Source organism: Streptomyces sp. NPDC033229, assembly GCF_055576875.1.
Genome location: NZ_JBVIQR010000023.1, coordinates 56,722 through 113,609, shown reverse-complemented (window position 1 = coordinate 113,609; position 56,888 = coordinate 56,722). Strand labels below are relative to the sequence as shown.

General features: G+C 71.9%; 47 protein-coding genes and 2 pseudogenes (2 of these 49 only partly in view). 28 read left to right on the top strand and 21 right to left on the bottom strand.

Annotation, left to right across the window (positions count from 1 at the left end):
• Window positions 1–1,332: the 3' portion of a DEAD/DEAH box helicase gene (locus tag ACZ53N_RS21125; RefSeq protein ID WP_469142363.1), read on the top strand. Its footprint begins 1,182 nt before the window's first position; the window shows 1,332 of its 2,514 coding nt (coding positions 1,183–2,514); its start codon lies off the left edge, out of view; its stop codon occupies window positions 1,330–1,332.
• A gap of 52 nt (window positions 1,333–1,384) precedes the next feature.
• On the top strand, window positions 1,385–2,248 hold the full coding sequence (locus ACZ53N_RS21120) for an acyl-CoA thioesterase (protein ID WP_469142362.1): 864 nt from the start codon (window positions 1,385–1,387) through the stop codon (window positions 2,246–2,248).
• 36 nt (window positions 2,249–2,284) lie between these two features.
• Here the strand turns inward: ACZ53N_RS21120 and ACZ53N_RS21115 are convergent, their stop codons facing one another.
• Together ACZ53N_RS21115 and ACZ53N_RS21110 are read right to left on the bottom strand one after the other, a co-directional pair.
• Window positions 2,285–3,247, bottom strand: a complete 963-nt coding sequence (locus tag ACZ53N_RS21115) for a DUF6397 family protein (RefSeq protein WP_469142361.1) — start codon at window positions 3,245–3,247, stop codon at window positions 2,285–2,287.
• Between the two features lie 122 nt (window positions 3,248–3,369).
• Entirely contained in the window at window positions 3,370–3,792 is a 423-nt protein-coding gene (locus ACZ53N_RS21110; protein ID WP_469142360.1) for a roadblock/LC7 domain-containing protein, read from the bottom strand.
• 128 nt (window positions 3,793–3,920) lie between these two features.
• On the opposite strand from ACZ53N_RS21110, the pseudogene ACZ53N_RS21105 reads away from it, so the two are divergent.
• From ACZ53N_RS21105 to ACZ53N_RS21095, 3 genes and pseudogenes are all read left to right on the top strand, one after another.
• Window positions 3,921–4,145 (top strand): annotated as a pseudogene (locus ACZ53N_RS21105) (pyridoxamine 5'-phosphate oxidase family protein); the annotation flags it as partial.
• Between the two features lie 14 nt (window positions 4,146–4,159).
• Complete coding sequence (locus ACZ53N_RS21100; protein WP_469142359.1) at window positions 4,160–4,759, top strand: class I SAM-dependent methyltransferase; 600 nt, start codon at window positions 4,160–4,162, stop codon at window positions 4,757–4,759.
• Window positions 4,760–4,972: 213 nt separating this feature from the next.
• On the top strand, window positions 4,973–5,209 hold the full coding sequence (locus tag ACZ53N_RS21095) for a hypothetical protein (RefSeq protein ID WP_469142378.1): 237 nt from the start codon (window positions 4,973–4,975) through the stop codon (window positions 5,207–5,209).
• A 124-nt stretch (window positions 5,210–5,333) separates the two neighbouring features.
• Here ACZ53N_RS21095 and ACZ53N_RS21090 read toward each other — a convergent pair whose 3' ends face one another.
• A complete protein-coding gene (locus ACZ53N_RS21090; RefSeq protein WP_469142358.1) occupies window positions 5,334–6,365 on the bottom strand; it encodes a fatty acid desaturase family protein in 1,032 nt (343 codons plus the stop codon).
• 287 nt (window positions 6,366–6,652) lie between these two features.
• On the opposite strand from ACZ53N_RS21090, the gene ACZ53N_RS21085 reads away from it, so the two are divergent.
• From ACZ53N_RS21085 to ACZ53N_RS21075, 3 genes are all read left to right on the top strand, one after another.
• Window positions 6,653–9,586: a DEAD/DEAH box helicase gene (locus tag ACZ53N_RS21085; protein WP_469142357.1), complete on the top strand. Its 2,934-nt coding sequence runs from the start codon at window positions 6,653–6,655 to the stop codon at window positions 9,584–9,586.
• Complete coding sequence (locus tag ACZ53N_RS21080; protein WP_469142356.1) at window positions 9,583–10,863, top strand: SWIM zinc finger family protein; 1,281 nt, start codon at window positions 9,583–9,585, stop codon at window positions 10,861–10,863. The genes ACZ53N_RS21085 and ACZ53N_RS21080 overlap by 4 nt, the downstream gene beginning before the upstream one ends.
• A gap of 173 nt (window positions 10,864–11,036) precedes the next feature.
• Window positions 11,037–11,906 carry a YceI family protein gene (locus ACZ53N_RS21075; protein WP_469142355.1) on the top strand — a complete coding sequence of 290 codons (870 nt, stop codon included), beginning with the start codon at window positions 11,037–11,039 and terminating at the stop codon, window positions 11,904–11,906.
• Window positions 11,907–11,965: 59 nt separating this feature from the next.
• Here the strand turns inward: ACZ53N_RS21075 and ACZ53N_RS21070 are convergent, their stop codons facing one another.
• Window positions 11,966–12,643 carry a hypothetical protein gene (locus ACZ53N_RS21070; RefSeq protein ID WP_469142354.1) on the bottom strand — a complete coding sequence of 226 codons (678 nt, stop codon included), beginning with the start codon at window positions 12,641–12,643 and terminating at the stop codon, window positions 11,966–11,968.
• A gap of 295 nt (window positions 12,644–12,938) precedes the next feature.
• Here ACZ53N_RS21070 and ACZ53N_RS21065 point away from each other — a divergent pair, with 295 nt between their 5' ends.
• The gene (locus tag ACZ53N_RS21065; protein WP_469142353.1) at window positions 12,939–13,436 is read left to right on the top strand and encodes a hypothetical protein; all 498 of its coding nucleotides are present in this window, start codon (window positions 12,939–12,941) and stop codon (window positions 13,434–13,436) included.
• Here ACZ53N_RS21065 and ACZ53N_RS21060 read toward each other — a convergent pair.
• On the bottom strand, window positions 13,384–14,256 hold the full coding sequence (locus ACZ53N_RS21060; protein ID WP_469142352.1) for a phosphatidylinositol-specific phospholipase C/glycerophosphodiester phosphodiesterase family protein: 873 nt from the start codon (window positions 14,254–14,256) through the stop codon (window positions 13,384–13,386). The genes ACZ53N_RS21065 and ACZ53N_RS21060 overlap by 53 nt on opposite strands.
• Window positions 14,257–14,453: 197 nt before the next feature.
• Here ACZ53N_RS21060 and ACZ53N_RS21055 point away from each other — a divergent pair, with 197 nt between their 5' ends.
• From ACZ53N_RS21055 to ACZ53N_RS21040, 4 genes and pseudogenes are all read left to right on the top strand, one after another.
• Complete coding sequence (locus ACZ53N_RS21055; protein ID WP_469142351.1) at window positions 14,454–15,695, top strand: phosphodiester glycosidase family protein; 1,242 nt, start codon at window positions 14,454–14,456, stop codon at window positions 15,693–15,695.
• A 136-nt stretch (window positions 15,696–15,831) separates the two neighbouring features.
• The gene (locus ACZ53N_RS21050; RefSeq protein ID WP_469142350.1) at window positions 15,832–17,244 is read left to right on the top strand and encodes a family 2B encapsulin nanocompartment shell protein; all 1,413 of its coding nucleotides are present in this window, start codon (window positions 15,832–15,834) and stop codon (window positions 17,242–17,244) included.
• 117 nt (window positions 17,245–17,361) lie between these two features.
• Window positions 17,362–18,771, top strand: a complete 1,410-nt coding sequence (locus tag ACZ53N_RS21045) for a family 2B encapsulin nanocompartment shell protein (protein WP_469142349.1) — start codon at window positions 17,362–17,364, stop codon at window positions 18,769–18,771.
• A gap of 75 nt (window positions 18,772–18,846) precedes the next feature.
• A pseudogene (locus ACZ53N_RS21040) lies at window positions 18,847–18,963 on the top strand (AraC family transcriptional regulator); the annotation flags it as partial.
• Window positions 18,964–18,982: 19 nt separating this feature from the next.
• On the opposite strand, the gene ACZ53N_RS21035 reads toward ACZ53N_RS21040, so the two are convergent.
• The gene (locus ACZ53N_RS21035; RefSeq protein WP_130881150.1) at window positions 18,983–19,177 is read right to left on the bottom strand and encodes a hypothetical protein; all 195 of its coding nucleotides are present in this window, start codon (window positions 19,175–19,177) and stop codon (window positions 18,983–18,985) included.
• Between the two features lie 225 nt (window positions 19,178–19,402).
• Here ACZ53N_RS21035 and lysX point away from each other — a divergent pair, with 225 nt between their 5' ends.
• Window positions 19,403–22,768: a bifunctional lysylphosphatidylglycerol synthetase/lysine--tRNA ligase LysX gene (lysX, locus tag ACZ53N_RS21030; protein WP_469142348.1), complete on the top strand. Its 3,366-nt coding sequence runs from the start codon at window positions 19,403–19,405 to the stop codon at window positions 22,766–22,768.
• Between the two features lie 81 nt (window positions 22,769–22,849).
• Here the strand turns inward: lysX and ACZ53N_RS21025 are convergent, their stop codons facing one another.
• The 9 genes from ACZ53N_RS21025 to ACZ53N_RS20985 all read right to left on the bottom strand — a co-directional run bounded on the left by ACZ53N_RS21025 (window position 22,850) and on the right by ACZ53N_RS20985 (window position 32,757).
• Window positions 22,850–23,524 carry an ABC transporter ATP-binding protein gene (locus ACZ53N_RS21025; protein ID WP_469142347.1) on the bottom strand — a complete coding sequence of 225 codons (675 nt, stop codon included), beginning with the start codon at window positions 23,522–23,524 and terminating at the stop codon, window positions 22,850–22,852.
• Complete coding sequence (locus ACZ53N_RS21020) at window positions 23,517–24,416, bottom strand: ABC transporter ATP-binding protein (RefSeq protein ID WP_469142377.1); 900 nt, start codon at window positions 24,414–24,416, stop codon at window positions 23,517–23,519. Before ACZ53N_RS21020 ends, ACZ53N_RS21025 begins: the two co-directional genes overlap by 8 nt.
• A gap of 92 nt (window positions 24,417–24,508) precedes the next feature.
• Window positions 24,509–25,420 carry an ABC transporter permease gene (locus tag ACZ53N_RS21015; RefSeq protein WP_469142346.1) on the bottom strand — a complete coding sequence of 304 codons (912 nt, stop codon included), beginning with the start codon at window positions 25,418–25,420 and terminating at the stop codon, window positions 24,509–24,511.
• Window positions 25,413–26,378, bottom strand: a complete 966-nt coding sequence (locus tag ACZ53N_RS21010) for an ABC transporter permease (RefSeq protein WP_469142345.1) — start codon at window positions 26,376–26,378, stop codon at window positions 25,413–25,415. Before ACZ53N_RS21010 ends, ACZ53N_RS21015 begins: the two co-directional genes overlap by 8 nt.
• A gap of 23 nt (window positions 26,379–26,401) precedes the next feature.
• Entirely contained in the window at window positions 26,402–28,012 is a 1,611-nt protein-coding gene (locus ACZ53N_RS21005; protein WP_469142344.1) for an ABC transporter substrate-binding protein, read from the bottom strand.
• 187 nt (window positions 28,013–28,199) lie between these two features.
• Entirely contained in the window at window positions 28,200–29,327 is a 1,128-nt protein-coding gene (locus tag ACZ53N_RS21000) for an acyl-CoA dehydrogenase family protein (protein WP_469142343.1), read from the bottom strand.
• Complete coding sequence (locus ACZ53N_RS20995) at window positions 29,324–30,520, bottom strand: acyl-CoA dehydrogenase family protein (protein ID WP_469142376.1); 1,197 nt, start codon at window positions 30,518–30,520, stop codon at window positions 29,324–29,326. The genes ACZ53N_RS21000 and ACZ53N_RS20995 overlap by 4 nt, the downstream gene beginning before the upstream one ends.
• 68 nt (window positions 30,521–30,588) lie before the next feature.
• On the bottom strand, window positions 30,589–31,581 hold the full coding sequence (locus tag ACZ53N_RS20990; protein WP_469142342.1) for an NADPH:quinone oxidoreductase family protein: 993 nt from the start codon (window positions 31,579–31,581) through the stop codon (window positions 30,589–30,591).
• Window positions 31,582–31,659: 78 nt separating this feature from the next.
• On the bottom strand, window positions 31,660–32,757 hold the full coding sequence (locus tag ACZ53N_RS20985) for a LacI family DNA-binding transcriptional regulator (RefSeq protein WP_469142341.1): 1,098 nt from the start codon (window positions 32,755–32,757) through the stop codon (window positions 31,660–31,662).
• A 187-nt stretch (window positions 32,758–32,944) separates the two neighbouring features.
• Between ACZ53N_RS20985 and ACZ53N_RS20980 the strand changes: the two genes are divergently transcribed.
• The 6 genes from ACZ53N_RS20980 (at window position 32,945) to ACZ53N_RS20955 (ending at window position 42,484) form a co-directional block, all read left to right on the top strand.
• Window positions 32,945–34,243 (top strand): ABC transporter substrate-binding protein, encoded by a 1,299-nt coding sequence (locus tag ACZ53N_RS20980; protein ID WP_469142340.1) that lies wholly within the window; start codon window positions 32,945–32,947, stop codon window positions 34,241–34,243.
• Between the two features lie 7 nt (window positions 34,244–34,250).
• The gene (locus tag ACZ53N_RS20975; protein ID WP_469142339.1) at window positions 34,251–35,153 is read left to right on the top strand and encodes a carbohydrate ABC transporter permease; all 903 of its coding nucleotides are present in this window, start codon (window positions 34,251–34,253) and stop codon (window positions 35,151–35,153) included.
• Between the two features lie 44 nt (window positions 35,154–35,197).
• The gene (locus ACZ53N_RS20970) at window positions 35,198–35,983 is read left to right on the top strand and encodes a carbohydrate ABC transporter permease (protein ID WP_469142375.1); all 786 of its coding nucleotides are present in this window, start codon (window positions 35,198–35,200) and stop codon (window positions 35,981–35,983) included.
• A 34-nt stretch (window positions 35,984–36,017) separates the two neighbouring features.
• A complete protein-coding gene (locus tag ACZ53N_RS20965) occupies window positions 36,018–37,256 on the top strand; it encodes a glycoside hydrolase 5 family protein (RefSeq protein WP_469142338.1) in 1,239 nt (412 codons plus the stop codon).
• A 114-nt stretch (window positions 37,257–37,370) separates the two neighbouring features.
• Complete coding sequence (locus tag ACZ53N_RS20960; protein WP_469142337.1) at window positions 37,371–39,440, top strand: endo-beta-N-acetylglucosaminidase; 2,070 nt, start codon at window positions 37,371–37,373, stop codon at window positions 39,438–39,440.
• A 14-nt stretch (window positions 39,441–39,454) separates the two neighbouring features.
• Complete coding sequence (locus ACZ53N_RS20955) at window positions 39,455–42,484, top strand: alpha-mannosidase (protein ID WP_469142336.1); 3,030 nt, start codon at window positions 39,455–39,457, stop codon at window positions 42,482–42,484.
• Window positions 42,485–42,588: 104 nt separating this feature from the next.
• On the opposite strand, the gene ACZ53N_RS20950 is transcribed toward ACZ53N_RS20955, so the two are convergent.
• Window positions 42,589–43,689 (bottom strand): alpha/beta hydrolase, encoded by a 1,101-nt coding sequence (locus ACZ53N_RS20950; RefSeq protein WP_469142335.1) that lies wholly within the window; start codon window positions 43,687–43,689, stop codon window positions 42,589–42,591.
• Window positions 43,690–43,747: 58 nt separating this feature from the next.
• Here ACZ53N_RS20950 and ACZ53N_RS20945 point away from each other — a divergent pair, with 58 nt between their 5' ends.
• From ACZ53N_RS20945 to ACZ53N_RS20935, 3 genes are all read left to right on the top strand, one after another.
• Window positions 43,748–44,305 (top strand): DUF1697 domain-containing protein, encoded by a 558-nt coding sequence (locus ACZ53N_RS20945; RefSeq protein WP_469142334.1) that lies wholly within the window; start codon window positions 43,748–43,750, stop codon window positions 44,303–44,305.
• 137 nt (window positions 44,306–44,442) lie between these two features.
• Window positions 44,443–47,193 (top strand): alpha/beta fold hydrolase, encoded by a 2,751-nt coding sequence (locus ACZ53N_RS20940; protein WP_469142333.1) that lies wholly within the window; start codon window positions 44,443–44,445, stop codon window positions 47,191–47,193.
• Window positions 47,190–48,056 carry an ABC transporter permease gene (locus ACZ53N_RS20935; protein WP_469142332.1) on the top strand — a complete coding sequence of 289 codons (867 nt, stop codon included), beginning with the start codon at window positions 47,190–47,192 and terminating at the stop codon, window positions 48,054–48,056. Before ACZ53N_RS20940 ends, ACZ53N_RS20935 begins: the two co-directional genes overlap by 4 nt.
• A gap of 22 nt (window positions 48,057–48,078) precedes the next feature.
• Here the strand turns inward: ACZ53N_RS20935 and ACZ53N_RS20930 are convergent, their stop codons facing one another.
• Both ACZ53N_RS20930 and ACZ53N_RS20925 read right to left on the bottom strand, forming a co-directional pair.
• Window positions 48,079–48,999: an SDR family oxidoreductase gene (locus ACZ53N_RS20930; RefSeq protein ID WP_469142331.1), complete on the bottom strand. Its 921-nt coding sequence runs from the start codon at window positions 48,997–48,999 to the stop codon at window positions 48,079–48,081.
• A gap of 1 nt (window position 49,000) precedes the next feature.
• Window positions 49,001–49,801, bottom strand: a complete 801-nt coding sequence (locus ACZ53N_RS20925; protein WP_469142330.1) for an SDR family oxidoreductase — start codon at window positions 49,799–49,801, stop codon at window positions 49,001–49,003.
• 82 nt (window positions 49,802–49,883) lie between these two features.
• Between ACZ53N_RS20925 and ACZ53N_RS20920 the strand changes: the two genes are divergently transcribed.
• The 4 genes from ACZ53N_RS20920 to ACZ53N_RS20905 are packed head-to-tail and all read left to right on the top strand — an operon-like array spanning window position 49,884 to window position 53,384.
• On the top strand, window positions 49,884–50,699 hold the full coding sequence (locus tag ACZ53N_RS20920) for an enoyl-CoA hydratase family protein (RefSeq protein WP_469142329.1): 816 nt from the start codon (window positions 49,884–49,886) through the stop codon (window positions 50,697–50,699).
• Window positions 50,700–50,713: 14 nt separating this feature from the next.
• Window positions 50,714–51,562, top strand: a complete 849-nt coding sequence (locus ACZ53N_RS20915; protein ID WP_469142374.1) for a CoA transferase subunit A — start codon at window positions 50,714–50,716, stop codon at window positions 51,560–51,562.
• Window positions 51,559–52,329: a CoA-transferase subunit beta gene (locus tag ACZ53N_RS20910; RefSeq protein WP_469142328.1), complete on the top strand. Its 771-nt coding sequence runs from the start codon at window positions 51,559–51,561 to the stop codon at window positions 52,327–52,329. The genes ACZ53N_RS20915 and ACZ53N_RS20910 overlap by 4 nt, the downstream gene beginning before the upstream one ends.
• The gene (locus tag ACZ53N_RS20905; RefSeq protein WP_469142327.1) at window positions 52,326–53,384 is read left to right on the top strand and encodes an NAD(P)H-dependent flavin oxidoreductase; all 1,059 of its coding nucleotides are present in this window, start codon (window positions 52,326–52,328) and stop codon (window positions 53,382–53,384) included. The genes ACZ53N_RS20910 and ACZ53N_RS20905 overlap by 4 nt, the downstream gene beginning before the upstream one ends.
• Here ACZ53N_RS20905 and ACZ53N_RS20900 read toward each other — a convergent pair.
• From ACZ53N_RS20900 to ACZ53N_RS20890, 3 genes are read right to left on the bottom strand one after another with little or no spacing between them, the layout of a single operon-like run.
• Window positions 53,368–54,525 carry an acetyl-CoA C-acetyltransferase gene (locus tag ACZ53N_RS20900; protein ID WP_469142326.1) on the bottom strand — a complete coding sequence of 386 codons (1,158 nt, stop codon included), beginning with the start codon at window positions 54,523–54,525 and terminating at the stop codon, window positions 53,368–53,370. The genes ACZ53N_RS20905 and ACZ53N_RS20900 overlap by 17 nt on opposite strands.
• A 35-nt stretch (window positions 54,526–54,560) precedes the next feature.
• Complete coding sequence (locus ACZ53N_RS20895; RefSeq protein ID WP_469142325.1) at window positions 54,561–55,184, bottom strand: TetR/AcrR family transcriptional regulator; 624 nt, start codon at window positions 55,182–55,184, stop codon at window positions 54,561–54,563.
• A gap of 14 nt (window positions 55,185–55,198) precedes the next feature.
• Complete coding sequence (locus ACZ53N_RS20890; RefSeq protein WP_469142324.1) at window positions 55,199–56,023, bottom strand: SDR family oxidoreductase; 825 nt, start codon at window positions 56,021–56,023, stop codon at window positions 55,199–55,201.
• Window positions 56,024–56,069: 46 nt separating this feature from the next.
• On the opposite strand from ACZ53N_RS20890, the gene ACZ53N_RS20885 reads away from it, so the two are divergent.
• Window positions 56,070–56,888, top strand: the 5' portion of a protein-coding gene (locus tag ACZ53N_RS20885) for an enoyl-CoA hydratase (protein ID WP_469142323.1). 117 nt of this gene lie beyond the right edge of the window; 819 of the gene's 936 nt are visible here — the first part of the coding sequence; the start codon lies at window positions 56,070–56,072; its stop codon lies off the right edge, out of view.

Below are 56,888 nucleotides of genomic sequence, written 5' to 3'. Positions count from 1 at the left end.
CGCCGCAAGGTGGTCCGTAAGAAGGCTCCCGAGGGCTTCGTCAACTGGGGCGAGAACACCTTCGACAAGCTGATCGTCTCGGAGCCCGAGCAGCTCACCTCGCGTTTCCGGGTCACGCACACCATGCTCCTGTCGGTCATCGCACGACCCGGCAACGCCTTCGAGGCGATGCGCCGTCTGCTGGAGGACAACCACGAGCCCCGCAGGAATCAGCTGCGGCACATCCGCCGGGCCATCGCGATCTACCGTTCGCTGCTGGACGGCGGTGTCGTCGAACAGCTCGACAAGCCCGACGCCGAGGGCCGGATCGTACGTCTGACGGTGGATCTTCAGTCGGACTTCGCGCTCAACCAGCCGCTGTCGACCTTCGCGCTCGCCTCCTTCGAGCTTCTCGACCCGGAGTCGCCCTCGTACGCACTGGACATGGTCTCGGTGGTGGAATCGACGCTGGACGACCCGCGGCAGATCCTGGCGGCGCAGCAGAACAAGGCGCGCGGCGAAGCGGTCGCCGCGATGAAGGCGGACGGCGTCGAGTACGAGGACCGCATGGAGCGGCTCATGGACGTCACCTACCCCAAGCCCTTGGAAGAGCTGCTGTCCCACGCCTACGACGTCTACCGCAAGAGCCACCCATGGGTCGGGGACCACCCGCTCTCGCCGAAGTCGGTCATCCGTGACATGTACGAGCGCGCGATGACGTTCACCGAATTCACCTCCTTCTACGACCTGGCGCGGACCGAGGGCATCGTGCTGCGCTACCTCGCCGGCGCCTACAAGGCGCTGGACCACACCGTCCCGGACGACCTCAAGTCCGACGACTTCGAGGATCTGATCGCCTGGCTCGGCGAGATGGTGCGCCAGGTCGACTCCAGCCTGCTGGACGAGTGGGAACAGCTGGCCAACCCCGAGACCGAGACCGCCGAGGAGGCCCAGGAGCGCGCCGACCAGGTCAAGCCGGTCACCGCCAACGCGCGCGCGTTCCGGGTGCTGGTACGCAACGCGATGTTCCGCCGCGTGGAGCTGGCGGCTCTGGACAAGGTCGGCGAGCTGGGGGAGATGGACGCCGAGGCCGGCTGGGACGCGGACCGCTGGGGTGAGGCCATGGACGCCTACTGGGACGAGTACGAGGACCTGGGCACCGGTCCCGATGCGCGCGGCCCGAAGCTGCTGCGGATCGAGGAGAAGCCGGAGGACGGGCTGTGGCGCGTCCGTCAGACCTTCGCCGACCCCAACGGCGACCACGACTGGGGCATCTCCGCGGAGGTGGATCTCGCGGCCTCGGACGAGGAGGGCCGCGCGGTGGTGCGGGTGATGGAGGTCGGTCAGCTGTAGCCTCCGAGGCGCCGCCCGCGTGGCGCGCCCCGGAAGCAGCGAAGGAGCACCGATGTCCAGTCCCGCCGACCGGTTGGTCGATCTGCTCGACCTGGAGCAGATCGACCTGAACATCTTCCGGGGCCGGAGCCCGGACGAGTCGCTCCAACGCGTGTTCGGCGGGCAGGTGGCGGGACAGGCGCTGGTCGCGGCCGGCCGGACCACCGACGGTGAACGCCCTGTCCACTCCCTCCACGCGTACTTCCTGCGACCGGGGCGGCCCGGCGTGCCGATCGTGTACCAGGTGGAACGGGTGCGCGACGGACGTTCCTTCACCACGCGGCGCGTGGTGGCCGTCCAACAGGGCCGTACGATCTTCAACCTCACCGCCTCCTTCCATCAGTCCGAGCCGGGCTTCGAGCATCAGGTGGCGATGCCGGGGGTGCCCGGTCCCGAGGAGTTGCCTCGGCTCGCGGACGAGATCCGCGAGCACCTCGGGGAGCTGCCGAGCGCCCTGCGCCACATGGAGCGGCGGATGGCCTTCGACATCCGGTACGTGGACCGGCTGCGCTGGACGGCGCGGGAGCTCGCGGAAGCGCAGCCGCGCAGCGCCGTGTGGATGCGGACGGTGGGGCCGCTCGGCGACGACCCTCTGGTCCACAACTGCGCTGTCACCTACGCCAGCGACATGACGCTGCTGGACGCGGTGCGCATCCCGGTCGAGCCGCTTTGGGGACCGCGCGGCTTCGATATGGCTTCACTCGACCACGCCATGTGGTTCCACCGCCCGTTCCGCGCCGATGAGTGGTTCCTCTACCAACAGGAGTCGCCGATCGCGACGGGTGCCAGGGGCCTGGCCCGGGGGCAGATCTTCGACCGTGAGGGCCGGCTCGTCGTTTCGGTGATGCAGGAGGGGTTGTTCCGCAAGGTCACGTGAGCCGCCACCGGGGAATCCGCGGGCGCGCGGAGCACGTCATGTACGGCGGCGCAACCAATCCCAGAGCCCGCGTGGTCGGGCCGGTTCGGCGTGCGTGGTCATGGTCGCGGCTTCCGCGGCCGCCACGGCGTTCGCCTCCGCCGCAGGTTCCTTACCCGCCACAGCTTCGGGGCCGGTCACGGGCACCGTGGGCGACAGGATCGACCCGGGCCGTAGTTCCGGGGCGGGAGCGGGTCGGACCGCGCGGGCCTGTGTCAACGCGGCGGTCAGGCGGTGCCGGTGCCACTCGATCTCATCCGGGTCCTCCGCCAGGATCACGGATTCGATCACCTCGTGGGCGGCCATCGCGTCCGACCGCGCGGGGACGAGAGACGGGCGCAGCGCGGTCACATGAGCCCGCTCGGTCTGGTCCGGCACGGCGGCGGCCAGGTCTTCGGGGGTGAGCACGGACGCGGTGACCGCCGCCCGCTCCCACGGGTCATCCGTCTGGGCCAGCAACTGATCGAGCCTGCGGGCACGCCAGGACCGCCCGCGACGGTCCTCGCGCTCCTCCAGCGCCGTGCGCAAGAGGGAAGGCGTACGGCCGGTCAGGAGCTCGGGGTTACGGTCGGCGAAGTCCACGAGATCCGCGGCCAGGTAGTGCCAGACGACGGCTCGGTACCGGTTGACGTAGAAGCGCACGGGTGCGAAACAGCCGCCCCGGGCGAGCCGTCCGAAGCGGGCCGGGCTGATCCCCATCAGTTCGGCGCCCTCGGCGGTGCCGACCACCCACAGCCGTGAGCGCAGTACCTCAGGGAATCCGTCGGCGCCGCGGTGGCCTTCGATCTCCGCCCTGCTGACCCTCCGCCGTCGACCGGGACCGGACGCCACCGTCCGTACCTCCCCGAGCTGGACCGCCAGCTCGAACTCGCGCGGCTTGAGCTCAAGCTCCCGTGCCGCCCTGCCGAACGCGACGCTCTCCTCGGTAGCGCCCCGCACCTCGCACTGTCCCACTGCCATGACATCCTCCCCGCCACCGGTCCATCACTGACAGTGACGACGATAGTGGCGGGGTGCGACATCGCGTCGACCCTGTGGATAACTCCGGTCCGGACTCGGGGAGGGGTGGGCGTCGTCGCACGTCAGCGAATACGGCCGGGGGCCTCGCCCCTGCCGTCCTGCTGGCGCGACGCGACGCTGAGGTGCTCACCGACACGGTTGACGAGCAGAGTCATCTCATAGGCGACTTGGCCGATGTCGGCATCGGCGTCACCGAGGACGCACAGACAACTCCCCTCACCCGCGGCCGTCACGAACAGCACGCCTTCATCGAACTCGACCATCGTCTGACGGACCTTGCCCGCCCGGAAGTGACGGCCTGTCCCCCTCGCCAGGCTGTGCAGCCCTGACGCGACCGCCGCCAGGTGCTCCGCGTCCTCTCGCTCGAGATCGGCACTCGCGCCCGTCACCAGCCCGTCATTGGACAGCACCAGCGCATGACGTATTTGCTCCACCCGCTTGGTCAGGTCGTCCAACAGCCAGTCGAGTCCCTTGGCCATTGCCATAATGCCCCGCCTCCCCGTTCCGTGTTTTCCCCGTAACTGCCGTGCCAGCCTTGCTCACCTGCGCCCCGTCGGCAACCCGCCCACCCCGTCGGCACGCGCCTGTTGGCCAGTTGGCACAAGATGAGGACATGGCACAAAAAATGAGCAAGGAACAGTGGCAGGCCTTCCTTTCCGAAGGCACTCGTACCGGAAAACTCTCCACGGTGCGCGCCGATGGCAGTCCGCACATCGCGCCCATTTGGTTCCTGCTCGACGGGTACGATCTCCCCTTCAATACCGGAGAGAACACGGTCAAGGGCCGTAACCTCGCCCGGGACGGCCGCGTGGCGCTCTGCGTGGACGACGACAGGCCAAAAGGAGTCATCGCGTGAGCAACGACCCGGCCCGGGTGAGGGAATTCTTCACAGCGCGTGCCGACGGCTGGGACGCCAAGTTCCCCGGGGACGGGCCCGCCTACGACGCGGCTGTCGCCGACCTCGGCCTGCGCGACGGCGACACGGTGCTGGACGCGGGGTGCGGCACGGGCCGGGCGCTGTCGGCGCTGCGTTCCGCCGTCGGCCCGCGTGGAGCGGTGCTGGGCGCGGACCTCACCCCCGCGATGCTGAACGCGGCCGTCCGGGCCGGTCGGCATCACCACGGCCTTCTGATGATCGCGGACGCCGGCCGGCTGCCGCTACGCGGCGGATCGGTCGACGCGGTGTTCGCGGCCGGGCTCATCGCTCATCTCGCCGATGCCACGGAGGGCCTTCGGGAGTTGGCCCGGGTCGTACGGCCGGGCGGCCGGCTCGCGCTCTTCCACCCCATCGGCCGCGCCGCGCTCGCGGCGCGCCAGGGCCGCGCGCTGACGCCGGAGGACCAACGCGCGGAGCCCCGTCTTCGCCCGTTGCTGGCGGATGGTGGCTGGGATCTCGTCTCCTACACGGATGAGGACACCCGCTTCCTCGCGCTCGCCGTCCGCCGGGGCTGACCGGGGCCGAATCGGCCATGCGCACTCCGGCGGATGCGGCGAGGCGCGGTTTCAGCGGCTTCGCCGGGCGCTCTCCCCCGCATTCGCCGGAGGTTCAACTCCACTTCGGCTGGGCACACTTGAACGACGCAGGACAAGCCGCTCACGGGGCAGGTGATCCGCGTGTTCCATAAATTCCGCAAGCACCTCGAAGAAGTCCGTCGGCCGTCCCCTGTGCCACCGCCGCCGAATCGGCAGCGCAATCTCTTCGAGGCAGCGGCCACTTATGTGGCCGCATGTGCCGAGAACGATCTCGACGGGGGTGCGGAGGCGGCTCGTTGGGTTTCGCCGGAGGCCCTCAGCTTCGGGGTGAACGAACTGGCCTGCCGGGCTGTCATCGCGCTCGCTCGTGAACACGATGAGTCACCGCGCACCGTGGCCCGGACCCTTCTCGGGTTGCCTGCCGCCTGAAATCCGGGCTCGTTCCCCCGGCGCATGCCCGGTTCCGCACGGGCGGCGCCGGTGATCACCTGTCGGCCCCTCGGTGCTCGACGGACGGCCGAACGGCGGGTCCCGTTCCACCCGCCGCGTTGTTTCACCCGGTCCGCAGCGGAGTACCGACGTCGTGCATGTGGCCGAGCGCCTGTCGGTAGGAGTCGACGAGCCCGGTTTCCGCGTACGACAGTCCGGCCGCTCGACAGTACGCGCGGACGATCGGCTGGGCGCGCCGGAGGTGGGGGCGCGGCATGCTGGGAAAGAGATGATGCTCGATCTGGTAGTTCAACCCGCCCAGGAACCAGTCGGTCAGAGGGCCGCCGCGCACATTGCGTGAGGTGAGGACCTGACGGCGCAGGTGTCCCCACCGCTCTCCGTGCGGGTCCGGCATCTCCATGCCCTTGTGGTTGGGCGCGAAGACCATGCCGAGGTGGAGCCCGAAGAGGGCGTGGTGGAGGAGCGCGAAGGCGAGGGCCTTGCCGAAGGACATGGAGGACAGCAGCAGTGTCAGGTAGCCCACCAGATGCAGGATGAGGAGCGTCGCTTCGACTCGCCGTTCTCCGGCCTCTTGCCGTTTGAGGTCCCGCACGCTTGAAACCTTCAGATTGATGCCTTCGAGAAGCAGCATCGGAAAGAAGAGCCGGGCCTGGTGACGAGTGAGCCAGCGGGCGAAGCCTGTGCGCTGCGCGGCCTGCCGCCGGGTCCAGACCAGTGCGCCGACGCCGACGTCCGGGTCCTTGTCGATGTGGTTGGGGTTGGCGTGGTGACGATGGTGTTTGTCGTTCCACCAGGCGTAACTCATGCCGAGCAGCAGGTCGGAATGGATGAGGCCGAGAACGCGATGGGTCCGCCGGGTGCCCGCTATCTGGGAGTGGCCGCTGTCGTGACCCACGAAGGCGGTCCGGGCGCCGAAGACCGCCATGGGCACGGCCAGGAACAACGTCCACCACGAGTCGCCCGTGAGGACGATCCCGGTGCCCGTGGCGGCCAGGGCCAGCGCATTGGCGGCGATGGTCAGCGCGTACCGGCCCCGCCGTCTTTCGAGGAGTCCCTCCGCGCGGATCCGGCGCAGGAGCGGGGCGAAATCGCTGCCCGCCGCGGGTTCCGCGAGCAGGGCACTGACCTGAGGCATGGAGGTCTCCGGAGAGTTTCGACGGACGGCCGGCGGAAAGCCGAGCGGCCGGCCGCGGACGGGCCGCGGGATTGTTGACCGACCTCAGGAAACGTACGGACCGGGGGCCCGTGAGGGCCATGGAGGCACCACCCTGACCGGCCGGGGGACAACCCCCGAACAGCAGAGGGGGGTTGAGTGCACCCCCGGGCCGACGGCATGACGCGCATCACAAGCCGGGTGCCCTCATCGCCCGTTCGCGTCCTGTACCCTCGGGCGCTCCGGAGCCCACTAGTCAAATTTGAGGAATGCGCATCCCTGTGACACCACCCCCTGCCGCAACCCCCACCGAGATCGCCCGGCTGGCTCGTTGCTCGGCGGTCTTCCTTCCCGGAGACCCCTCCCGGACCGGACGTGTCGCCTTCTGGCAGCCGGACGAGCAGGACGGCGACCCCCTCGCCGCCTCGGGCGTCGTGGAGGAACTGACGATCGTCGTCGCGGACGGCTCGGCAGTCGCCACCACGACCGTACGCGCCACCACCCTGGCCGTACGCGATGCTCTGCCTGCCCTCACCCGCGCCCGCGCCGCGCGGGGCGAGGAGTCGGCCGCGTTCTGGGGTGCCGCGGCGTTGCTCGCACTGCAACTGGCTGCGCGCGGCCGACTGCTGCCGGGGCTGACCTCGACCGATCACGACGCCTGGCGCGTCGGCCCGCTCACCCAGGACGACCTGCACCGGGTGCGGGAGTTGGCCGCCGCGATGCCGTCGGCCGCGCACGCCGTACCCCTGCCGGACAGCGACCCGCTGCTGCTGCCCGAGCCGGAGCGGCTCGTGCGCGCCTTCCTGGACGCCGTGGCCGACGGGCTGCCGCGCTCCCCCGCCGCGGCCCTGGCCGCGGGTGGTCCCGCCTTCGCCGCCCCCGAGCCGCGCCGGCTGCCCGAACAGCGCGCCTGGGCCGACGAGGTCGCCGCCGGGCACGACGCGGGCGTGCGGCTCTCCCTGCGCGTCGAGGCGCAGGGCCTGGCGGAGACCGCGCCCGGGGACGGGGAGGCCGATCCGGACGCCCGCCCGCGTTTTCGTGCCGTCCTCCAGTTGCACAGCCTCATGGACCCGGCGCTGGTAGCGGACGCGGCTGAGGTCTGGGCAGGCGACTCGCCCGTGGCCGCCTCGCTCGGCCGGGGAGCGCGCATGAACGCCCTGCTCGCGCTCCGCCGCGCCGCGCACGCCTGGCCCGCACTCACGCCGCTGCTCTCGGCGGCGGCACCCGACGCCATCGATCTCGCCGACGAGGAGATGGGCGAGCTCCTGGGCGCGGCGTCGACGGCTCTGGACGCCGCCGGAGTCGAGGTCCACTGGCCGAAGGAACTGGCCCGTAAGCTCACCGCGCGCGCCGTCGTCGGGCCGCCTGACGACGCCGGGGCATCGGACGACGAGCGGTCCGGCATGCCGTCCCTGCTCTCGGCGGACGCGCTGCTCACCTTCAGCTGGCGGTTCGCCGTCGGCGACATGGAGCTGACCAAGGAGGAGCTGGACCGGCTGGCAGAGGCGAGCCGCCCGGCCGTGCGCCTGCGGGACCAGTGGGTGCTCGTCGATCCGGAGGCGGTGCGCCGGGCCCGGGAGCGGCAGGACCGCAAGGTCACGCCCGTCGAGGCGCTGGGTGCCGCTCTCACCGGTCGGACCCACGCCGAGGAGAATGGCGATGAGGACGCCGGGGAGACGGTCGACGTACAGGCCACCGGCTGGCTCGCGGCCCTGCGCGACCGCATCGCCGACCCCGACTCCTCCCATGAGCCCGTCGGCCAGCCCGCCGCCCTCGCCGCCACCCTGCGCGACTACCAACTACGCGGCCTCGACTGGCTGAACCGGATGACCTCGCTCGGTCTGGGCGGCTGTCTCGCCGACGACATGGGGCTCGGCAAGACCATCACTCTGATCGCCCTCCATCTGCACCGCCAGGCGCTGCCCGGCGCGGCCGGCCCGACCCTGGTGATCTGTCCGACGTCCCTGATGGGCAACTGGCAGCGGGAGATCGAGAAGTTCGCGCCCGGGACACCCGTGCGCCGCTTCCACGGCTCGTCACGGAGCCTGGACGCCCTGGCCGACGGAGAGTTCGTCCTCACCACCTACGGCACGATGCGGCTGGACGCGGAGCGCCTGGCGGAGGCCGACTGGGGCCTGGTCGTCACCGACGAGGCGCAGCACGTCAAGAACCCGTACTCCGCGACAGCCAAGCAGTTGCGCACCATCGGGGCGAAAGCCCGGGTCGCCCTCTCGGGTACCCCCGTCGAGAACAACCTGTCCGAGCTGTGGGCGATCCTCGACTGGACGACGCCCGGGCTCCTGGGCTCGCTGGGCAGATTCCGCCGGCGCTACGCGCGGTCGGTCGAGGACGGCGCCGATCCCGCGGCCGCCGAACGTCTCGCGGCGATCGTCCGCCCGTTCCTGTTGCGGCGCCGCAAGTCCGACCCGGGCATCGCGCCCGAGCTGCCGCCCAAGACCGAGACGGATCACGCGGTCACGCTCACCAAGGAGCAGGCGGCGCTGTACGAGGCCGTGGTGCGGGAGATCCTCGCCGAGGTCGAGGGCGCGGAGGGCTTCGAGCGGCGCGGGCTGATCGTGAAGCTCCTCACGGGGCTCAAACAGATCTGCAACCATCCGGCGCAGTTCTTGAAGGAGCACGACCTCAAGGAGGGCGGCCCGAGGATTTCGGGCCGGTCCGGCAAGGTGGAACTGCTCGACGAACTGCTGGACACGATCCTCGCCGAGGAAGCGAGCGTGCTCGTGTTCACCCAGTACGTGCAGATGGCGCGGCTCCTGGAACAGCACCTGGCCGCCCGTGGCGTGCCCACACAGTTCCTGCACGGGGGCACGCCCGTGTCGCGGCGCGAGGAGATGGTCCGCCGCTTCCAGGACGGTGAGGTCCCGGTCTTCCTGCTGTCGTTGAAGGCGGCGGGTACAGGACTGAACCTCACCCGTGCCGGGCACGTCGTGCACTTCGACCACTGGTGGAACCCGGCCGTCGAGGCCCAGGCCACCGACCGCGCCTACCGCATCGGCCAGACCCAGCCCGTGCAGGTGCACCGGCTCATCGCCGAGGGCACGATCGAGGACCGGATCGCACAGATGCTCACCCGTAAGCAGGCTCTCGCGGACGCGGTGCTGCACTCCGGGGAGGCTGCTCTGACGGAACTCAGCGATGCCGAGCTGGCGGATCTCGTCGAACTGAGGGGGACTGGACGATGACCGGGAATGACATTCACGCGCGCGTGGAGCGCACGTTCGATGCACTGCCGACCGCGAGCGGGCGGGGATTCGCCGAGACGTGGTGGGGCCGGGCGTGGCTCCGGGCGCTCGAGGACACGGCGCTGGACGGCCGGCAGGTGAAGGCGGGCCGCGCGCACGCGCGCGCGGGGGCGGTCGGCGCGGTGTCCGTGCGGCCGGGACGGATCACGGCACTCGTCCGTGACCGGGACGGCACGCGCTACCGCTCCGACGTAGTGATCCAGGAGCTGTCCGGGGCGGAATGGGACCGGCTGCTGAACCTGGTCGCGGACCGGGCGGGGCATATCGCGGCGCTGCTGGACCGCGATATGTCGCCGCACCTGGTCGAGGACGCGGCCGCGGCGGGGGTGGATCTGCTGCCGGGCATCGGGGATCTGGAACCCGAGTGCGCCTGCGAGGCGTGGGACCACTGTGCGCACACGGCGGCGCTGTGCCATCAGGTGGCCAGGTTGCTCGACCGGGATCCCTTTGTGCTGTTGCTCATGCGCGGCCGGGGAGAGCGCGAGCTGTTGGACGAATTGCAGGCTCGTAGCGTCTCCCGCGCCGCCTCACGGGAGACGCGGGAGAGCTCGGAGGTGCCTGCGGGCATCCTGGCGAGCGAGGCCTTCGCGGCGCGGGACCTCATACCACCGCTACCCGATACACCGCCTTTGACGGACGCCACAGCCCGCCCGCCCGTCCTCACCGGGGGCACCCCGGCCGGCCCCGACCTCGACGTCGGCGCGCTGGAGTTCCTCGTGGCGGACGCGGCCGCCCGGGCCCGGCAGCTACTGGCCGAGGCGCTGGCGCCCGGCCACGAGCGGGCCCCCGTAACGGACGCGCTGACGGTGCGCCAGGACGCCGTACGCCTGGCCGCCGCAGGGCCGCCCGAACGGATCACCGCCCGGCTCGCAGCGGGCTGCGGCTACGGACGTGCCGAGCTGGCCCGCGCCGCCCGCGCCTGGGGCCACGGCGGAGCCGCGGCGCTGGCCGTACTGGAGGAGGAGTGGACACCCGAACCGGACGATCTCGCCCGCGCACGCGCCCGGCTGGCGGCCGCTTGGGAGGACGACGACAAGGCACCCCGGCTGCGAGCCACCGGCGCTCGGTGGACGGTGGTGGGCACCGATGCCCAACTGCGCTACGGCCGGGACGGGCGCTGGTGGCCGTACCGCAAGGAGGGTGGCCGCTGGGAGCCCGCCGGGCCGTGCGACCTCGATCCGGCGGCGGCCCTCGCGTTCCTGCTCACGGAGGAGTGACGGACGAGCGACGGATGAGCCGCCGACCAACGGCGGAAGAATCAAAGGTACAGAACATTCAACAGGGAGCTTTCCAAGGCAAAAGAGGGCAATGAAGGAGCTTCCAAGCCCTAGTGGCAGAATGTGGCGATCTACCGTTCAATCACCTTCTGCACATGGAAAGGCACTTTGGGATGACTTTCGCCCTGCTGCGCCGTTACAAGCGTTCTCTTCACCGGGAGAGCGCACCGATTCCGTACGGCGCGGGGGCTCTCGACTGTGTCGTCGTCGACCCCGTGCGCCTTCCGCTGCACAGAGCGGAAGTGTCCGTACGGGATGCGAACGGCCGCGAGGTGGTGCACGGGCAGACCGACCCGCACGGCCGGTTCGCCACGAACGTGGCTCCCGGCGAGTACAGCGTCGCGGTGACCGCCGAGGGGTATCAGCCCGTGCGCCAGGAGTGCGAATCGACGGAGGGCACCCGGACCGACCTCGGGACCGTGCCCATGGAGCCCGCGCCCACCCCCGCCCTCCCGGCCCCGGGCGCGTGGCGCATCGACCCGGACCACACGGCGGTGCGCTTCATCGCCCGGCACATCGGGCTCGCCGAGGTGCACGGCAGGTTCAATCAGTTCCAGGGCACCCTGTGGATCGGCGAGCGCATGGAGGAGTCCAGCCTCGACGTCGTGATCGAGACCGCGAGCATCGACACCGGGGTCGAGCAACGCGACGCCCACCTGCGCTCCCCGGACTTCCTGGGTGTCGACAAGTACCCGTACATGCAGTTCGTCAGCGAGCGCTTCGTGCACCGCGGTGGCTCGCGGTGGGCCGTGCAGGGGGTACTCAACCTCCACGGTGTCAGCCGGAATGTCTCGCTCGACACCCGCTATCTCGGCCTCGGCACCGGCATCATGGGCGAGACCCGCGCCGCGTGCTCGGCCTCCGCAGAACTGCACCGTGAGGACTTCACCTTGGACTGGCGGTCCATGCTCTCGCGTGGCATCGCGATGATCGGGGCGACAATCAAGATCGAACTCGACATCCAGGCCGTTCCCGCGGAGTGACCGCCGCACCCCGTCTCCCCCTCGTCCCCGGCAGCGACCTCGGCTGTCCCGCCGGGGCGTCAGGCGAGCGGCGTCGTCAGCTTCCGACCGCTGCCCGTACCGCCTTCCTCGGCGGTCAGGCTGCAGGTGACGGAGCGAATGCCCAGTCGGTAGCCCTGTAACTTCGGGTACTGCACCAGCGTGCCGCGCGCGGTGCCGGCGGGCTGCTTCAGACTGCGGCCACGCATCGGCTGCCGACACAGCTCCGCGGCCTGGTCCTTCAAGGCGCTCTCACTGTCGTACGTACCCGACAGGGTGGGCGTGGCGACGACCTCCCCGTCATGGGGCGCGAAACACGAGCGCTTGACCAGCCGCGCCCCGGGGCCGTCGGCGGGCAGATCGAAGCAGTCTCCCGAGGCCAGCGCGAAGTAGTACGGCTTGTCGTCGGCGGGCGTCGGGAGACCGCTCTCGACGCTCCGCGCGGTCGGCACACCGAGCAGCCCACTGGGGAAACCGCTCGGCAGGCTCGTGGGCAGGCCCGATGGCAACGTCGTGGGCAAGCCGCTGGGCAGTCCCGACGGAAGGCCACTGGGGAGGCTGCTGGGAAGACTGGTGGGGAGGCTGAAGGAAGGTGAGGGCCCTCCGGTCGGGCTGCCGGACGGCGTTCTCTCGCCGGGCTTCTCATCGTCACTGTCCCCGATGACCAACACCGCGCCCAGCGCCACGGCGGCGACGGCCACCAGCGCGGTGGCCGCCATGGCGATCCGCTTGCCTCCGCCGCCTTCGGGCCGGGGCGGCTCCGGCGGCCAGGGCGGTCCCCCCGGACCGAAACCCCCCGGTGGAGGCCAGGACGGCGGGGGCGGCGCGCCCGAGGGCGGTCCGAGCGGGTTTCCGGGCGGCGGTCCAGGTGGGGTTGCCATACGGTCCAGCGTCCCCACGCGCGCCCGCCCGTGACCGTGTGGTGACCGTACCGCTACACCTTCCGCCCTGGATCGCGACATTCCACTGCGTGGCGCTCCCCATGGAATGATCCACTAACAGTACTATTTTCCGGTGACCGCCGAGATTTCCCATATACGCGTGAACGAGGCGAAGGCGAGGGCAGCACGCCTCCTCCTGGCCTTCCGGCACGGCAATCAGCAGGCGTTCGACGCTTCACTGCCGGAGACCATGACGGCCGACGAGGCCAAGAACGTCGTGTCCGCGCTCTCCTGGGTCGCCAATGAGGCCGTGCGCAAGGCGTATCAGCCCGACGTCGCCGACCGGGTGTTGCGACACCTCGTCAGGCGCGCGCCGGACGAAACAGGCTGGGTCGAGACGGACGAGGAGGCCGCACCGGATGTCGCAGTGCTGCTCGAGTCCGTCCGGCGCGGAGACACGGAGAGGGTACGGGAGCTCGTGCGCGCGACGCCCGACACCACCTTCGTGCTCGGCAAACTGGTGCACGTCGTCGCGCTGCTGCTGCCGTCGGTTCCCGAACCCCACTTCCAGGAGGTACTCAGCGAGCTGCGCGGAGAAACACCTCGAGTCCCGCCAGATCATCCGTGTTGAGGTAGTCCACACCGGCGTCCATCAGCTCGCGCCAGAGCGCGTCGCGCGCCGGCCCCGGCTCGTCCGGCGTGGCCCAGAAGCGCACATGTCGGCCCGCCGAATGGGCGGCGGCGACGATCCGCCGAAGGGCCGCCCGCTCTCGCTCGGGCATGGGCCCTTCGCCTCGCCAGGTGAAGTTCAGACCCCAGTTGTCGCTGATGAGCGAGGTGAACGAAGCGGGAACGCCGCTGCCGAGGTCCGCGAGTCGACCATCGTAGAAGGCGTACCGCACCCGCTCGGCCTCCATGGGGGCGCGGGCGCCCCGGTCGCCGGACACCACGGCGGTGACCGCGCCACGCCGCACCCGGCCGTCGACACAGGAGCCCAGCATCGACCGGTATCGGCGCAGACGCCGGGAGAGTTCGCGGTAGGTGGGGTCGCCCGCGGTCTTGATGTCGATGAGCAGCTGCAACGACAGACCGTAGCCGCGGTAGACGCGGCCGTGGTTGGCGGTGACACGACGCAGCAGCGGGTCGAGGTAGAGCGATTCGAGGGTGCGCGTCGGATCGAGCTCGGACGCGTCGTGAGCCACGAGGAGTTGGCCGCCCACGAGCCAGATGTCGGCCTCCACGCTGCCGAACCCATGGGAGAGGGCGTCGGCGAGCGGGCGGGGGTGCGCGTAGTCGTTGTGCGCGTGCGCCCGGCGCAGCGGTGGCTTGCCGCGCCCTCGGCGCGTGCTGTCGAGCGAGCCCGGTGCGGCGGCGAGGGCGGGGGGTGCGAGGGACCCCGCGAAGGCGGCTCCGAGGGTGACGACGGCTGCGCGGCGCGTGCGCGAGTGCATGGTGCCTCCCGAATCTCCGGGCGGATATCGACGGGTCGCACGTACTGACAACAGTGAGTATCGGGGCGCGCGGAGCCGATGCGCAGGGATGCGCCGCGAGTTGCTCGCGTCGATGCCGCGACGTTCCTTGTCGTTCGTTCGGGGCATGGTGAACCCCCTTGCGCCGTGGCAGAGTTGATGGGACCTCTGGGGAGACTGTGAGAAGACGTACTGACCGCGTGCGCGCGGTGCTGACGGTGTTGGTGGCGTGGGTCTCATTCGTGGGTGGCGGAGGGACCGCCTGGGCGGAAGCGGAAGCACTGCCGACTCTGCGGTTCGGCGGTCAGGCCCGCGTCGCGCCGGGGGTCACCTATCGGAAGTTCTCCCTCTCGGGCTCGCACGGGCCGGCCTTCGGTCATGTGCTCACCGTCGATCTGCGCCACCCGAAGGTGTCGTTGGACCTGTTGTACCCGGGCCGGGTCGCCGCACGGGCGACGGTGTCCCGCCTGGCCGAGTCCCGGGGCGCGGTCGGTGCCGTCAACGGCGATTTCTACAACATCACGGAGACCCAGCACCCGGGGGTGGAGGCGACGGGCGCGCCGGTGGGCCCGTCCATCGCGGGCGGACACCGACTGAGCGCGGCCGTGCCGAACGGCCAGCGCTTCGGGCCCGCGATGCCCCGCGGGGTCACCACGAGGGATGTCATCGGCGTCGGGACGGACGGGGTGGCCCGGCTGGACAGGCTCACCCTGGTGGGGACCGTGCGGACCGCGGAGCGGAAGCTCCCGCTGCGCGGGCTCAATCAGTACGCCCTGCCTGTCGGCGGTATCGGCGCGTACACCCCCGCGTGGGGACCTGTCTCGCGACTGCGGGCCACCTGCGGGACCGACGCGGAACGGGCGGCGCCGTGCAGTGCCGAGACCTACGAACTGACCGTGCGGCGGGGCCGGGTGGCCTCCGTGGCCGAGAAGCCGGGACGAGGCCAGATCGCCTCCGGCACGGTGGTGCTGGTGGGGCGTGAGGCAGGAGCGCGGGAGCTGCGTAAGCTGCGGGTCGGCGACCGGGTTCAGGTGGACGAGCGCCTGCGCTCCGCGCACCGTGGGGCATTGCGGTTCGCGCTGGGCGGCTTCCCCGTGCTGCGCGACGGCAGCCCGCTGAGCGGGCTGGACGCGGTGACCTCAGCCGTACGGACCTCGGCCGGACTGGCCGACGGGGGCCGACGGCTGTACCTTCTTGCGCTGGACGGAGGGCCCGACTACCGCGTGGGCCTGACCGTCGCCGAACTGGCCGGTGTCATGCGGGATCTCGGGTCCGAGGACGCCGTGAACCTGGACGGCGGCGGGTCGAGCACCCTGGTCACCCGCGCACCCGGCGAAGGGCAGGCCGTCGTGCGCAACCACCCTTCGGGCGGAGCCGAACGAGCCGTCTCGAACGGCATCGGGATTTTTATCCACCGTTAACATCGTCGCTTAATCCACCCTTTAGGGTGACTGCGCCCACGGAATCACCCCGCTAGCCTCGGAGAAGCATCGACGAGAGCTTATCGACGGTTCCGCAGCAGCCAGTCGCACAGATGAAATGGGTGGGCATTTCCGTATGACGACGTCATTGGAGTCCGGTTCCGACACCGAGAATTCAGCGGGACGGCTGAGTCTCAGTACCGCGGCCGCCCGGAATCTGGCGACCACGACCAAATCCGTACCGCAGATGCAGGGCATTACGTCGCGGTGGCTGCTGCGCATGTTGTCCTGGGTCCAGGTGTCCGGCGGTACGTACCGGGTCAACCGGCGAATGACGCACACACTCGGCGACGGCCGGGTCGAATTCGTCTCCACCGGGGCCGAGGTGCGCGTGATCCCGGCGGAGCTGGGCGAGCTGCCGCTGTTGCGCGGCTTCACCGACACCACGGTGCTCGAGACCCTCGCCGACCGCTTCACGCAGCGCGAGTTCCAGCCCGGGGATGTGCTGGTCGAAGCGGGCCGGCCCGCCGATCAGGTCGTCCTGATCGCCCACGGAAAGGTCAGCAAGGTGCACGCCGGGGAGTACGGCGACCCCACCGTGCTGGGCGTGCTGGCCGACGGCGAATACTTCGGCGACCAGGCCCTCTCGGCAGTCGAGGGCGGCAACTGGGACTTCACCGTACGGGCGGTGACGGCTTGCACGGTGCTGACCCTGCCACGCCAGGAGTTCGAGGAGCTCCTCGAGCGTTCGCAGGAGCTGCGCGACCACGTCCAGGCCTTCCGCGCCGATACCGGGCGCCCGCAGAACGAGTACGGCGAGTCGGCCATCGACATCGCCTCCGGTCACGTCGGCGAGCCGGCTCTTCCCGGCGTCTTCGCCGACTACGAACGCGCCCCGCGCGAGTTCGGCCTCAGCGTCGCGCAGACGGTGTTGCGCGTGCACACCCGCGTCGCCGATCTCTACAACGAACCGATGAACCAGGTCGAGCAGCAGCTCCGCCTCACCATCGAAGCACTCCGCGAACGCCAGGAACACGAGCTCGTCAACAACCGCGAATTCGGCCTCCTTCACAACGCCGACCTCAAACAGCGCATCCACACCCGCACCGGCCCGCCCACCCCCGACGACCTCGACGAACTATTGGCCACCGTCTGGAAGGACCCCGGTTTCCTTCTGGCACACCCGCGCGCCATCGCGGCGATCGCACGCGAGTTCAACAGCCGAGGCCTGTACCCGGACAGCGTCGAAGTGAACGGCCACGCCGTCCCCGCCTGGCGCGGTGTGCCGATTTTCCCCTGCAACAAGATCCCGGTCACCGAGACCGGCGTCAGCTCGATTCTGTTGATGCGCACCGGTGAGGAATCACAGGGGGTCGTCGGCCTCCACCGGACGGGAATCCCGGACGAATATCAGCCCAGCCTTTCCGTGCGTTTCATGGGCATCAACGATCAAGCGATCATGTCCTATCTGGTGAGCGCCTATTACTCCGCCGCCGTTCTCGTTCCCGACGCTCTCGGAATTCTTGAGAACGTCGAAGTCGGGCACTGACGGACGGACCGGATATGGCAAGGCCATGCCTTGCCATATCCGCGCCATGTCGCCATCCGCACCACGTCACTTCAAGTATCGCGTCAGCTACCGCATACAGATGGGTGAAGACCAGTAATGACCACGTCAGTGGAGCAAGGGCAGACCGCGCGGGCGGGCGAGTCACAGCAGAGCCTCGACACCTCAGCGGCACGCCAGCTCGCGACGACGACCAAATCCGTACCGCAGATGCAGGGGATCTCCTCCCGTTGGCTGCTGCGGGTGCTGCCTTGGGTGCAGGTGTCCGCGGGTACGTACCGGGTCAACCGCAGGCTGACCTACGAGATCGGGGACGGCCGCGTCGAGTTCATCACCACCGGCTCGGAGGTCCGGGTCATCCCTCCGGAGCTGGGTGAGCTGCCCCTGCTCCGAGGGTTCGACGACAGTGCCGTACTGGAGTCGCTGGCGGACGGGTTCGTCCAGCGGGAGTACGCGGCAGGTGACGCTCTGGTCGAGTCGGGTCAGCCGGCCGACCAGGTCTTCCTGATCGCCCACGGCAAGTTGAACAAGACGGGCGTCGGCAAGTACGGGGACGACACCGTGCTCGGCGTGCTGGCCGACGGCGACTATTTCGGCGAGCGCGTGCCCCTGGAGCCGGACGGCGTCTGGGACTTCACCGTCCGGGCGGTGACGCGCTGCACCGTCCTCGCGCTCTCCCGCCAGGCCTTCCAGGAGCTGTCCGACCGCTCCGAGTCACTGCGCGACCATGTCGCGGACTTCGCCTCCCGGCCCACGCCCCCGCAGAACAAGCGCGGTGAGGCCGACATCGCGGTGGCCTCCGGGCACGTCGGCGAGCCGTCACTTCCCGGCACCTTCGTCGACTACGAGCCGTCCCCACGCGAGTATGAACTGAGTGTCGCGCAGACGGTGTTGCGCGTGCACACCCGCGTCGCCGATCTCTACAACGAACCGATGAACCAGGTCGAGCAGCAGCTCCGCCTCACCATCGAAGCACTCCGCGAACGCCAGGAACACGAGCTCGTCAACAACCGCGAATTCGGCCTCCTCCACAACGCCGACCTCAAACAACGCATCCACACCCGCACCGGCCCGCCCACCCCCGACGACCTCGACGAACTGCTGTCACGGCGTCGCAAGACCCAGTATCTGCTGGCTCACCCACGGACCATCGCGGCCTTCGGCCGGGAGTGCAGCAGCCGTGGCCTCTACCCACAGAACCTCGAGGTCCTGGGCTCGTCGGTGCGTGCTTGGCGAGGAGTGCCGATCCTCCCGTGCAACAAGATCCCGATCAGCGAGACCGGTACCAGCTCGATCCTCGCGATGCGCACCGGTGAGGAGAACCAGGGAGTCGTGGGTCTGCACCAGACCGGCATCCCCGACGAGTACCAGCCCAGCCTTAATGTGCGCTTCATGGGCATCAACGACCAAGCGGTCACCTCGTATTTGGTGAGCGCTTACTACTCGGCGGCGATTCTGGTACCGGACGCGCTCGGTGTCCTGGAGGACGTCGAGATCGGGCGGGCGTAGGCGGCTCAAGGGACAGGTCCGGACCCCTCCGGTGTACAGGGGCAGGCGGCGCATGACGGCGGAGGTGTCGGAGCCTCCGCCACGGAGCTGGCGGGCCGGTATCCCGACGTCCGCGTCGACCTGGACGTGCTCTATGTGGACAACGGCCAGTTGCTCACCTCGGCCGGTGCGGTGGCCGGGCTCGATCCGTGCCCCCGCCGCCCCGGTCGGATCAGGGGCGCACGCCGCTGACCAGCTGAGCCGTGGCCGAAATGCCGTTGGCGATGGTCGGCGCCACACTGGTGCTCGCCAGGACGAAGCCGAGCAGGACGCAGACCAGCGCGTGCGAGACGCGGAGCGCTCCGCTGCGCAGGAACACCACCGCCAGCACCAGAAGCATCAGGACCACGGAGATCGAAACGACCACGGCATACCTCCTCGGCTGAGCGGTGAGTATGCGCCAGTCTCGCTCATCACACCGGCGCCGCCCGTGCCGTGCGTGTACTCCATCCAGGTACGGATTCACTGGTCGGGGCGGGGCCGAACCGTCACGGTCCCGTCGGCCTCATGTGATCGTTCGGACCGGCGCCGATCGGGCGAGGGGGCCCTGGTTCGACAGGCGTCGGGGCGGTGGCGTGCCTAGGCTGGCGGAATGAGCCGCACAGTCCCGGACACCGAGCCCGCCACGGTGAGGGGAGGGGCGCCGGGGACGCGGGAGGGCGGCGATCGGGAGTCCGCCTGGCGGCGGCTGTCGCACCGGGTGCCCAACGGTTTCGCGATCTTCTTCGGGCTGCTCGGGCTCTTCTGCGCGCTCACCTCCCTCATCTCACCGCTGCGGCGGGTTGCGGCCCCGCTGACCGACGCGCTGGACACCCTGACCGTTCCCACGGCCCCGAACCTCGCCTACGCCGTCTTCCTGATGCTCCTCGCGGCGGCGATGGCCGCGCGCAAACGGGTCACGCTCTGGTTCGTCCTCGGCTATCTGGCCCTGCTGCTGCTCGCGGACGTGCTGTTGCTGGCCGTGGGGTACTGGGAAGTGGTCCCGTCCCTGGTGCTGTGCGTGGCGGCGATGGTGCTGCTGATCCTGGCCCGGCGGGAGTTCTACGCGGCCTCGCGGCGCGGTGCGTTCCTGCATGCCCTTCTGGTGCTCGTCGGCGGTCTCGCGGTCGCCGTCCTGGTGGGCTGGGGCCTGGTCTCCCTCTTCCCCGGATCGCTGGAGAGCGGGGGTGGGAACCGGCTGTTGTTCGTCGTCAACAAGGTGTGCGGCGGCCTGGTCAGTGGTCGGCACTTCGTCGGTCACCCGCCGCACTGGCTGTTCTTCCTCCTCGGCCTGCTCGGCGCGCTGGCGCTTCTCAACGCCGCCATGTCGCTCTTCCGCTCCCAGCGTCTGGAGGCGGCCCTGCACGACGACGAGGAGCCGCGGATCCGCGCCCTCCTCAGCCGCTACGGCGGCCGGGACTCCCTCGGCTATTTCGCGACCCGCCGGGACAAGGCCGTCGTCTTCTCGCCCAGCGGGAAGGCCGCCGTCACCTACCGGGTCGAGGCGGGGGTCTGTCTGGCCTCCGGCGATCCGCTGGGCGATCCCGAGGCCTGGACCCCGGCGATCGAAGCCTGGCTGGCGGTCGCGGGGCGCTACGGCTGGCAGCCCGCCGTCATGGGCGCGAGCGAGACCGGCGCCGTGGCGTACGCGCGGTCGGGGCTGGGGGCGCTGCAACTGGGCGACGAGGCCATCCTCCGGGTCGCCGCCTTCGACCTGGACGGCCGCGAGATGCGGGTGACCCGCCAGGCCGTCAACCGGGTGGAGCGGACGGGCGCGACCACCCGCGTCCGGCGGCACGCCGAGCTCTCCGACGAGGAGATGGGCGAGGTGATCCATCGCGCGGACACCTGGCGCGACACCGAGACCGAGCGCGGCTTCTCGATGGCCCTGGGGCGCCTCGGCGACCCCGCCGACGGCGACTGTCTGCTGGTCGAGGCGTTCGACAGCGAGGGCAAGATGATCGCGCTGCTGTCGTTCGTGCCCTGGGGGCGCGACGGGGTCTCGCTGGATGTGATGCGCCGCGACCGTGCCGCGCCCAACGGCGTCATGGAGTTCATGGTCGCCCAACTGTGCGCGCAGGCCGGGCGATTCGGTGTCAAGCACATCTCGTTGAACTTCGCCGTCTTCCGCTCGGCGTTCGAGGAGGGCGCCAGGATCGGCGCGGGGCCGGTATTGCGGCTGTGGCGCAAGCTGCTGTTGTTTTTCTCCCGGTGGTGGCAGCTGGAAGCGCTCTATCGCTCGAACGTCAAGTACAACCCCGAGTGGCATCCGCGGTTCCTGTGCTACGCCGATGCGGGCGCCCTCGCGCGGATCGGGCTGGCCGCGGGCATCGCGGAGGGCTTCGTCGCGGTACCGAGCCTGGGCAAGCTGTGGAGCCGGGGGCGGGCGCGCGGCGTCGCCAGTCCGGCGAGCACGGCCGGCCTGCCCTCGCTCTCCGAGCTCGGCTACGGCACCGGCGCGGGGCCCGGTGAGCCCGGTGCGGCGGATGAACTCGCCGGGCTGCCCGAGCAGGTGCGGGTACGGCGGGCGAAGCTGGAGCGGTTGCGGGCGGCGGGTGTCGATCCCTACCCGGTCGACGCGCACCGCACCCACACCCTCGCCGCGATCCGCGCGGCCCACGCCGGGCTCGCGCCCTCGTCCCGTACGGGCGAGCGGGTGACCGTCGCCGGACGGGTACTGCTGGTACGCGACCACGGCGGGGTCGTCTTCGCCGTGCTGCGCGACTGGTCCGGTGACCTGCAGCTCACCCTCACCCGCGACGGCTCCGGCACGGAGTGCCTACGGCGCTTCACCGACCACATCGACCTCGGTGACCACATCGAAGCCGAGGGCGAGGTCGGTGCCACCGACCGCGGTGAGCTGACCGTCTTCGTCACCCGTACCCGGATGCTCGCCAAGTGTCTGCGTCCGCTGCCCGACAAGCGCCACGGCCTGAGCGACCCCGAGGCCCGGGTGCGGATGCGCTACGTGGACCTCGCGGTGTCCACGGAGGCCCGGCGGACCGTACGGGCGCGCAGTGCCGCCGTGCAGGCGCTGCGCCAGGGATTGCTCGACCGGGGCTATCTGGAGGTCGAGACGCCGATGCTCCAGCAGATCCACGGCGGGGCGAACGCCCGGCCCTTCACCACGCACATCAACGCCTACGACCTCGATCTGTACTTGCGCATCGCGCCCGAGCTGTATCTGAAGCGGCTGTGTGTGGGCGGCATGGAGAAGGTCTTCGAGATGGGCCGGACGTTCCGCAACGAGGGCATCTCGTACAAGCACAACCCCGAGTTCACGATGCTGGAGGCGTATCAGGCCTGCGCCGACTACGACGTGATGCTGGACCTGACGCGCGAGCTGGTCCAGGGCGCCGCCGTCGCCGCACACGGTTCGGCGGTCGCGCTGCGGGCGGACGGCGAGGGCAAGCTCGTCGAGCACGACATCTCGGGCCCGTGGCCGGTGAAGACCGTCTACGGCGCGATCTCCGAGGCGCTCGGCACGGAGGTCGACGCGGACACCCCGGTCGAGGCGCTGCGCCGCCACTGCGACGCGACGGGCGTGCCGCACAAGCCGGAGCACACCCGTGGGGACATCGTGCTGGAGATGTACGAGCGGCTCGTCGAGGAGCGGACCGGGCCGCCCGTCTTCTACAAGGACTTCCCCACCGACGTCTCGCCGCTCACCCGCCCGCACCGCCACGATCCGCGGGTCGCCGAGCGCTGGGACCTGGTGGCGTTCGGCACCGAACTGGGCACGGCGTATTCGGAGCTGATCGATCCGGTCGAGCAGCGCCGCCGCCTCACCGCCCAGTCGCTGCTGGCGGCGGGCGGAGACCCCGAGGCGATGGAGGTGGACGAGGACTTCCTGCGCGCCTTGGAGTACGCGATGCCTCCGACCGGCGGGCTGGGGATCGGCGTGGACCGGCTGGTGATGTTCCTGACGGGCCTGTCGATTCGCGAGACGCTGCCGTTTCCTCTGGTACGGCATCGCTGACCGCCGGGTTCGGCACGGAGGGTCTGTGGTCGGTGTCGGAACGGGCGCGCTCCGGGCTCCCGGCTCCAGGTCCTGGTGTCCTCAATCGCCGGACGTGCTGGTTTCGGTGAGTTCGGTCCAGTGGACCGTGCGGTCGCACCAGCGGTTCAGCAGGGTGCGGTCGTGGCCGACGGCGAGAAGGCCCGCACCGCTCTCACGGCGGTAGTCCTCGACGGCGGCGACCAGGGCGGCGGTCGTGGAGGCGTCCAGCATCGCCGTCATCTCGTCGCAGATCAGCCAGCGCGGGCGCAACACGAGGGCCCTGGCCAGGCAGGCCCGTTGCAGCTGGCCGTCGCTGACCTCGTGCGGCCGGCGGCCGAGCAGTTCCTCGGAGAGTCCGACCCGCCCGGCCAGTTCGGCCACCGTCTCCCCGGTGCCCGTCCGCCGCCCGGCCGCGCGCAGCGGCTCGGCGATCAGGTCGGTGAGCCGCAGCCGCGGATCGGCGGCCTGGCGGGGCTGTTGGAACACCACGCCGAAGGCGGTGCGCTGCTCACGCGGGGCGCGGTGCCGCCAGGCCCGAGCCCGCTCGCCGTCGATGAGATACGTGCCGGAGTCGGGTCGGTGCAGCAGGGAGGCGACCCGGGCCAGCGTGGACTTGCCGCAGCCGCTGGGGCCGAGGAGCCCCACGGCCTCCCCCGGCTCGACGGTCAGCGATACCTCCCGGACGACGGGTGCGCGCCGGTCGTAGCCGGCGGTGATGCGGTGGAGTTCAAGCACGCGTCGGCTCCTGCGGGTGGTGGCAGGCCGTTCCGTTCAGCAGCGCGGGGACGGTTCCGCAGGTCGCCGTCGCGTGCTCGCAGCGGGCGGCGAAGGCGCAGCCGGCGGGCAGTGCGCCGAGTTCGGGGGGCATGCCGGGGATGGGGGTGAAGGCGCGCTCGGGCAGGGCGTCGAGCAGGCCGCGGGCGTAGGGGTGGCGGGGGCCGGGGCGGCCGAAGAAGGCGGGGGCGTCGGTGAGTTCGACGATGCGGCCCGCGTACATCACGGCGACGCGGTCCGCGATCCGTTCGGCCGCCGCGAGGTCGTGGGTGATCATCAACAGCGCGTGGCCCGCGTCCGCGTGACGGCGCAGTTCGTCGACCGTCCGGTCGACGAGGTCGCGGTCGAGGCCGGTGGTCGGTTCGTCGGCGAGCAGCAGGGGGGCGTCGCCGACGAGGGCGAGCGCGGTGGCGGCGCGCTGGGCGAGGCCGCCGGAGAGCTGGTGGGGGTAGCGGTCGAGGTGGTCGGCGGGGAACGCCGCCCGCTCGGCGGCGGCCTCGGTCGTGGCCCGCAGCCCGCTGCCGCGGGCGCCGGTCAGCTCCCGGACGGTCTCCTGGAGTTGGGAGCGCACGGTGCGCACGGGGGTGAGGTGGGCGGCGGGGCTCTGCGGTACAAGGCCGACGCGGCGGCCCCGGACCGTACGGGCGAGCGTCCGCTCGTCGGCCGCGAGGAGGTCGAGGCCGCCGACGAGGGCCCGGCCGGCGGTCTGCGCGTTCGCGGGCAGCAGCCCGAGCAGCGCGGACGCGAGGACGGACTTGCCGCAGCCGCTCTCGCCGACGAGGGCGAGGCACTCGCCCGGCCAGAGCCGGAACGACGCGTCGGTGACGGCAGCGATCCGTCGGCCTCCGCGCATGCGGAACCGCACGGACAGGCCGCTGACGTCCAGTACGGGTTCGTCTGCGGCAGGAAGGCGGGTTGCTGCCCCGACCTTACGGGCCTGCGTCGTCACAGCATCAGCTCCGATCGGCGGCGCGGGTTGAGCCGTTCACGCCAGGCGCCGGCCAGGCCCGCTATGGCGAGGGTGGGGATGATGATGAACAGTCCCGGGAACAGGGTCGGCCACCAGTCGCCCGCGAGCAGGGTGCCGCGTGCGGCCTGGACCATGTTGCCGAGGCTGGCCTCGTGGGTGGGCAGGCCCAGGCCGAGGAAGGACAGCGCGGACTCGTGCCAGATGGCGTGCGGGATCATCAGCACCGCCGCGAGACCGGCTTGGGGCAGGACCCCGGGCAGCAGATGCCGGACGGTGATCCGCAGACGGGAGGAACCTCCGGAGACCGCAGCGTCGATGTACGGGCGGGAGCGCAGCGACAGCACCTCGGCGCGGACGATCCGTGCCGTGGACAGCCAGTGGGTGAGTGCCACCGACGCGACCACCGGCCACAGGCCGGGGCGGAACATCGCCACGATGAAGACGCCGAGCAGCAGGTGCGGGACGGACGAGAAGACGTCGACGAGGCGCATCACGACCCGGTCGGCCCAACCGCCGAGCGCACCGGCGAGGGCGCCGACCACGGTGCCGACGACGGTCGCGGCGAGCCCGGCCACGACACCGACCAGCAGCGAGATCCGCAGCCCGTAGACGCAGCGCAGCAGCAGGTCCCGGCCGACCTCGTCGGTGCCGAACGGGTGCGACCACGACGGTGGCAGGAGCTTGGACCCCAGGTCCACGGCCTGCTCGTCGAGTGGCACCAGGGCGGGTACGGCGAGGACGGTGAGGACGACCGCGGCGACGAGGACGAGGGAGGTACGCGTGCGCAGCGCGCGCGTGCCGACCCGGGCGGCCCCGCCCCGGCCCCCGGCACCGGGCGAACGCCAGGTGGTGGGGGCCGCCTGGGGTGTGCTTCCGGTCTCAGCCATCGAATCCCACCCTCGGGTCGGCCAGTCCGTACAGCAGGTCGGACAGCAGGTTGCCCACCAGGACCGCGGCCGTGGCCAGCACGGTCAGGGCGGCCAGCAGCGGGAAGTCGACGCTCGTGGCGGCCTGCACGGTCGCGGCGGCGATGCCGGGCCAACTGAAGACGGTCTCCACGAGCAGCGCGCCCGTGATCAGCTCCGGTACCCGGGAGCCGATGAGGGTGAGGACCGGCAGCAGTCCCGAGCGCAGTGCGTGGCCGATCAGGACGGTGCGGTCGCGCAGCCCACGCGCGCGTGCCCCGCGTACGGGGTCCTCTTCCAGGGCGTCGCCGACGCCCTGGCGCACGTACAGCACGAACCAGGGCAGCTGGGAGACGGCGAGCACCACGGCGGGCAGGACGACGTGCGAGGCGACCTGTCCGGCGGTGGCGACGTCGCTGCCGGTATCGGTGAGGCCGCCGGCCGGGAGGGCACCGAGTTCGAGGGCGAAGAACCAGATGGCGAGCAGCCCGAGCCAGAAGGGCGGTGCCGCCTCCAGCGTGTACGAAAGGGACGTCACGACCCGGTCGAGGAGACCGCCGCGGCGGCGCGCGGCGAGCACGCCCAGGGTGGTGCCCACGGTGACGGCCAACGCGAAGGCGAGGGCGCACAGCAGGACGGACCAGCCGATGCGTTCGCCGATGACGTCGGCGACGGGCTGGCGCAGGGTGCTGGAGTCACCGAGGTCGCCGGTCACGGCGGAGGTGACCCAGTCCCACCAGCGGGCGACGAAGGGCCGGTCGGCGCCGAGGTTCTCGCGCAGTTGGTCGAAGACGTCCTGGCCGGCGCCGAGGCCGGCCGAACCGGCGTAGGCCTTGGCGGGGTCGAACGGCGAGGCGGCGGCGATCGCGAAGACGCCGAAGGTCACGACGGCGAGCACGGGGACGGCGAGCAGCAGCCGCCGTCCCGCCATGCGTGCCATCGGCCCCCAGGGAAGCCGGGAGGTCACTTCTTCGGCTGCCAGTCCTCGACGTTCCACCAGGGCCCCGCGCCGAGGCCGTGGTCGTGCGGCTCGATCTGGGTGGTGAGGTCCTGCCAGCCGTCGTTCATGACGTAGAGGTGGTCGACGTGGGTGAGGAAGACGTAGCCGGGATCGGCGGCGAGGTCGCGCTGGACCTTGTCGTAGGCGGCCTTGCGGGCGCCCTTGTCGCCGCTGCGACGGCCGTCCTCGAGGGCCTTGTCGACGTCGGGGTTGTCGTAGGCGGCCATGTTGTTGAAGCCGTCGAGGGCGAGCGAGGAGTGCAGCAGGTTGTAGAGGTCGAAGTCGGGGTCGGCGGGGTTGCCGCCGCCGGCGAGGACCGCGTCGTTCTTCATGCGCGGCTCGATGACCTCCCAGGTGCCGCTCTGCACCTCGGCCTTGATGCCGGCCTTCTTGGCGTCGGAGGCGAAGGCGAGGGCGTGCTCCTGGCGGAGCTTGTCACCGGCGGGGAACCAGAGGGTGAACGTGGCGGGCTGCCCGTCCTTCTCCCGGATGCCCTGGTCGCCGGGGGTCCAGCCCGCGTCGTCGAGCAGCTTCTTGGCCTTGTCCAGGTCGTGCCGACGCTCGGTGCCCTTAGCGAACCACTCGCTGTCGGTGGGGACCGGGCCGTAGCCGGCCTTGCCCGCGCCCTCGAGGAGCTTGTCGACCATGGCCTCGCGGTCGACGGCGAGGTCGAGGGCGCGACGGACGGCCACGTCGCCGGTGACCTTGTTCGCGGTGGGCAGGGTGACGCCGCGGAAGTCGGTGGTGCGGGCAGTGACGGTCCGCTTGGACTTGTCGCCCTTGAAGCCCTTGACGAGGTTGGGCGGCAGGATCGCGCCGTCGAGGTCGCCGGTCCGCAGCCGGGTGGCGCGGATGTCGTCGTCCTTGATGATCGCCATGGTGAGCTTCTTGATCTTCGGCTCACCGCCCCAGTAACCGGGGTTGGCCTTGAAGCTCAGCTTCTCGCCCTTGCTCCAGCCGGTGAGGACGTAGGGGCCGGTGCCGATCGGCCGGGTGTTGAAGGAGCCGGAGTTGACGTCCTGGCCCTTGGCCGCGTGCTCGGGCGCGATGGGCAGGACCGTGCGCTCGGCGAAAGGCGCGTAGGGGTATTTGAGGGTGAAGACGACGGTGTCGTCGCCGTCGGCGGTGACTCGGTCGATGGCGTCGAGTTCGCCCTTGGCGGCGTTGTTCGTCTTCTCGTCGAGAATGGTCCGGTAGGTGAAGACGACGTCCTTGGCGGAGAAGGGCTTGCCGTCGCTGAACTTCACCCCCGTGCGGAGCTTGTACGTGTACGTACGCCCGCCATCAGTGATCTTCGGCAGCTCGGCGGCGAGGGCCGGCTGCAGCTTCATGGCGGCGTCCCGGCGGAGCAGCCCGTCGAAGATCTTGGAATTGCCGTCCTTGCCGTAGCCGAGGAGGGGGCTGAGCGTCTCGGGTTCGTTGGCGAGGCCGACGACCAGGGAGTCCTTGGCCCCCTTGGCACCGCCCGCGCTCCCGCCGTCGCCACCGCCGGGCGTCGAACAGGCCGCCGCGCCGGCCGTCAGTACCGCTGCCATGGCCGTGGCGGCCATTCCCCGAATGGACCGGGCCGTCATGCCCATACCTCTACTCACGCACTCTCACGTACTCAAGATCAACCGCTATTGCGAATTCCTCGCAATTAAACAGTACGGATAAGAGCAGGCATGATCCGGCCCGGAACAAAGCCTGTGCGACGCCCGCACAAGGCCCAGTACCACGCCCGCACAAGGCCCTGCGCAAGGTCTGCCCCGAGGGAAGAAGTCAGCCGACGGGACCCGGGAGATTCACCAACCGCGCCAGTGTCTCGCGGTGCCGGCCGGGCGTGCCCAGCGCGATCTGGTCGCTCTTGGCGCGCTTGAGGTACAGGTGCGCCGGGTGTTCCCAGGTCATGCCGATGCCGCCGTGCAGTTGCAGACACTCCTGGGCCGCCCGCACCGCGACCTCACCGCAGTGGGCCTGGGCGACGGCGACCGCCACCGCCGTGTCCGGTGAGCCGGTCGCGAGCGCGTCGGCGGCGTTGCGGGCCGTCGCACGGGCCGAGACGACGTCCAGCCACAGGGCGGCGAGCCGGTGTTTGAGGGCCTGGAACGAGCCGACGGGACGGCCGAACTGATGCCGTCCGCCGGTGTAGCGCACCGTTTCCGCCAGGCACCACTCGGCGATTCCGAGCTGTTCGGAGGCGAGCAGCCCGGCGCCGGTGAGCAGCGCCTCGGCGATGGCACCGCGGGCGCGGGCCGGCTCGGCGAGCAGCGTCGCGGTGGCCCCGGTGAGGGTGACCCGGGCGAGCGGCCGGGTGAGGTCCAGCGGGGTGACGGGGGTGACGGCCACGCCCGGTGCCCTGGTGTCCACGGCGTAGAGCCCGCTGTCGGCGGGGACGAGGAGCACGTCGGCGCCGGTCGCTCCGGCCACGGAGGTGATCTCACCGCTGAGCCCCCTTGCCCCGCCGCGTACGGTCTCGGGCGGCGCCCCGCCCGGGGCGGTCGACAGCGGGACGGCGAGCGCCCCGACCCGGCCGCCGTCGGCAAGCGCGGCGAGCGGACCGGCCACCTCGGGGCGGGTGGTGTCGCAGCCGAGCAGTGTCCGTACGGCCAGTACGGCGCTGGTGAGGTAGGGCACGGCGGCGACGGACCGGCCCAGTTCCTCCAGCACGACGGCGGCTTCCCTGGCCGTGGCGCCCTGGCCGCCGAGCTTCTCCGGCACCAGCAGCCCCGCGGTCGCCATGCCGGTGGCCAGCGACCGCCAGAGGTCGGGGTCGTGGGGACGGGCCCTCTCGGCTTCCGCGAGTGCGGCGGTGGGGCCGCCACGTTCGGTGAGCAGGGAACGCACAGCCGCGCGCAGGTCGTCCTCGGTCTCGGAGTAGAGCAGGTCGGGCGGCGCGGGAGTGGTCATCGGGGCAGGTCCTTCCACGCGGCGTCCTTGTCGGTGCGGGGCTCGGGCGGCAGGCCGAGGACCCGCTCGGCGATGATGTTGAGCAGGACTTCCGAGGTGCCGCCCTCGATGGAGTTCCCCTTGGCGCGCAGATAGCGGTAGCCCGCTTCACGGCCCGTGAAGTCGACGAGTTCGGGCCTGGTCAGGGTCCAGTCGTCGTAGCCGAGACCCTCCTCGGCCAGCAGTTCCACCTCCAGCCCGCTGATCTCCTGATTGAGGCGGGCGAAGGCCAGCTTCATGCCCGAGCCCTCGGGGCCGGGCTGGCCGAGGGCGAGTTGCCGGCCGAGGCGCTCGGCGGTCAGCCGGGCGGCCTCGGCGTCCACCCACAGCCTCAGCAGCCGCTGGTGGAGGTCGTGGGTGCGCAGTTCGGGCCGGCGGCGCCAGGTGTCGGCGACGAGGCCGATCATGCCGCTCTCGCGGGGCACCCGGGCGCCGCCGATGGCCACCCGCTCGTTCATGAGGGTGGTCCGGGCGACCTGCCAGCCTTCGCCGACCTCGCCGAGGCGGTGGGTGTCGGGGATCCGCACCCCGGTCAGGAACACCTCGTTGAACTCCGCCTCGCCGGTGATCTGGCGCAGCGGCCGCACGTCCACGCCGGGGTCGGTCATGTCGCAGACGAAGTAGGTGATGCCGCGGTGTTTGGGCAGGTCCGGATCGGTCCGGGCAAGGAGGATGCCCCAGCGGGCCAGGTGCGCCTGGGACGTCCACACCTTCTGGCCGTCGACGATCCAGCCGGCCCCGTCGCCGTCCTCGTCGCCGACCCGGGTGGCGCGGGTGGCGAGCGCGGCGAGGTCCGAGCCGGCGCCGGGTTCGCTGAACAGCTGGCACCACACCTCCTCGCCGGTCCACAACGGGCGGAGGAAGCGCCGGCGCTGCGCGTCGGTGCCGTGGCGCAGGAGGGTGGGCGCGGCCATGCCGAGGCCGATGCCGATCCGGCGGGGCGCGTTGTCGGGTGCTCCCCCGGCCTCCAGGGCCTCGTCCACGACCTGCTGGAGGGCGCGCGGTGCGCCGAGTCCGCCGAGGCCTTCGGGGAAGTGGATCCAGGCGAGCCCGGCGTCGAAGCGGGCGCGGAGGAAGTCGAGCCGGTCGGTGGTGGCGGGGTCGTGGGCGGCGAGCAGGTCCGCGACCCGGCGGCGCAAGGCGTCGGCGTCGATGGCGGTCGTCTCCGCACCTCCGCTCCGTGCGGCGGCCGCTGCGTCCGTCGCAGACGTCACCGGGCCGCTCATCGGGCTGCCTCGGGGACAACGACGACGCGGCCGGTGGTCGTGCCGTCGGCGACCCGCTGGACGGCGTCGGCGGCCTCGGCGAGCGGGACCCGTTCGCTGACGAGCGGCTTGATCGCGCCCCGCTCGGCGAGCGTGCCCAGCTCCTCGTGGCAGGCGCGGACGGCGCCGGGGTCCTTGGCGTTGTACAGGCCCCAGTGCAGGCCGAGGATCGCGTAGTTCTTGACGAGGGCGTGGCTCAGCGCCGGGGTGGGGATGGTGCCGCTCGCGAAGCCGACGACCACGATGCGTCCCTCGAAGGCGACGCACTTGGTGGACAGCGTGAAGGCGTCGCCGCCGACCGGGTCGTAGACGACGTCCGCTCCCCGCCCGCCGGTGGCCTCCTTGACGGCCGCGACCACGTCGTCTGCCCGGCGGTCGAGGACGAGATCGCAGCCGAGCTCACGGGCGACGCGTGCCTTCTCCGGTCCGCCGGTGACTCCGATGACGGTGGCCCCGGCGGCCTTGCCGAGCTGGACAGCCGCGCTGCCGACGCCGCCCGCCGCCGCGTGCACGAGGAGGGTCTCGCCGCCGCGGAGCCGGGCGCGGCGGTGCAGGCCGAACCAGCCGGTCTGGTAGCCGATGTGCAGGGCGGCGGCCTCGGCGTCGTCCAGTGCCCCGGGGGCAGGCAGTACGGTGCGGGCCGCGACGACCGCCTGTTCCGCGAACCCTCCGGCCGGCAGGGCGGGTTGGGCGAGGACGCGGGCCCCGATCTCGCCTTCGGCGCCGTCACCGAGGGCGAGGATCTCGGCACACACCTCGACTCCGGGGGTGAAGGGCAGCGGGGGCCGGACCTGGTACTGCCCCCGGCACAGCAGCGCGTCGGGGAAGTTGACGTTCGCGGCCCGGATCCGCACGAGCAGCTCACCGGGGCCGGGGGACGGGTCCGGCACGTCGTCGAGGCGCATCACCTCGCGCGGTTCGCCGTTCTCGTGCACTCGCCATGCCTTCACCGGGACCTCCACGAGGGGTAGGGGCAGCTCACGCCGCTCGCATACTAAGCGGTCGCTAAGGAAACGAACAGGGGGCCGTCACCCGCCCCGGCCGGCCGGGGAGTCAGGGGCGTCCGGCGACCGGGCGGGGCGCGGCAGCGGCGGCCCGGTGGACTCCCGGGCGGCGAGCCGTGGCGCCGCGTCCCGCACCCGGCGGGCCGGTCCCCCGTCGAGCAGCGCGATCAGCTGTTCGGCCGCCCGTCTGCCGAAGCCCGCCGTGTCCCGGGCGAGCGCGGTCAGCGCGGGGTGGGTGTTGCGGCAGAGCACCGAGTCGTCCCAGGCGACGATGGAGAGTTGGCGCGGTACGGAGACTCCGCGCTCGGCGGCGACGGCGAGGCCGGCGACCGCCATCACGTCGTTGTCGTAGACGATCGCGGTGGGCGGGTGCGGGGCGGCGAGGACGCGGCGGGTGGCGGCGGCACCCTGCGCGTCGGAGTAGTCGGTCGTCACGGAGACGACGTCGGGCAGGGCACGGCGGTCGGCCTCGGCGCGCAGGGAGTCGATCCGGCGCCGGGTATGGGCGAGTTCGGGCAGCCCGGCGATGTGCACGATGCGGCGGTGCCCCAGGTCGCACAGGTGGCCGACGATGGCGGCCATTCCTCCGGTGTCGTCGGCCCAGAGGTTGGAGATCGCGCCGTGCGGGCCTTCGCCGACGCCGTCCAGGGCGCCGATGACCACGGCGGGCAGGCCGAGTCCGTCGAGGAGCGCCGGGCGGGGGTCGTCGTCACGGGGGTCGACGACGAGCAGGCCGTCCACCCGGCGCTCGGCCCACCAGCGGCGGTAGACCGCGCACTCGGCGTCGAGGTCCTCGACGACCTGGAAGAGCAGGCCGAGTCGGCGGACCGCGAGCGCTTCCTGTACTCCGGAGACGAGTTGAAGGAAGAAGGACTCGACGCCGAGCGTGCGGGCGGGCCTCGCCAGGACGAGCCCGACCGTGGCCGAGCCCTCGCCGGACAGGGCGCGGGCAGCGGTGCTGGGCTGCCAGCCGAGCTCCTCGGCGACGCGCCGGACCCGGTCGCGGGTGGCCGCGGAGACTCCCGGCCGGTCGTTGAGCGCGAAGGACACCGCGCTCTCCGAGACGCCCGCGCGGCGTGCGATGTCCTTCATCGTCGGACGGCGGGCGGGCGTACGGCGCATGGTTCCCCCTCTGCCCCGCCCCTACTCGGGCGGGGCCGTTACCTGAAGCGCTTGAGCACCACCACACTAAAGCGCATTAGGTCGCGGCGTAAGTATTGACGCAACTCCCTTTCCGGGTGCAGGTTTTGACCTGCCTCCTCCCGGACTCAAGGCCCCTGCCGGCCCGATCGAAGGAGCTCATTCGGCCATGACCGCCTCTCGTAGAGCAACCGTCACCCTCGCGCCTCTCCTCGCCGCCGCCCTGGCTCTCACCGCCTGCGGCTCGGGCACGGACACCGACGGCGGTTCCCGCGCCGACGGAAAGGTCGCAGGTGACATCACCTTTCAGACGTGGAACCTGCGGGCGAATTTCAAGGACTACTTCAACGGCCTGGTTCGGGAGTTCCAGCAGCAGCATCCGGACGTCAAGGTCAAATGGCTCGACCAGCCCGCGGAGAACTACGCGGAAAAGCTCAGCGCCGACGCCGGAGCCGGCACCCTGCCCGACGTCGTCAACGTCTCGCCGGACCTGTCCTATCCGCTGGCCAAGGCCGGATTGCTGATGAACCTGGACAAGGAGAAGGCCACCGCGAAGTTCAAGGGCGAATACACTCCGGAGGCCTGGCAGGGCAATACCCTGCCCGGGCTGGAGGGTTCGTACGCCTTCCCCTGGTACCTCAACACCGGTCCGCTGTTCTACAACAAGGCCCTGTTCCGGCAGGCCGGCCTCGACCCCGAGAAACCGCCGAGGAGCTACGACGAGTTGTTCGCCGCCGCCGGGACGATGGCACGGCGGTCCGGCGGGAAGACCGCGACGCTCGCGGGGACACCGTCCATCGAGGACTTCGGGCGCTACGGCGTCAGGCTGATGAACGACGACGCCACCCGGTTCACCTACAACGAGCCGAAGGGCGTCGAGCTGCTGACCAAGTACAAACAGCTCTACGACCTCGGCGCGCTGGACGCGCAGGCACTCACCAACACCCCGGAGAAGGCCGGCCAGAAATTCCTGGAACAGAAGGTCGCCATGAATCCCGGCGGCGCCCACGACCTGGAGACCTTCAGGAAGAACGCACCGGGCCTGTACAAGAACCTCGGGATCACCGACGCGCCCAACAACACCGGCAAGCCGAACATGTATGTCATGGGCCTGGCCGTCAACAACGGCAGCGACCACAAGGCGGCGGCGATCGCCTTCGCCCACTTCGTCACCGACCGCAAGAACCAGGAGGCCTTCGCCCACAAGGTCGCCATCTTCCCCAGCACCGAGGGCTCGCTGCGCGACGCCTATTGGACCGAGGACGACGGAACCGATGAGGGCCGCGTACGGGTCGCCTCGGCGAAACTGCTGAAAGGCGCGGTCAATTACACGCCCGTCGTGATGAGCGACGAGATGAAGGTCGTCCTCAAGAACGAAGTGGCCAAGGCCCTCCAGGGCAAGAAGTCACCCCGGCAGGCGCTCGACGCCGCCGCGGCACGGAGCGACAAGCTCCTGAAGCAGGGCTGACCGGCTCATGGACCGGCACTCGGGGCGACCGGCCCCCCGGGCCCGCACCCACCGGGCAATCAGCCCCTGGCTCTTCCTGCTGCCCGGCATCGGGGTCGTCGCCGCGTTCAGCCTGTACCCCTTCCTCACCACCGTCCACAAGGCGTTCACCGACGCCCGCACCCTCACCCCCGGCACCTGGGTGCGCCTGCGGAACTTCCAGGACATGCTGGAGGACGAACAGTTCTGGGTCGCCCTGCGCAACAGCGGTCTGTACGTCCTGCTCGTCGTGCCCTTCACCGTGCTGCTGCCGCTGCTGCTCGCCCTGCTGGTCCACAAACAGCTCCCCGGCGTCACCTTCTTCCGGTCCGCCTTCTACACCCCGGTCGTCGCCTCCGTCGTCGTGGTGGCCCTGATCTGGGGCTGGATGCTGGACGACCGCGGCCTGCTCAACGGCATCCTGCGCTTCCTCGGCGCGGGGCCGGTCGCCTTCCTCGGCGACGAATGGCTGCTGCTGTTCAGCGCCATGGCCCTGACCGTGTGGCGGGGCCTCGGCTACTACATGATCATTTACCTGGCCGCGCTCGCGAACGTGCCCCGTGAGCTGCACGAGGCCGCCGCCGTCGACGGGGCCGGTGCGCTGCGCCGCTTCGTCAGCGTCACGGTCCCGGCCGTGCGCTCCACGATGGTGCTGGTCGGCGCCCTGTCGTCGGTGTCCGCGTTCAAGGTCTTCGCCGAGGTCCATCTGCTGGCCGGGCCCACTGGCGGGCCGGCCGGGCAGGACACCACGCTCGTCATGCTCGTCCAGCGGACCGGCACGGGACTGAACGGGCGTGTCGGCTACGCCTCCGCCCTCTCCCTCGTCGTCTTCGTCATCGCGCTGCTGCTGATGCTGCTGGCGCTGCGCGCCGACCGCAAGGAGGACCGGTGACGACCCGGACGAGCGCCTGGGAGAAGGCGCTGCGCTATCTGTTGATGCTCGGTGTCCTGGCCGTCACCGTCGGCCCGTTCCTCTGGCAGCTGTCGACCTCGCTCAAGAGCACCACCGAGGACATCTACGCCTACCCGCCGGGCTTTCTGCCTGAGCGACCGACCCTGGACAACTACGCCGGCGTCGCGGACATCATCCCCCTCTGGCGCTACGCCCTGAACTCGCTGCAGGTCGCGGTCGCCAACGTCGTCACCAACCTCGTCGGCGCCTCGCTCGCCGGATACGCGCTGGCCCGGCTGCGTTTCCGGGGCCGCAGGCTCGCGGGGCTCGCCTTCGTGGCGGCGCTGCTGGTGCCCCTGGAGTCCATCGTCATCGCGCAGTTCACGATGATGCGCGACCTCGGGCTCAACAACACCCTGATCGCCGTCGTGCTGCCCGGTGCGGTCGGCGCGCTCAATGTGCTGCTGATGCGCAACGCCTTCGCGAACCTCCCGTACGAGATCGAGGAGGCAGCCGTCATCGACGGGGCGAACGTCTGGCAGCGGTTCGTCCGCGTCGCCCTGCCGTCGGTCCGCGGCACCCTCGCCGTCGTCGCGATCTTCGCCTTCATGGGGGCGTGGGACGACTTCCTGTGGCCGCTGATCGTCCTCTCCGACTCGGACCACTTCACGCTGACCGTCGGACTGAACTTCCTGCACGGCACGTTCCAGCAGAATCCGCGGCTGGTCGCCGCCGGCACCGTCATCGCGGTCGCCCCGCTCCTCGTGATGTTCGCCTGTCTCCAGCGGTACTTCTTCCGCGGGGTCGGCGAAGGCGCTGTCAAGGGCTGACGACCACCATCTCCCGTCCGAAGGGACGACCCGTATGCGCTTCGGCGTCAACTACACGCCCACCCGGGGCTGGTTCCACCACTGGCTCGACTTCGACCTCGACGAGATCCGGGCCGACCTGGACCAGATCGCCGCCCTCGGCCTGGACCACATCCGGGTCTTCCCGCTCTGGCCGGTCTTCCAGCCCAACCGCACCCTGATCCGGCCGCAGGCCGTCGAGCAGCTGGTCCGGCTCGTGGACGCGGCCGCCGAGCGCGGGCTCGACGTCAACGTCGACGGGCTGCAGGGCCACCTGTCCAGCTTCGACTTCCTGCCCGCCTGGACCACGACCTGGCACCGCCGGAACCTGTTCACCGACCCGGACGTGATCGGGGCGCAGGCGGAGTATCTGCGCGTGCTCGCCGCCGCGCTCGCCGACCAGCCCAACTTCCTGGGGATGACGGTCGGCAACGAGATCAACCAGTTCTCCGGTGACCCGCACCCGGACCCCGACCGGGCCGACCCCGTCCAGGTGGACCACTGGCTGCGGCGGATGCTCGACGCCTGCGAGAAGGGCGCGCCCGGCCGGTCGCATCTGCACGCCTCGTACGACGCCGCCTGGTACGACGGCGCGCATCCCTTCACGCCCGCCCACTCGGCCCGCCTCGGCGCGATGACCGCCGTGCACTCCTGGGTCTTCAACGGCACCGCACAGCGCCACGGCCATGCCGGGACGGCCACCGAGCAGCACGCCGCGTATCTCATCGAGCTGTCCAAGGCCTGGGCGGTGGACCCCGCCCGGCCGGTCTGGCTCCAGGAGGTCGGCGCACCCGCACCCCACATCCCGCCCGGTCACGCGGCCGCGTTCACCGAGGCGACCATCCGCAACGCGCTGGACTGCCCGGACGTCTGGGGCATCACCTGGTGGTGCTCCCACGATGTGGACCGCGCGCTGGCGGACTTCCCCGAGCTGGAATACGGCCTCGGACTGTTCACCAACGACCGCCGGATCAAACCCGCCGGTGAGGTGATCGCCGAAATCATCCGCACCTGGCTCGGGAGCGGCCGCCCCGCGGAGGCCCGCCGGACCGCTCTGGTCGTGGACGCGGGTGAGGAGGAGGGCGCGCCCTACCGGTCGGTGTGCTCGCCGGGGGGCGCGTATTTCGAGGCGTGGATGCGGCTTGCCTCCGGCGGGGTGCGGGCGGCTTCGGTGCTGTCGCAGCGGGCGGGTGACCCCGGGTATCTGGCCGGGCGGGGGGTTACGGAGGTGCTGACAGTCGATCAGGTGCGGTAGGCGGTGGTCGGCCCCCGGTGGGGGAAACACCACCCGGGGCTCCCCCCGGACCCCGGTCCTCAAACGCCGGACGGGCTAGTGGTTGCCCGGACGGGCTGACTATGTGGAGCCGTCATGAATGAGTCACTCACGCGCCGTGGCCTCCTCACCGCCGGCGCCACCGGCATCGCGGCCCTCGCCGTGCCCGCCGTGCCCGCCGCTCGCGCCGCGCCCGCCGGGGATCTCCAGCCGTACGCCTCGTACTGGTATCCCGACAGCCTGCCGGCGGGCTCCCCCGCGCCCGGCGTGACCTGGCGCAGTCTGCGTTCCTGGGCGCCCGGGAGCGATGTCGACCTGCCCTTCAACAAGGCCACCGTGCCCCTCGCCGCCCGCTTCACTCCCCCGCCGGTCAGTTCGACCGCGCGGACGGGCCAGGCCCGTGTATCCGCCCTCGCGGCCTTCGCGCACACCTCGGGGAACCCGTCGCAGGGCTCCCCCACCGCCGACTACTACGCCCTCACCCACTGGGCCTACCTGGACGAGCTGGTCTTCTGGGGCGGCTCCTCCGGCGAGGGGCTGATCCTCGCGCCGAACGCGCCGGTCGTGGACGCCGCGCACCGCAACGGCGTGCCCGTCCTCGGGACGGTGTTCCTGCCTCCGACCGCGTACGGCGGGCAGCTGCGCTGGACGCGGGAGCTGGTGCGCAGGGGTGCGGACGGCGGGTTCCCGCTGGCCGACCAGCTGATCCGGGTGGCCCGCGCGTACGGTTTCGACGGCTGGTTCGTCAACGCCGAGACCGCTGGCGGCGACGCCCGGCTGGGCGCGGACGTGCGGGACTTCCTGGCCCACCTCCGGGCTCACGGCAAGGGCTTGCGCGTCACCTGGTACGACGCACTGGCCGTGTCGGGGGACGTCTCCTGGCAGAACGAGCTGAACGACCACAACGCGCCCTTCTTCCGCGCCGCCGACTCGATGTTCCTCAACTTCAACTGGAGCCGGGCCGGGCTCGCGTCGTCCGGCGCGCTCGCCGAGCGCCTGGAGCGCGGCCGGTACGAGCTGTGGGCGGGCATCGACGTGGAGGCGAACGGCTGGGACACCCGGGTCGACTGGGACGCGATCGTCCCCGCCGACCGTCCGCACGTCACCTCGTACGGCTTCTACCGGCCCGAGTGGACGTGGACCAGCCTCCCCGCCGGCGGGCGCGCGCCCGCCGCCTTCCACGCGCGGGACGACCGTTTCTGGTCCGGGCCGGCCGTGGATCCGTCCGGCCCGTCCGTCGGGCCGTGGCGGGCTCCGGCCGCCTCCGTCGCGGACCGTTCGACCCTGACCGCGCTGCCGTTCGCGACGAGCTTCAACACCGGGCACGGTCTGGGCTGGTACGAGCGCGGCAGGCTCCTGTCCGACGTGCCCTGGAACCATCTGGGTCTCCAGGACCGGCTGCCCGGGCGGCGCTGGGTGATCCACACGGCCGGTGCCCGGCCGGTGGTGGGCTTCGACTTCGCCGACGCCTGGCGCGGCGGCACCAGTCTGCTCGTACAGGGCCCGCTCACCGCGCCGACGACCGTCGAGCTGTTCACCGCGCGGCTGCCGCTGCCCGGGACGACAGTGGTGGAGCTGGCACACCGCACCGACCCCGGATCGCCGGGTGTCCGCGTGGACCTGGTGGTCTCCCCGGGGCCCGGCCGCTTAGTCCACGTGCCCGCGGGCACGCTGCCCGCGGGCGGGCGCGGTTGGACCACGGCCCGGTTGCGCGTCGGCGCGCTGCTGCCCGGCCGCACCGGCCGGACGATCCATGCGCTGGACGTCCGGCTCACCGCCACCGACGGCGGGGCCGTCCGCTGGCGACTGGGCCACCTCGCGGTGCGCGACGCCGCGGCGCCAGGCCCGGCCGTCCCCGCCCGCCCGGCCGCGGCGTGTGTCGCCGCGGCGCGGCCGAACGGCGACGGTACGGCCGCGCTGCGGCTCCTGTGGGGCCCGGGCACGCGCCAGGCGCCGCCCGTGCGCCATTACGAGCTGCATCAGGTGCTGCCGGGCGGTGGACGTCGCTTCCTGGGCGGCACCTGTGGGCATGCCTACTACGTTCCGGCGCTGCGCCGTACGGGCGGCGAGGCGGTCACCCGCGTCGACGTGCGCGCCGTGGACGAGCTGTACGTCCCCTCTGCCCCCGCACGCGTTTCCCTCCGCTGGTCCATCCCGTCTTCGTGAGGACACCGACGCCCATGCACAACGACCGCACCGTCACCGAAGCCCGTCTCAAGCGGGTGCTGGACGAGCGCATCCGGCCCGCCGTGTATCCCGAGTCGGTGCCGCTGACCGTCACCGTGTGGAACGCGCCCGGCGAGCCCGTGCCCGTCGCCGAGGGCCTCGCGGCCGGGCGCGAGCCGATCGAGGTCGGCGCGCCGTGGGGCCCGCCGTGGGGCACCAGCTGGTTCACGGTCACCGGGACCGTGCCCGAGGAGTGGGCGGGCCGGACCGTCGAGGCGCTGCTGGACCTGGGCTTCGACGAGAACATGCCGGGCTTCCAGTGCGAGGGGCTCGTCTACCGGCCGGACGGCTCGCCCGTGAAGGGGCTCAACCCCCGCAACCAGTGGGTGCGGATCGGCGAGTCGGTCACGGGCGGCGAGGAGGTGCTGCTGCACATCGAGGCCTCGTCCAATCCCGTGATCATGGACTATCACCCGTTCGTGCCGACCGAGCTGGGGGACCGGCTGACGGCGGACGACGCGCCGCGCTACCGGCTGGCCCGGATGGATCTGGCCGTCCTCGACCGGGTGGTGTGGGAGTTGGTCCAGGACCTGGAGGTGCTGGGTGAGCTGATGGCCGAACTGTCGGTGGACTCGCCGCGCCGCTGGGAGATCCTGCGGGCGGTCGAGCGGGCCCTGGACGCTGTCGACCTCCAGGACGTCGGCGGGAGCGCGGAGCGGGCCCGCGAGCAGCTCACGGACGTGCTGTCCGCGCCCGCGCACGCCTCCGCGCACCGGATCAGCGCGGTAGGGCACGCGCACATCGACTCGGCGTGGCTGTGGCCGCTGCGCGAGACGGTGCGGAAGGTCGCCCGTACCACCGCCAATATCACCGCTCTGCTGGAGGACGAGCCGGACTTCGTCTACGCCATGTCGCAGGCGCAGCAGTTCGCGTGGATCAAGGAGCACCGGCCGGAGGTGTACGCGCGCGTGAAGAACGCCGTCGCGGAGGGCCGGTTCGTGCCGGTGGGCGGCATGTGGGTGGAGTCCGACACGAACATGCCCGGATCGGAGGCGCTGGCACGGCAGTTCGTGCACGGCAAGCGCTTCTTCCTGGAGGAGTTCGGGATCGAGACGGAGGAGGTGTGGCTGCCGGACACCTTCGGCTACTCGGCGGCTCTGCCGCAGCTGGTGAGGCTGGCGGGCGCCAAGTGGTTCCTGACGCAGAAGATCTCGTGGAGCCAAACCAATAAGTTCCCCCATCACACGTTCTGGTGGGAGGGCCTGGACGGCACCCGGGTGTTCACCCACTTCCCGCCGATCGACACCTACAACTCGCGGCTGTCGGGGCAGGAGGTGGCGCACGCGGTCCGCAACTTCCAGGAGAAGGGCGGTGCGACCCGCTCCCTCGCACCGACCGGCTGGGGTGACGGCGGCGGGGGGACGACGCGCGAGATGGTGGCGCGGGCGAAGCGGCTGGCGGATCTGGAGGGCTCGGCGAAGGTCGTCTTCGAGCGGCCGTCGGCGTTCTTCGAGAAGGCCCACGCGGAGTACGGGCACGCGCCGGTGTGGGTGGGCGAGCTGTATCTGGAGCTGCACCGGGCGACGCTCACCAGTCAGGCGAAGACGAAGCAGGGCAACCGCCGCTCGGAGCACCTGCTGCGCGAGGCGGAGCTGTGGGCCGCGACGGCGGCCGTACGGGCCGGGTTCCGCTATCCGTACGAGGCGCTGGACCGGCTGTGGAAGACCGTGCTGTTGCACCAGTTCCACGACATCCTGCCGGGCACCTCGATCGCGTGGGTGCACCGGGAGGCGGCGGCGACCTACGCGGCGGTCACGGCCGAGCTGGAGTCGATCGTCGGGGACGCGCTGGCCGCGCTCGCGGGGGACGCCCCGGACGGTGGGACGGTGGTCTTCAACGCGGCACCGCACGGGCGGGGCGGCGCGGTGGCCCACGGTGGCGCCCCGACCGAGTCCCCCGACCCCGCCCCCGACGCCGACCCGACCACGGTCCGGGCGCGTGAGGGCGGTGGTTTCACGCTCGACAACGGCCTGCTACGGGTCGAGGTCGACGGGCGCGGGCTGGTGGTCTCCGTGTACGACCCGGAGGCGGACCGGGAGACGATCGCACCGGGGACGGCGGCCAACCTGCTGCAACTGCACCCGGACTTCCCCAACATGTGGGACGCCTGGGACGTGGACCACTTCTACCGGAACACCGTCACGGATCTGACGGACGTCGAGACGCTGGAACGGACGGACGAGGGGGCGGTACGGGTCGTACGGGCCTTCGGAGCCTCACGGGTCGAGCAGTTGCTCTCCCTCCCCGCGGGGGTCCGGCGGCTGGACATCGAGACGGAGGTCGACTGGCACGAGACGGAGAAGTTCCTCAAGGCCGCCTTTCCGCTCGATCTGCACGCCGACCGCACGGCGGCCGAAACCCAGTTCGGCCACCTCTTCCGTCCCACGCACACCAACACCAGTTGGGACGCGGCCAAGTTCGAGGCGTGCGCGCACCGGTTCGTGCATCTGGAGGAGCCGGGGTGGGGGGTGGCGGTGGTCAACGACTCGACGTACGGCTACGACGTGACGCGCGCCGTGCGCGAATCCGGCACCGGGACCACGACCACGCTTCGGCTCTCACTGCTGCGGGCGCCGCGCTTCCCCGACCCGCGCACCGACCAGGGAACGCACCGGTTCCGGTACGCGCTGGTACCGGGCGCGTCGTTGGGGGACGCGGTGCGCGAGGGGTACCGGATCAATCTGCCGGAGCGGAGGGTGCCGGGCTCCGCGGGGGTCGAACCGCTCGTGTCGGTGTCCGACGACGCGGTCGTCATCTCCGCGATCAAGCTCGCGGACGACGGCAGCGGGGATGTGGTGGTGCGGCTGTACGAGTCGCTGGGCGGGCGGGCGCGGGCGCGGCTGACCGCGGGGTTCCCGACGGCGTCGGTGTCCGTGTGCGACCTGCTGGAGCGACCTGTGGCGGCCGCCACGACGGACGGTGATGCCGTGGCGCTGTCCCTGCGGCCCTTCGAGATCGTCACCCTGCGGCTGGCGCGGCGCTGAGCGTCCAGCGCGTGAGCCCCGGTCCCGCCCCTGCACCGTTTCTCGTCCGCAGTCCGCAATGGCCGGGCGGGCTCGACTTGAGCCCGTCCGGCCGTTGAGCACGTTCAGGCCCCGATCGCCTTCATCAGCATCGGGAACGACGCCACCAGCTCACGCTCCCAATAGCGCCAGGTGTGCGTGCCGGTCGACGCGCACACCGTGGCCGGGACGCCGAGCCGCGCGAGCTTGGCGCGCAGTTGCTGGTTCATGCCGAAGACGGCGCGCTCGATCCGGTCGTCGGTGCCGTGCGCTGCCGGGTCCGTGCAGCGCGCGGCGGAGGGGGCCGGGTCACCCCACTTCCAGCCCGCGCCCTTCTCGGTGCCGTTGCCGTAGGAGACGTAGAGCGGAGTGCCGGCGAGCCCGGCGGCCCGCTCCAGCGGGCTGTTGCGCTTCCACAGCCACTGCTGGCGCAGATCGGCCGGGTCGTCGGTGTCGAAGGGGTAACCGGGCTCGCCCCACAGGCGCTTCCAGTCGGTCAGGCAGGCGAGGCCGCCGGCCTTCACCGCGTCGGGACCGTCGAAACCGCCGTCGGGTGACTTGTAGAGGGGGTTGACGGCGCCACTGTAGGAGGCGGCCGCGCTGAACAGGCCGGGGCGCGCGGCCGTGAACTTCAGCGCCCCCTGACCGCCCATGGACAGCCCCGCGACGGCACGCCGCGACCCGGCGCGGTAATCCCGCTCCAGCAGCGGACGGACCTGGTCGAGCAGATACGTCTCCCAGGCCGGGGCTCCCCACCTGCCGCCGTTGTACCAATTGCTGTAGCCGCTGCACCCGCTGGTCTCCGGCATGACGACGATCGCGTCCCGGTCGGCGGTGAGCTCCTCGACGTGCGTGTTGGCGGTCCAGTCCAGATGATTGCCCGTGCCGCCGTGCAGCAGCCACAAGGTGGGCCAGGTCCGCGCCGCGTCCTTGGACCAGTCCTTGGGCAGCAGCAGGCGGACCCACGTGAACAGCGCCCCGGTGTCGGGCGAGGAGACCGCCAGGTCGAGCATCCGGTCGTCGACCCGCACTTCTTTGACCACCCGGGCCGGATTGTCCGCCGCGCGGGCCTCCGCGGGCCCCGCCCCGGCCGTCTGCGCCCCCACCACCGGCAGCAGCAGCGCGAGCGCCGCCAGCACCCGTGCGGCCCGCGCCGCGAACTGCTCGTAACAAGCCCCGCGCACCATGCGATCGCCCCTCACATGCCGCTCACGTCAGTGATGCGCGTCATATTACGGTGAGGGGGTGACAACGTACGTGGCTCTCCTTCGCGGCATCAACGTGGGCACCAAACAGCGCGTCCCCATGCAGACCTTGCGCGATCTGCTCTCCGGTCTGGGCTGCGGGTCGGTGCGCACCCACCTCAACAGCGGCAACGCGGTGTTCACCCACCCGGGCTCCGAACCGGACGCCCTGGCGGCCGGGCTCGAGGAGGCCATCGCGCGCGAGCTGGGCCTGTCCGTGCGCTGCTTCGTGCGTGAGGGAGTGGATCTGCGCCGCGTCGTTGACGCCAATCCGTTCGCCGACCGGGCGCTCGATCCGGCGCGGTTCCTGGTGGTCTTCCTCTCCGGCCTCTCCGGCGCCGCCCGCCCGGACGCCTTCGCGGACCTCGATCCGGGCGCGTACGCGCCCGACGAGTTCGCCCTCGGGGAACGTGAGGTGTATCTGTTCTGCCCGTCCGGCATCCGGGACTCCAAGCTGGCGAAGCTCCTGACGGGCCGGCGCCTGGGCGAGGACGGGACCGCCCGCAACTGGAACACCGTCACCCGGCTCGCCGACATGGCGGAGGCGGTGGACGACTGATCGGGCCAGGCCGCTCCCCCGAGGCCGCCCGTACCACGCCCGCGGTACGGGTGCCGGGGGTTGTACGCCGCGCGGAGGGGATGCCGCTCGTCCTGTCGGCGACACAGGTGGACGACGGCTCCGCTTAGCATTCGGGCATGAAGCTGCGTTTCCCCCGGCGCCCCCGGTCCGGACGCGACCGGCTGCTGGCCGCCACGGCCGCCGGCGCCGTACTCGTCGGTGCCGGTACCTGGACCGTGGCATCGGCCACCGGGTCCGGCGCCGCCGTGCACCGCGAGGACCGGTTCCTGACGATGCCCGACGCCCCGGGCGCCGAGCGCTCGGGGCCGGTCCGCATCGACACGTCGTACTTCACCTCCGGTGACACCGGCACCCGCAGACCGGCCGTGCTGCTCGCGCACGGCTTCGGCGGCAGCAAGACCGATCTGCGCGAGAGGGCGGAGGAGCTGGCGCGCGACGGCTACGCGGTGCTGACCTGGTCCGCGCGCGGCTTCGGGCGGTCCACGGGCCGTATCGGCCTCAATGACCCGGGCCGTGAGGTCGCCGATGTGAGCCGGCTGATCGACTGGCTGGCGCGGCGGCCGGAGGTGCGGCTCGACAAGGCGGGCGACCCCAGGGTCGGCATCGCGGGCGCCTCCTACGGCGGCGGCGCCGCCCTCCTGGCGGCCGGGCACGACAAGCGCGTCGACGCCATCGCCCCGCAGATCACCTACTGGAACCTCGCCGACTCGCTCTTCCCGAACGACGTCTTCAAAAAGCTCTGGTCCGGGATCTTCTTCACCACCGGCACCACATCGGCAGGCGCCACGCCGAACGGCCCCGCCCCGGCCGTCGGTGACCGCCCGGCCCGCAAGGCGGGGGCCGGCGCCCCGTTCTCCGGTTGCGGCCGGTTCGAGAAGACGCTGTGCGAGATGTACGAGCGGGTGGCCGTCGAGGGGAAGCCGGACGCGCGGGCGCGGGAGCTGCTGGAGAGCCGCAGCCCCTCCGCCGTCGCCGACCGGATCAAGGTGCCCACCCTCCTCGTCCAGGGGCAGACCGACTCCCTCTTCCCGCTCGACCAGTCCGACGCCGCGGCCAAGGCCATCGCCCGCAACGGCGCGCCCGTCTCCGTCGACTGGATCGCGGGCGGACACGACGGCGGGGCGGACGAGAGCGACCGGATCGCGCGGCGCACGCGCGCGTGGTTCGACCGCTACCTCAAGGGCGACGAGAGCGCGGGCACCGGGCCCGCGTTCCGCGTCAGCAGGACCGGCGGAATCGACACCACCGACGGCAAGGCGCAGCTGCGCGGTGCGAGCGGAGACCGCTACCCGGGGCTGCGGGGCGACCCGCGCACGATCGAACTGACCGGGCGTGAGCAGTCGTTCGGCAACCCGGCGGGGGCGGCACCGCCCGCGATCTCGGCGGTGCCGGGCATCGGTTCGCTGACCCAGCTGTCGGGCCTCGGTGTCGGCGTCTCCCTCGACTTCCCCGGCCAGCACGCGCGCTTCGACTCGGCCCGGCTCACCGAGGGCGTCCGCGTCACCGGCTCCCCGACCGTGCGGACGAGGATCTCCTCGGACACCGGTGAGGCCGTCCTCTTCGCCAAGGTCTACGACGTCGGGCCGAACGGGCAGCAGGTGCTGCCCGGACAGCTCGTCACGCCCGTCCGTGTCACCGACGCGAAGGGGGGCCGCACCGTCGAGCTCAAGCTGCCCGCCATCGACCACACCTTCGAGTCCGGCCACCGGATGCGGCTCGTCCTCGCCGCCACCGACCTCGGGTACGCCTCCCCGGCCCGGCCCGCCGCGTACACCGTCGCGCTCGCGGGCGGAGGCTTGAGCGTGCCGACCGCGCCCGGTGTGCGGACCGGCTCCTCCGCCCTCCCCTGGTGGACATGGGGGCTGCCGCTCGGCGGCGCGGCCGTCGCGGCGGTCCTGCTGCTGACCGGTCGCCGCCGCACCGCACCGCCCGCGCCCGACCCGGCGCTCGCCGAGGTGCCGTTGCAGATCACCGGTTTGAGCAAGCGGTACGCCAAGTCCGCCGACCGGTACGCGGTACGGGAGTTGTCCTTCCGCGTCGAGCGGGGCCAGGTGCTGGGACTGCTCGGCCCGAACGGTGCGGGCAAGACCACCACCCTGCGCATGCTCATGGGCCTCATCCGTCCCGACGACGGCGAGGTCCGCGTCTTCGGGCACGCGATCCGGCCGGGTGCGCCGGTGCTGTCGCGCGTCGGGGCGTTCGTGGAGGGCGCGGGGTTCCTGCCGCACCTGTCCGGCCGGGCCAACCTCGATCTGTACTGGCAGGCGACGGGCCGCCCGGCGAAGGACGCGCACCTGGAGGAGGCCCTGGAGATCGCCGGCCTCGGCTCCGCGCTGGAGCGGGCGGTACGGACGTACTCCCAGGGCATGCGGCAGCGTCTCGCGATCGCGCAGGCCATGCTCGGGCTGCCGGACCTGCTGATCCTGGACGAGCCGACCAACGGGCTCGATCCGCCGCAGATCCGGGAGATGCGCGAGGTGATGATCCGGTACGCGGCCGCCGGCCGTACCGTCATCGTCTCCAGCCATCTCCTCGCCGAGGTCGAACAGAGCTGTACGCACCTGGTCGTGATGGACCGCGGCCGGCTGGTGAGCGCGGGTCCGGTCGCGGAGATCGTCAGCTCGGGCGACACGCTGCTGGTCGGCGTCGAGGGCGAGCTGCCCGAGGTCACGGCGGAGAAGGTGGCGGCGCTGCCCGGCGTGGCCTCGGCCGTGCGGAGCGACGAGGGGCTGCTGGTGCGGCTCGACGGCATGGGCGCACCGGAGCTGCTGGTGGAGCTGGTGCGGTTGGAGATCCCGGTGGCGCGTGTCGGCCCGCACCGCCGCCTGGAGGACGCGTTCTTGACCCTGATCGGAGGCTCGGCATGAGCACCGCGGTGACCACGGACCCCGAGTCCGCGCCCGGATACCGGGCGCGGCACACCCTGCCGCTGCGGGTGGAGGCGATGCGTCAGTTGCGGCGTCGGCGCACGCTCGTGGTGGGGGCGGTGCTGGCGGTGCTGCCGTTCGTCCTGATCGCGGCGTTCGCCATCGGCGGGCAGCCGAGCGGGCGCAACGGGCGGGTGACGCTGATCGACACCGCCACCGCCTCCGGCGCGAACTTCGCGGCGACCTGTCTGTTCGTCTCGGCGGGCTTTCTGCTGGTGGTGCCGGTGGCGCTGTTCTGCGGTGACGCCGTGGCCTCCGAGGCGAGCTGGTCCTCGCTGCGCTATCTGCTCGCGGCGCCGGTGCCGCGCGCCCGGCTGCTGCTGAGCAAGCTGGCCGTGGCGCTCGGGTTCAGCGCGGCCGCGATGGTGCTGCTGCCGGTGGTGGCCCTGGCGGCGGGCACGGCGGCGTACGGCTGGGACGGCCTGCAGATCCCCACCGGCGGTGCGCTGCCCGCCCAGGCGGCCGTCGGCCGGCTCGCGATCGTGGTGGCGTACATCTTCGTCGGGCAGTTGGTCACGGCGGCGCTGGCGTTCTGGCTGTCGACGGTCACGGACGCCCCGCTGGGGGCGGTGGGCGGCGCGGTCGGGCTGACCATCGTCGGCAATGTGCTGGACGCGGTGACCGCGCTCGGGCACTGGCGCGATTTCCTGCCGGCGCACTGGCAGTACGCGTGGGCGGACGCGTTGCAGCCGCAGTTGGAGTGGGGCGGCATGATCAAGGGGACGGCGGTGTCGGTGGCGTACGCGCTGGTGCTGTTCGCGCTCGCCTTCCGGCACTTCCGGGCGAAGGACGTCGTGTCCTGAAATCCCCGGGCCGCCCTGGTGCTCAGTCGCCGGACGGGGCAGCCCCGTACACCCCTCCCGGCTCCCGCAGCCCCGGCAGCAGCTCCCGTACCGCCCCGCCCGCCTCGGCCGGTGTCCAGCGGTCGCCCTTGTCGGCCGTGGGGCCGGGGTGCCAGCCCTCCATCACGGTGATGCGGCCGCCCTCCGCTTCGAAGACCTCGCCGCTGACGCCGGCGGAGTCCGCCGAGGCGAGCCACACCACCAGCGGGGAGACGTTCTCGGGGGCCATGGCGTCGAATCCGGTCGTGGGCGCGGCCATGGCATCGGCGAACGTCCGCTCGGTCATACGGGTGCGGGCGGCGGGGGCGACGGCGTTGACCTGGACGCCGTAGCGGGCCAGTTCGGCGGCGGCGACGAGGGTGAGTGCCACGATTCCGGCCTTCGCGGCGGCGTAGTTCCCCTGCCCCACGCTGCCCAGCAGCCCCGCGCCGGAGGTGGTGTTGACGACGCGTGCCCGGCGGGCGCGGCCCCCCTTGGCCTCGGCGCGCCAGTACCGGGCCGCGTGCTTGAGCGGCAGGAAGTGGCCCTTGAGGTGCACGCGCAGGACCGCGTCCCAGTCGTCCTCCTCGAGGTTGACGAGCATCCGGTCGCGCAGGAACCCGGCGTTGTTGACGAGTGTGTCGAGCCGGCCGTAGGCGTCGAGGGCCGTGGCGAGGAGCGAGGCGGCGCCGTCGGTGGTGGCGATGTCGCCGCTGTGCGCGACGGCTTCGCCGCCACGGGCGCGGATCTCGTCGGCGACCCGCCGGGCGGGGCTCGCCGAGCCGCCCTCCCCGCCGGGCCCGACGCCGAGGTCGTTGACGACGACCCGCGCGCCTTCGGCGGCGAGCGCGAGGGCGTGTGCCCGGCCGAGACCGCGGCCGGCGCCGGTGACGGCGGCTACACGGCCCGCGCAGATTCCGGTCATCTCAGGGCTCCTCGAAGGACGTGGCCGAAGGGGTGGCACGCGCCGCGGCCAGGAACGCCGGGCGTTCGCCGCCGCCGTGGACGACGAGGCTGGCGCCGGTGATGTAGGACGCGCGGTCGGAGGCGAGGAAGACGACGGCGTCGCCGATCTCGTCGGGTTCGGCGAGGCGGCCCGCCGGGACGGTGCGGGCGACGGCGGCAACGCCCGCCGCGTCGCCGTAGTGCAGATGGGCGGATTCCGTGCGCACCATGCCGAGGACGAGGGTGTTGACGCGTACGGCCGGTGCCCACTCCACCGCCATCGTGCGGGCGAGGTGTTCCAGCCCGGCCTTGGCGGCGCCGTAGGCCGCCGTGCCCGGTGAGGGGCGGGTGCCGCTCACGCTCCCGATCATCAGGACGCAGCCGCCGGCCGGCTGCCGACGCATGATCCGGCGGGCGGCGAGCGAGACGGTCAGCGGCGCGGTGAGGTTGAGGTCGAGTACGCGCGCGTGGCGCTCGGCGTCCGCGTCGTCGAGGAGCCGGAAGGGCGCGCCCCCGGCGTTGTTGACCAGCAGGTCCAGTTGGCCGAAGGCCGTCGCCAGCTCGTCGAACAGGGCCTGTACGGCGGTCGGTCGGCGTACGTCCACCGGCCGGAAGCAGGCGGTCCGCCCGTCGGCCGTGACCGGCTCGTCCGGTGGGCGGCGGGCGCAGACCACCACCCGTGCCCCGGCGCGCAGCAGCGCCCGCGCGATGCCCGCGCCGACGCCGCGCGTGCCACCGGTGACGACGGCGACGCGTCCGTCCAGGTCGAGCGCTCCACTCATTCCCTGCCACCTCCCGCGCCGGACGATCCGCTGCTACCTTCGCCCCTAACAAACGTTTGGTGGAAAGGTAGCTGATCCACTGATGGGTGTCTCCACCTCCCGCCCCGAAGCGGGCATCGCCGTCGTCACCGTCGACTTCCCGCCCGTCAACGCCGTTCCCGTGCGCGGCTGGTACGAGATGGCGGAGGCCGTCCGCGCGGCGGGCGCCGACCCCGCCGTCCGCTGTGTCGTCCTGGCCGCAGCCGGGCGCGGCTTCAACGCGGGGGTCGACCTCAAGGAGATCCAGCGCGGCCCGGGTCACCGGGCGCTGATCGGCGCCAACCGGGGCTGCGCCGCCGCGTTCTCGGCCGTGTACGACTGCGAGGTGCCGGTCGTCGCCGCCGTGCGGGGCTTCTGCCTCGGCGGCGGGATCGGGCTCGTCGGCAACGCCGACGCCGTCGTCGCGGCCGAGGACGCCACCTTCGGCCTGCCCGAGCTGGACCGGGGCGCGCTCGGCGCCGCCACCCACCTCGCCCGGCTCGTGCCCCGGCATCTGCTGCGCACCCTGTACTACACCTCGCGCACCGTCACCGCGTGGGAGCTGCACCGGCACGGTTCCGTGTGGCGGGTCGTGCCGCCCGGTGAACTCCTGTCGGCGGCCCTGGAGCTGGCGCGCGAGATCGCGGCCAAGGACGGCTTGCTGATCCGTCTCGCCAAGGCCGCCCTCAACGGCATCGACCCGGTCGACGTCCACCGCGACTACCGCTTCGAGCAGGGCTTCACCTTCGAGGCCGCACTGAGCGGCGTCGCCGACCGGCATCGCGAGGCCTTCGTCTCCGGGACATCCAGGCCGCCCCCGATGTCCCAGCCGTCCCGGTCGTCCCGGAAATCCGCGACGGACCCCGAGGAGGAGCCGTGACCGGCGGGAAACTGATGACCGCCGACGAGGCGATCGGCCGGCTGGAGAGCGGTATGACCGTCGGCATCGGCGGCTGGGGCTCGCGGCGCAAGCCGATGGCGCTCGTACGGGCCCTGCTGCGTTCGGATCTGACGGATCTCACCGTGGTGTCCTACGGCGGCCCCGACGTGGGCCTGCTGGCGGCGGCGGGGCGGATCGCCAGGCTCGTGACCGCCTTCGTCACGCTCGACTCCGTCCCCCTCGAACCGCACTTCCGGGCCGCCCGGCAGAGCGGCCGCCTGGAGCTGACGGAGCTGGACGAGGCGATGCTGATGTGGGGGCTGACGGCCGCCGCGCACCGGCTGCCCTTCCTGCCCGTCCGGGCCGGTCTCGGCTCCGACGTCATGACGGTCAACCCCCAGCTGCGGACAGTCGTCTCGCCGTACGCGGACGGGGAGGAGCTCCTCGCCGTGCCCGCGCTGACCCTGGACGCGGCCCTGGTCCACCTCAACCGGGCGGACGCGCGGGGCAACGCCCAGTACCTGGGCCCCGATCCCTACTTCGACGATCTCTTCTGCGAGGCCGCCCGCGAGGCGTACGTCTCCTGCGAACAGGTCGTGGACAGCGCCGATTTCGCGCCCGCGGGCGGCCCGCAGACCCTGCTGATCGCGCGGCACTGCGTCACCGGGGTCGTCGAGGCGCCGGGTGGGGCGCACTTCACCTCCTGCGCCCCGGACTACGACCGCGACGAGGCGTTCCAGGCCGCGTACGTCAAGGCCGCCGCCGACCCCGTGGCGTGGCGCGCGTTCGCGGGCCGTTTCCTGTCGGGGGACGAGGACGACTACCGGTCCGCCGTCGCGGCCTTCGCCGGGGAGGGCGCGTGAGCGAGGACGCGAGCGCGGGCGTGACCCGTGCCGAGTACTGCGTGGTCGCCTGCGCGGAGGCGTGGCGCGGCGCCGGGGAGATCCTGGCCGCCCCGATGGGGCTCGTCCCGACGGCCGGCGCGCGGCTCGCGAAGCTCACCTTCTCCCCCGGCCTGCTGCTGACCGACGGCGAGGCGATGCTGATGGGGGACGTGCCCGCACTGGGGGCGGCGTCGCGGGTGAGCGAGGGGTGGCTGCCGTACCGCCGGCACCTGGCGCTGGTCACCGGCGGCAGACGGCACGTGATGATGGGCGCGAGCCAACTGGACCGCCACGGCAACCAGAACATCTCCTGTATCGGCGACTGGAAGCGGCCCGACCGCCAGCTCCTCGGCGTGCGCGGCGCTCCCGTCAACACCGCGAACAACCCCACCAGTTACTGGATCCCCCGGCACTCCCCCCGGGTGCTGGTCGATCGGGTCGACATGGTGTGCGGGGTCGGCTACGACCGGGCGGCGGCGGCCGGGCCCTCCGCGACCCGCTTCCATCACCTTCCCCGCGTGGTCACCGATCTGGCCGTGCTCGACTTCGAGACCCCGGACCGCACGATGCGCGTACGCTCCCTGCACCCCGGGGTCACGCCCGACGAACTGCGGGCGGCGACCGGCTTCCCGCTCGCCGTCCCCGACGACGTGCCGCGCACCCGCGAGCCGACCCCCCGCGAACTGCGGCTGATCCGCGAGGTCGTCGACCCGGCCGGGCTGCGCGGGCGGGAGGTACCCCGATGAGGACCGCGCTCACCGACCTGACCGGTGTCCGCCACCCCCTCGTGCAGACCGGCATGGGCTGGGTCGCGGGCCCGCGCCTCGTCGCGGCGACGGCGAACGCGGGGGCGCTCGGCATCCTGGGCTCCGCGACCATGACGCCCGACCGGCTCAGGGAGGCGGTCCGCGAGGTGCGCCTGCGCACGGACCACCCCTTCGGGGTCAACCTGCGCGCGGACGCGGGGGACGCGGAGGAGCGGGTGCGGATCATCATCGGCGAGGGCGTGAGGGTCGCTTCCTTCGCGCTCGCCCCCTCCCGCGATCTGATCGCCCGTCTCAAGGACGCCGGGGTGGTCGTCCTGCCGTCCGTGGGTGCACGGCGGCACGCGGAGAAGGTCGCGGCGTGGGGCGCGGACGCGGTCGTCGTGCAGGGCGGCGAGGGCGGTGGCCACACCGGGGGCGTCGCGACCACGGTCCTGCTGCCGCAGGTGGTCGACGCGGTGGACATCCCGGTCGTGGCGGCGGGCGGCTTCCACGACGGCCGGGGCCTGGTCGCCGCCCTGGCCTTCGGGGCGGCGGGGGTGGCGATGGGCACCCGGTTCCTGCTCACTGCCGACAGCACGGTCCCGGCGGCGGTGAAGGCCGCCTACCTCGCCGCGTCCGTCGGGGACGTCACGGTCACCACGAAGGTCGACGGGCTCCCCCACCGCGTGCTGCGCACGCCGTTCGTCGACGCCCTGGAGCGTTCGGGCCGGGCCCGGGCCCTGCTGCGGGCGGTGCGGCGCGCCGCTTCCTTCCGCGCGGTCTCCGGGCTGACCTGGCGCGAGATGGTGCGCGACGGGCTGGCCACACGGCACGGAAGGGACCTCACCTGGAGCCAGGTGCTGCTGGCCGCGAACACCCCGATGCTGCTCAAGGCCGCCATGGTGGACGGCCGTACGGACCTCGGGGTGATGTCCTCGGGGCAGGTCGCGGGCCTCGTCGAGGACCTGCCGTCCTGCGCGGAGCTGGTGGAGCGGGTGATGCGGGAGGCCCACGAGACGCTCGCGGGCCTCCCGCCGGTCACAGCCGCTCGATGATCGTGACGTTCGCCTGGCCGCCGCCCTCGCACATCACCTGGAGGCCGTAGCGCCCGCCCGTGCGCTCCAGTTCGTGCAGCAGGGTGGTCATCAGCTTGACCCCGGTGGCGCCCAGGGGGTGTCCGAGGGCGATCGCGCCGCCGTTGACGTTGACCCGGTCCGGGTCGGCGCCCGTCTCGTGCTGCCAGGCCAGGACCACGGGGGCGAACGCCTCGTTGATCTCGACCAGATCGAGGTCGGCCATCGCGAGGCCGGTCTTCTTCAGCGCGTGTGCCGTGGCGGGGATGGGTGCGGACAGCATCCGGATCGGGTCCTCGCCCCGGACCGAGAGGTGGTGGATCCGGGCGCGCGGGGTCAGCCCGTGGTCGCGCACGGCACGCTCGCTCGCGAGGAGCATGGCCGCCGCACCGTCCGAGACCTGCGAGGAGAGGGCCGCGGTCAGCCGCCCGCCGGGCATCACGGGCGCGAGGGCCGCCATCTTCTCCCGCGTGGTGTCGCGGCGCGGCCCCTCGTCGGTGCGCACCTCGCCGTACGCGACGAGTTCGCGGTCGAAGCGGCCCTCGTCGATGGCCCGCAGCGCCCGCCGGTGCGAGCGGAGGGCGAATTCCTCCATGGCCGGGCGGGTGATGCCCCACCGCTCGGCGATCAGCTCGGCGCCGTGGAACTGGCTGACGGGCCGGTCGCCGTAACGGTCCCGCCAGCCGCGCGACCCGGCGAACGGCCCCTCGGTCATCCCCAGGGGCTCGGTGGCCCGGCGGGTGGCGTAACCGATGGGGATCTGCGACATGTTCTGGGTGCCGCCCGCGACGACCAGGTCCTGGGTGCCGGAGAGCACGGCCTGGGCGGCGAAGTGGACGGCCTGCTGGGAGGAGCCGCACTGCCGGTCGACGGTGACGCCGGGCACCTCCTCCGGGAGCCCGGCGGCCAGCCAACTCGTCCGGGCGATGTCACCGGCCTGCGGCCCGACCGCGTCGAGACAGCCGAAGACGACGTCCTCGACGGCGCCCGGGTCCACGCCCGTACGCTCCATCAACGCCGTGAGCACGTGCGCTCCGAGGTCGGCGGGGTGAACGGACGCGAGCGCGCCGTTCCGTTTGCCGACGGGGGTGCGTACCGCTCCGACGATGTACGCCTCGGCCATGGCTGCTCCTTCGACAGATGATGCCCGTGCGGGCCCTATGCGGCCGGTTCCCTCCCGGCGATGCCGTCCAGCACCATCGACAGGTACTGACGGGCGATCTCCTCCGGGCTGTGCGCCCCGCCCGGCCGGTACCAGGACGCGGCGACCCACACGGTGTCGCGCACGAAGCGGTAGACGAGCCGGATGTCGAGGTCGGCGCGGAAGGACCCGTCGGCCACGCCGCGCTCCAGCGTGCCCAGCCAGGCCTTCTCGAACTTCCGCTGCGAGTCCACGAGATAGCCGAAGCGGGGCTGGTGGACCAGGTGCCGGGACTCCTTCTGGTAGATGGCGACGGCGGCGCGGTGCCGGTCGATCTCCCGGAAGGACTCGGTGACGAGGGCCTCGATGGTCTCCCGGGGGCCGAGACCGGCGTCGAGCACGGCGTCGTAGCCGGTCCACAGCTCGTCCAGGAAGCCGGAGAGGATTTCGTCGAGCATCGACTCCTTGGAGTCGAAGTGGTAGTAGAGGCTGCCCGCGAGCAGCCCCGCCTCGTCGGCGATCCGGCGGACGGTGGTGGCGTTGTAGCCCTGCGTGGCGAACACCTCGGCGGCGGTCGCGAGGAGCTCGCGGCGCCGCTCGGGGGCGGGGTTCGCGGTGGTCTTCTTGCTGTTCGTCGGCACTCTCTCATTGTCGGTCACGCGCGCTGGCTGCTGACGGAGACCGTCTCGCCGGTCATGTACGAGGAGTAGCCGCTGGCGAGGAAGACGATCACGTTGGCGATCTCCCAGGGCTCGGCGTACCGCCCGAACGCCTCGCGCCCGGTCAGCTCGGTGAGCAGTTCGGGGGTGGTGACCTTCGCCAGGTGCGGGTGCATGGCCAGGCTCGGGGAGACGGCGTTGACGCGCACCCCGTAGGCCGCGGCCTCCACGGCGGCGCAGCGGGTGAGGGCCATGACGCCGGCTTTGGCGGCGGCGTAGTGGGCCTGGCCGCGCTGGGCCCGCCAGCCGATGACGGAGGCGTTGTTGACGACGACCCCGCCGCCGGTGCCGTGGCGCAGCCGACGCAGGGCGGCGCGGGTGCAGCGGAAGGTGCCGGTGAGGGTGGTGTCGAGAACCTTGTCCCACTGCTCGTCGGTCATGTCCACCAGATCGGCGGTGCCGCCGAGCCCGGCGTTGTTGACGACGACGTCGAGGCCGCCGTGCCGCTCCTCGGCGAGGTCGAACAGGGCGGCGACCTGTGTCTCGTCGGTGACGTCGCAGGTCAGCCCGGCGACGGAGCGGGCGCCGAACGCGTCCGCGAGCGTCGCGACGCACCCCCGCAGACGGCGCGCGTGGACGTCGCCGAGCACGACGCGGGCGCCTTCCTCGAGGAAGCGGCGGGCGGTGGCGCCGCCGATCCCGGCGCCGGCGGCGGCGGTGATGACGGCGGTGCGGCCGGCCAGCAGATCGTGACCGGGGAGATAGGGCGGCGGGCCCGCGGGGCGGTCGGCGGGCGCCACGGACTCCTCGACGCTGCTCATGGCCGTACGTTAACCTACCAAACACTTGTTAGGGAAGGAGGGGCGGATGGCCCCCGACCATGACCCCGACCACCACCCGGCTCAGGACTCGGGCCACGACGAGCCGCGGGAGCCGGTGGTGCGCTACGCGCGGCGGGGCCCGGTCGCGACCGTCACCATGAACCGGCCGGAGTACCGCAACGCCCAGAATTCCGCGATGACCTACGCGCTGGACGACGCCTTCTCCGCTGCCGCCGCCGACGACGGGGTCAAGGTCGTCGTCCTCGCCGGGGCGGGCCGGCACTTCTCCGCGGGCCATGACATCGGCTCCCCGGGTCGCGACGCGGATGCCTCCTTCCCCCGCCGGGCGGGCCTGTGGTGGGACCACTGCGACAAGGCGGGCGCGGAGCGCCGCTTCGCCCGCGAGTCCGAGGTCTATCTGGGCATGTGCCGCCGCTGGCGCGAGCTGCCGAAGCCGGTGATCGCGTCCGTCCAAGGGGCCTGCGTGGCGGGCGGGTTGATGTTGGCCTGGGTGTGCGATCTGATCGTGGCGAGCGAGGACGCCTTCTTCGCCGACCCCGTCGTCCGGATGGGCATCCCCGGCGTCGAGTACTTCGCCCATCCGTGGGTGATGCCGCCCCGGGTCGCGAAGGAGTTCCTCTTCACCGGCGACCGGATGAGCGCGCGGCGGGCGCATGAGGTCGGGATGGTCAACCGCGTGGTACCCCGCGAGCAACTCGCCGCGCACACCGGCGAATTGGCCGAGCGCGTGGCGGAGATGCCGCGCATGGGTCTCGCCCTCGCCAAGCGGGCCGTCAATCAGGCCGAGGACCTCCAGGGGCTGCACAGCGGTCTGGACGCGGTGTTCGGCCTCCACCACCTCGCG

Bases quoted from the DNA above. Each gene is read 5' to 3' on its own strand.
- ACZ53N_RS21120 (WP_469142362.1), top strand. From the start codon at position 1,385: ATGTCCAGTCCCGCCGACCGGTTGGTCGATCTGCTCGACCTGGAGCAG.
- ACZ53N_RS21050 (WP_469142350.1), top strand. From the start codon at position 15,832: ATGACGACGTCATTGGAGTCCGGTTCCGACACCGAGAATTCAGCGGGA.
- lysX (WP_469142348.1), top strand. From the start codon at position 19,403: ATGAGCCGCACAGTCCCGGACACCGAGCCCGCCACGGTGAGGGGAGGG.
- ACZ53N_RS21005 (WP_469142344.1), bottom strand. From the start codon at position 28,012: ATGACGGCCCGGTCCATTCGGGGAATGGCCGCCACGGCCATGGCAGCG.
- ACZ53N_RS20925 (WP_469142330.1), bottom strand. From the start codon at position 49,801: ATGAGTGGAGCGCTCGACCTGGACGGACGCGTCGCCGTCGTCACCGGT.
- ACZ53N_RS20985 (WP_469142341.1), bottom strand. From the start codon at position 32,757: ATGCGCCGTACGCCCGCCCGCCGTCCGACGATGAAGGACATCGCACGC.
- ACZ53N_RS20915 (WP_469142374.1), top strand. From the start codon at position 50,714: ATGACCGCCGACGAGGCGATCGGCCGGCTGGAGAGCGGTATGACCGTC.
- ACZ53N_RS21110 (WP_469142360.1), bottom strand. From the start codon at position 3,792: ATGGCAATGGCCAAGGGACTCGACTGGCTGTTGGACGACCTGACCAAG.
- ACZ53N_RS21085 (WP_469142357.1), top strand. From the start codon at position 6,653: ATGCGCATCCCTGTGACACCACCCCCTGCCGCAACCCCCACCGAGATC.
- ACZ53N_RS21010 (WP_469142345.1), bottom strand. From the start codon at position 26,378: ATGGCACGCATGGCGGGACGGCGGCTGCTGCTCGCCGTCCCCGTGCTC.
- ACZ53N_RS21090 (WP_469142358.1), bottom strand. From the start codon at position 6,365: ATGCCTCAGGTCAGTGCCCTGCTCGCGGAACCCGCGGCGGGCAGCGAT.
- ACZ53N_RS20970 (WP_469142375.1), top strand. From the start codon at position 35,198: ATGCTCGGTGTCCTGGCCGTCACCGTCGGCCCGTTCCTCTGGCAGCTG.
- ACZ53N_RS21075 (WP_469142355.1), top strand. From the start codon at position 11,037: ATGACTTTCGCCCTGCTGCGCCGTTACAAGCGTTCTCTTCACCGGGAG.
- ACZ53N_RS20955 (WP_469142336.1), top strand. From the start codon at position 39,455: ATGCACAACGACCGCACCGTCACCGAAGCCCGTCTCAAGCGGGTGCTG.
- ACZ53N_RS20920 (WP_469142329.1), top strand. From the start codon at position 49,884: ATGGGTGTCTCCACCTCCCGCCCCGAAGCGGGCATCGCCGTCGTCACC.
- ACZ53N_RS21115 (WP_469142361.1), bottom strand. From the start codon at position 3,247: ATGGCAGTGGGACAGTGCGAGGTGCGGGGCGCTACCGAGGAGAGCGTC.
- ACZ53N_RS20975 (WP_469142339.1), top strand. From the start codon at position 34,251: ATGGACCGGCACTCGGGGCGACCGGCCCCCCGGGCCCGCACCCACCGG.
- ACZ53N_RS20950 (WP_469142335.1), bottom strand. From the start codon at position 43,689: ATGGTGCGCGGGGCTTGTTACGAGCAGTTCGCGGCGCGGGCCGCACGG.
- ACZ53N_RS20935 (WP_469142332.1), top strand. From the start codon at position 47,190: ATGAGCACCGCGGTGACCACGGACCCCGAGTCCGCGCCCGGATACCGG.
- ACZ53N_RS21070 (WP_469142354.1), bottom strand. From the start codon at position 12,643: ATGGCGGCCACCGCGCTGGTGGCCGTCGCCGCCGTGGCGCTGGGCGCG.
- ACZ53N_RS21060 (WP_469142352.1), bottom strand. From the start codon at position 14,256: ATGCACTCGCGCACGCGCCGCGCAGCCGTCGTCACCCTCGGAGCCGCC.
- ACZ53N_RS20900 (WP_469142326.1), bottom strand. From the start codon at position 54,525: ATGGCCGAGGCGTACATCGTCGGAGCGGTACGCACCCCCGTCGGCAAA.
- ACZ53N_RS20905 (WP_469142327.1), top strand. From the start codon at position 52,326: ATGAGGACCGCGCTCACCGACCTGACCGGTGTCCGCCACCCCCTCGTG.
- ACZ53N_RS21000 (WP_469142343.1), bottom strand. From the start codon at position 29,327: ATGACCACTCCCGCGCCGCCCGACCTGCTCTACTCCGAGACCGAGGAC.
- ACZ53N_RS21045 (WP_469142349.1), top strand. From the start codon at position 17,362: ATGACCACGTCAGTGGAGCAAGGGCAGACCGCGCGGGCGGGCGAGTCA.
- ACZ53N_RS20890 (WP_469142324.1), bottom strand. From the start codon at position 56,023: ATGAGCAGCGTCGAGGAGTCCGTGGCGCCCGCCGACCGCCCCGCGGGC.
- ACZ53N_RS20965 (WP_469142338.1), top strand. From the start codon at position 36,018: ATGCGCTTCGGCGTCAACTACACGCCCACCCGGGGCTGGTTCCACCAC.
- ACZ53N_RS21080 (WP_469142356.1), top strand. From the start codon at position 9,583: ATGACCGGGAATGACATTCACGCGCGCGTGGAGCGCACGTTCGATGCA.
- ACZ53N_RS20930 (WP_469142331.1), bottom strand. From the start codon at position 48,999: ATGACCGGAATCTGCGCGGGCCGTGTAGCCGCCGTCACCGGCGCCGGC.
- ACZ53N_RS20940 (WP_469142333.1), top strand. From the start codon at position 44,443: ATGAAGCTGCGTTTCCCCCGGCGCCCCCGGTCCGGACGCGACCGGCTG.
- ACZ53N_RS21020 (WP_469142377.1), bottom strand. From the start codon at position 24,416: ATGCGCGGAGGCCGACGGATCGCTGCCGTCACCGACGCGTCGTTCCGG.
- ACZ53N_RS20960 (WP_469142337.1), top strand. From the start codon at position 37,371: ATGAATGAGTCACTCACGCGCCGTGGCCTCCTCACCGCCGGCGCCACC.
- ACZ53N_RS21015 (WP_469142346.1), bottom strand. From the start codon at position 25,420: ATGGCTGAGACCGGAAGCACACCCCAGGCGGCCCCCACCACCTGGCGT.
- ACZ53N_RS20980 (WP_469142340.1), top strand. From the start codon at position 32,945: ATGACCGCCTCTCGTAGAGCAACCGTCACCCTCGCGCCTCTCCTCGCC.